The organism is Pseudomonas flexibilis (assembly GCF_000802425.1).
GTDB classification, from domain to species: domain Bacteria; phylum Pseudomonadota; class Gammaproteobacteria; order Pseudomonadales; family Pseudomonadaceae; genus Serpens; species Serpens flexibilis.
Genome location: NZ_JRUD01000024.1, coordinates 1 through 57,671 on the forward strand (window position 1 = coordinate 1; position 57,671 = coordinate 57,671).

Genomic DNA, 57,671 nt, shown 5'->3' on the forward strand with positions numbered 1-57,671 from the left:
CCCAGCACACCGCCACTGACACCCCCGCCTCGACCAGCAGCCCGCTTCCTCTAGCGAGCCCCGCCAGGCAGATCCGAACATCCAACTCGTTGATTTACAAGGAGTTTTCAGCAGCTCTGCGCTGGAAGTGGGGCGCATTATAGGGCGCCCCAGGCACAAGTCAAACACTTTATTAGCGCACTATTAAAAAAATGCCTGAATTCCGGTCTGCGCCCGACCCAGGATCAGTGCATGCACGTCATGGGTACCTTCATAAGTATTCACGACCTCCAGGTTCACCAAGTGTCGTGCAATGCCGAACTCATCGCTGATGCCATTGCCACCCAGCATGTCGCGAGCCATGCGCGCGATGTCGAGTGCCTTGCCGCAGCTGTTGCGCTTCATGATCGAGGTGATCTCCACCGCAGCAGTACCTTCATCCTTCATGCGCCCAAGCCGCAGGCAGCCCTGCAGAGCCAGAGTGATTTCGGTCTGCATGTCGGCCAGCTTCTTCTGTATCAACTGGTTGGCCGCCAAGGGTCGGCCGAACTGCTGACGATCGAGGGTGTATTGCCGCGCGGCATGCCAGCAGAACTCGGCGGCCCCCAGGGCACCCCATGCAATGCCATAGCGCGCCGAGTTGAGACAGGTAAAAGGCCCTTTCAACCCACGCACCTCGGGGAAGGCGTTCTCCTCGGGACAGAAGACCTCATCCATGACGATCTGCCCGGTAATCGATGCACGCAGCCCCACCTTGCCATGGATGGCCGGCGCACTGAGGCCTGGCCAGCCCTTTTCCAACACGAAACCGCGGATCTGCCCTTCGTCATCCTTGGCCCAGACCACGAAGACGTCGGCAATCGGGCTGTTGGTGATCCACATCTTGCTGCCGGACAACCGGTAGCCACCTTCTACCTTTCTTGCACGGGTGACCATTGCACCCGGATCCGAACCGTGATCGGGCTCGGTCAAACCGAAACAGCCGACGAGCTGGCCGCTCGCCAGCCCGGGCAAATATTTCTGCCGTGTCGCCTCATTGCCGAAGGCGTGGATGGGCAGCATTACCAGCGAGGACTGCACACTCATCATCGACCGATACCCGGAGTCGATCCGCTCGATCTCCCGAGCGATCAGGCCGTACGACACCTGGTTGAGGGCGCTGCCCCCGTACTCCACCGGCAGCGTGGCACCCAGCAGGCCCGCTTCGCCCATCTCGCGAAAGATCGCTGGATCGGTGTGCTCATGCCGGAACGCCTCAAGCACCCTGGGCGCAAGCTTGTCCGCGGCAAACCGCGCCGCGCTGTCACGCACCATGCGCTCCTCCTGCGTCAGCTGCTGCTCCAGCAGCAACGGGTCCTCCCAGTTGAATCTCGCCTGTGCCGCCATCAGCCTGCTCCCGTGCCTGATATCAAGATTGCTACATCCTAGGCAGCGCGCCTGCTACATACAATGCACCAGCCACACGCCCACTGTAGCCATGCCGATATTCCACTACATATCCCCCTCTTTCAGCTTTTATAAGGCCTGTCGATTGCCTTAGTCGTGCCTAACCGCCGCCGGAAGCCCGCAAGCCCTCGATACGGCCGAATTGCGAACTCAAAGGGGTTCCAGAGCAGCAAACTGCGATCTTCGGGAACCGGAAACAGTTGCAACCAAATGGTCACATAAGGACTTGTAGTCCGCTGACTGTTTTACTTCAAAAATCTTGCTGCCCCTTTCGTTCGCCTGCACAATGCCGCGCCACCCCGCCGTAACTACGACCTTCGGAGGGGGCCGACGCCATTACCCCCATGTGGCCGGGCGACAAGAACAATGATCAACAGGAGACAGGAAGTGCTAATCGGCATTCCCCTAGAAACCCACAGCGGGGAAACCCGTGTGGCTGCTACCCCGGAGACGGTCAAGAAGCTCGTCAGCCAGGGTCACCAGGTGACCGTTCAGGCTTCCGCCGGCAGCAACGCCTGCGTCCCGGACAGCGCATATGAGCAGGCCGGAGCGAAGATCGGTAGCGCCGCCGAGGCCTTTGCCGCCGATCTCGTCCTCAAGGTAGTCGCTCCAGACGAAACCGAGCTGGCGCTCATGAAGCCGGGCGCGGTGCTGATCGGCATGCTCAACCCCTTCGACAGTGACTGCATCGCCCGCATGGCGGCGCGTGGCATCATGGCTTTCGCGCTGGAGGCCGCGCCGCGTACTTCCCGTGCGCAAAGCCTGGACGTGCTCTCCTCCCAGGCCAACATTGCCGGATACAAGGCGGTAATGCTCGCCGCCAACCACTATCCGCGCTTCATGCCCATGCTGATGACCGCCGCCGGCACCGTGAAGGCGGCCCGCGTGCTGGTGCTCGGCGCGGGCGTGGCCGGTCTGCAGGCCATTGCCACTGCCAAGCGCCTGGGCGCGGTAATCGAAGCCTCCGACGTGCGCCCGGCCGTGAAGGAACAGATCGAATCCCTCGGCGCCAAGTTCGTCGACGTGCCGTTTGAAACCGACGAAGAGCGCGAGTGTGCGCAAGGCGTCGGCGGCTATGCCCGCCCCATGCCGCAATCCTGGATGGAGCGTCAGGCCAAGGCCGTGCACGAGCGCGCCAAGCAGGCTGATATCGTCATCACCACCGCGCTGATCCCCGGTCGCAAGGCCCCGGTACTGCTGCAGGAAGCAACCGTGGCGGAAATGAAACCCGGCTCGGTGATCATCGACCTGGCGGCTGCACAAGGCGGCAACTGTCCGCTGACCGAAGCCGATCGTGTAGTGGTCAAGCACGGTGTAACCATCGTTGGCCACACCAACCTGCCCGCGCAGGTGCCGGCGGACGCCTCGGCGCTGTACGCCCGTAACCTGCTCGACTTCCTCAAGCTGGTCATCGACAAGGACGGCCAGTTCCACCTCAACCTTGAAGACGACATCGTCGCCGCCTGCCTGATGTGCCGGGACGGTGAAGTCGTACGCAAGAACGGCTAAGGGGCACGGACATGGATCTGATTTCCGACGGTATCTACAACCTGATCATCTTCGTGCTGGCCATCTATGTGGGCTACCACGTGGTCTGGAACGTTACCCCCGCCCTGCACACTCCGCTGATGGCCGTCACCAACGCCATCTCGGCGATCGTCATCGTTGGCGCCATGCTGGCCGCCGCGCTGACCGTCACCCCGCTGGGCAAGGCCATGGGCACCCTGGCCGTGGCCCTGGCTGCGGTCAACGTGTTCGGTGGCTTCCTGGTCACCCGCCGCATGCTGGAAATGTTCAAGAAGAAGGCCCCGAAGGCCCAGGTGGAGAAGTAATCAATGAGCATGAACCTGATCACCGTCCTCTACCTGATCGCCTCGGTGTGCTTCATACAGGCGCTCAAGGGGCTGTCCCATCCGACCACGTCGCGGCGCGGCAACCTGTTCGGCATGATCGGCATGGCCATTGCCGTCCTGACCACCATTGCCCTCATCTATAAGCTGGGCGCCGAACTGGCCACCCAAGGCATCGGTTACGTGATCGTCGGCCTGCTGATCGGTGGCACCGCCGGCACGATCATGGCCAAGCGCGTGGAAATGACCAAGATGCCCGAGCTGGTGGCCTTCATGCACAGCATGATCGGTCTGGCGGCGGTGTTCATCGCCATCGCCGCGGTGGCCGAACCGCAGTCGCTGGGCATCGTCGCCGCCATGGCCGACCCGATTCCGGCCGGTAACCGCCTGGAGCTGTTCCTTGGCGCCGCCATCGGGGCCATCACCTTCTCCGGCTCGGTCATCGCCTTCGGCAAGCTGTCCGGCAAGTACAAGTTCCGCCTGTTCCAGGGCGCGCCAGTAGTGTTCAAGGGCCAGCACCTGCTCAACCTGGCGGTGGGCCTGGTCATCGTCGGCCTGGGCCTGATGTACACCTTCACCGGGGACGTCACCGCGTTCGCCATCCTGGTGGTTCTGGCCTTCGTGATCGGCGTGCTGATCATCATCCCCATCGGCGGCGCCGACATGCCGGTGGTGGTATCGATGCTCAACAGTTATTCGGGCTGGGCGGCCGCCGGTATCGGCTTTTCGCTGAACAACTCGATGCTGATCATCGCCGGCTCGCTGGTGGGCTCCTCGGGCGCGATCCTCTCGTACATCATGTGCAAGGCGATGAACCGCTCGTTCTTCAACGTGATCCTCGGCGGCTTCGGCGCCGAAGCCGGCAGCGCCGCCGCCGGCGAGCAGGTGCAGCGCAACGTGAAGTCCGGCTCCAGCGATGATGCCGCCTTCCTGCTGACCAACGCCGACACCGTGGTGATCGTGCCCGGCTACGGCCTGGCTGTGGCTCGCGCCCAGCACGCACTGATGGAGCTGGCCGAGAAGCTGACCCACCGCGGCGTGAACGTGAAGTACGCCATCCACCCGGTGGCTGGCCGCATGCCCGGCCACATGAACGTGCTGCTCGCCGAGGCCGAAGTGCCCTACGAGCAGGTGTTCGAGATGGAAGACATCAACTCCGAGTTCGGCCAGACCGATGTGGTCCTGGTGCTGGGTGCCAACGACGTGGTCAACCCGGCGGCCAAGACCGATCCCAAGTCGCCGATCGCCGGCATGCCGATCCTCGAGGCCTACAAGGCCAAGACGGTGATCGTCAACAAGCGCTCCATGGCCAGCGGCTACGCCGGCCTGGACAACGAGCTGTTCTACATGGACAAGACCATGATGGTCTTCGGTGACGCCAAGAAAGTCATCGAGGACATGGTCAAAGCGGTCGACTGATCGGAATTGCCTGAAATAACAGCCACTTGCGCCTCAGGCGCGAGTGGCTGCGGGGCTGTTCCACCCTCCCGTGACCGGCAAAGAACGACTGCACATCCTGACCTTGGTATTAGAGGCGTAGCAGAAGCGAATCCCTAGACTCGGGGGCTGCTGAGCCAACAAGAAAACCAAGGAGCCGCTGCATGTCCCAGTATGCCGATCGCATTCGCCTCAATTCCCTGTGCGAGAAAATCACCAGCGCCGAAGAAGCGGCCAAGCTGGTAAGCCACGGCCAAACCGTCGGAATGAGCGGTTTCACCCGCGCCGGCGAGGCGAAGAAGGTCCCCCTCGCCCTGGCGGCACGCGCCCGTCAAGAAGAGTTGAAGATCACTCTCATCACCGGCGCCAGCCTGGGCAATGACATGGACGGGCTGATGGCCGAGTCCGGTCTGCTGGCCCGCCGCATGCCGTTCCAGTCCGACGCAGGGCTGCGCAAGGCCATCAACAATGGCGAGGTGATGTTCATCGACCAGCACCTGTCCGACACCGCCGAACAGCTGCGCGCCGGCAGCCTGCCCAAGGTCGACGTGGCCATCATCGAGGCCTGCGCCATCACCGAGAACGGCGGCATCGTGCCGACGACCTCGGTGGGTAACTCCGCCAGCTTCGCCGAAGCCGATGTGGTGATCGTCGAGCTGAACCTGGCCCATCCGGCCGCCCTGGAAGGCCTGCACGACATCTACCTGCCGGCCAAGCGCCCGAACCGCGGCCCGGTGCCGCTGATCAACGGCCAGGACCGCATCGGCACCCCGTACATCCCGGTCGACCCGGCGCGCATCGCGGCCATCGTCGTCACCAACCAGGAAGACTCCTACTCCGCCGTCCTGCCCAGCGATGAGGATACCCAGGCCATCGCCGACCACCTGATCGCCTTCCTGGAAATGGAAGTCGAGCGCGGCAACCTGACCTCCAGCCTGCTGCCGCTGCAGGCCGGCGTGGGCACCATTGCCAACGCCGTGATGAGCGGCCTGCTGAAGTCCAACTTCAGCGGTCTGACCATGTATTCCGAAGTGCTGCAGGACTCCACCTTCGAGCTGTTCGATGCCGGCAAACTGGTCGCCGCTTCCGGCTGTTCCTTCACCCTGTCCGAGCGTATGTGCCATCACGTGATGGCCAACCTCGACAAGTACAAGGACAAGCTGGTGCTGCGCCCGCAGGAAATCTCCAACCATCCGGAGATCGTCCGCCGCATCGGCATCATCGCCATCAACACCGCGCTGGAGTTCGACATCTATGGCAACGTCAACTCCACTCACGTCAACGGCACCCACATGATGAACGGCCTGGGCGGCTCGGGCGACTTCACCCGCAACGCACACCTGGCCATCTTCGTGACCAAGTCGATCGCCAAGGGCGGCGCCATTTCCAGCGCCGTGCCGATGGTTCCCCACGTCGACCACAACGAACACGACGTGGACATCCTGGTTACCGAACAGGGCCTGGCCGACCTCCGTGGCCTGGCGCCGCGCGAGCGCGCCCAACTGATCATCGACAAGTGCGTGCATCCGGACTTCCGTCCGGCCATGCAGGACTACCTCGACCGCGCCTGCGCCACCGTAAGCGGCCAGACGCCGCACCTGCTCGAAGAAGCCTTCTCCTGGCACACCAACATGCGCAAGACCGGCCATATGCTGGGCAAGCGCTGATCGCCGATTCGCTGTAGCACCGCCGCAGACGGTGCTACAGCGTTGATGGCTTTACGCCACCCCTCTGATAGCCCTTGGGGGCAAAGCTCGTTACACTCCGAGCCTCCAAGAATCTGCCCACAACCCCCGAGGTACAACGCATGACTCCGATTCGTCTGTTCGGCGCCGCTGCTCTGCTGAGCCTGTCGACCATGGCCAGCGCCTCCAGCTTCATCGGTACCACCGACATGATCGGCAGTGCCCTGATCGGCACCACCGAATCCAGCACCGACATGTCGTCCGGCGACGACAAGATCGTCCTGGCCGCCCGCGAAGATGCTGCCAGCTTCGTGGCCAGCCGCGGCGACATCCGTGGTGCCCACCTGGAGTCCGCTCTGCAGGTGATTCGTGCCAAGGCACCCAGCCTGCAAGCCACCGACATGGAGCTGGCCGAGGCCATCCTCGCCCGCTAAGCGGTACGACGCGCCGTCGACAGGCGGCGCGTGCTTTCCTTCACGCAGCCGCCCGGCTGCGGTCCAAATTGCATGACCCATCTTTTCTCGCTCCGCTCCTGCTGTCTTCTCCTGCTGCTCCTGTCGCTGGTCGCCGGTGCTCGCGCCGAACTGCGTCTGCAGCTGGACGGACAGGGACTGGACGATGCCCAGCGCCTGGCCAGCCGCCAACTGCTCGACCAAGCCATTGCCGCGCTGCCACCCCGCCTGATCGAACGCCTGGACCGCCAGGTGACCGTGCGCTGGACCGCGCTTCCCGAGGCCGTGCACGGGCGCATGGCAGGCGAGCGGCTGCTGCTCAATCGCTCCCTGCTGCCCGGGCTGACCGATGGCAGTGCGCGGCAACAGCGCACCGGGCGCACCCACGGCACCCAGTACCGCGAATTGCTGGCCACCGTGCTGCACGAGCTGGCGCACCTGTACGACCGTGCCCGTCTCTGGTCACCCATTGATCGTCGCCAACTGGCGCGCTGCAATCGCCTGGCTAGCACAGTGGGACCGGTTGGCCTGCCGGACGACTGCCGTGGCGAGATCGCCCGCCGCTTCACGCTCTCCGACGATCCGCGCCTGCTGGAGCTGGCTGGCTGGCCCCAGCGCATCGGCGGACGTGGCGAACCAATCAGCGACAACGGCCAGCAGGAGCGCAGCCCTGACCCCTACGAGCTGCACAACCCCCGCGAGTTCGTCGCAGTCAATTTCGAGTACTTTCTGCTCGACCCCGATTACGCCTGCCGGCGCCCCTCGCTGCACCAGTACTTCAGCGAGCACTTCGGTTGGCAGCCGGCCCATGCCCGACCCTGCAGCCCGCGTCTGCCATTCCTGAACGCCAGTCGCGACTACGAGAAGGCGCCGCTGGCCTGGATCGACCCCGAACGCGTCTACGAGGTCGACTACCTGTTCGCCGAGGCCAACGACAACTGGGTCAGTCGCTGGGGGCACAGCATGCTGCGTCTGGTGGTTTGCGCGCCCGGCCGACCCCGGGGCGCGGACTGCCGCCTGGATCTGGAGCACCATCTGGTGCTGTCCTACCGCGCCTTCGTCGGCGATCTGCAACTGTCGAGCTGGGATGGCCTGACCGGCGTCTACCCCTCGCGGCTGTTCATCCTGCCGCTGTCCCAGGTGGTGGACGAATACACCAAGGTCGAGCTGCGCGATCTGCTTTCCGTACCGCTGCGCCTGAGCCGCGCGGAGCAGGATGCCCTGGTGCGCCGCGCAGTGGAAACGCACTGGAGCTACGACGGGCGCTACTACTTCCTGACCAACAACTGCGCGGTGGAAACCCTGCAGCTGCTGCGTACCGGCACCATCCATCCCGCACTGCGCGGGCTCGACAGTGTCATGCCCAACGCCCTGCTCGACTCCCTGGCCGCCCGCGCCCTGGCCGATCTCGCACCGCTGGCCGACCCGCGCCAGGCGCTGCGCCTGGGCTACCGCTTCGACTCGTTCCGCAGCCGCTATCAGGCGATGTTCGACGTGCTGCGCGAGCAGCTGCCGATCACGCAACACAGTGTCGAAGCCTGGCTGGCCCTGCCGGCCAGTGAGCGCCTGCCGTGGATCGCCAGGGCCGACCTGCGCACCAGCGCCGCGTTGCTGTTGCTGGAGCAGGCCGCCCAGCGCCAGCAACTGCTGCTGGCCCAGGACGAACTGAAGCAGCGCTACCTGGGCGAAGCTGCCGACCCGCAGATGAAGCGCACCGGTGACACCCTGCAGACCATGCTGGTGCAGGCCGGCTTCCTCAGCCGTCCGGCGGAGTTGCTGAAAAGCGGTTATGGCCTGCCGCAGCCGGCGGAATGGCGCGAGCTGAACGCGCTGACCGAGGAGCGCCATCGGTATCTGCGCCAGCTCAGCGACAACCTCGATCAGGACCTGCGCCAGCTGCTGCTGCCACAGCGGCGTGACGAGCTGGACGCGGTGGAGACCAACCTGGCACGACTCGGCGAGCGGGTGCGCAGCCTGCACCGCGAATCCGGCGGGTTGCAGCTGCGCTGACCGTCCCTGCGGGACCTGGCGGAGCGGCAACCTTGTCCGCCCTGCGATCCGCCACTACCAAGCCAGCTAATGATCTTGCGTTTGCCGCGCGCCGCCACCAAGATAGCGGCGTTTTGGTTCTTGCCGGCCGCATGTCCGGCTTCGGTGGATATGTGCTGCAAGTCCTGATGGCCATCTGGCCGCTGTTCGCCCTGATCATTGCCGGACACCTGATGCGCCGCTGGCAATTCCCCAGCGAAACCTTCTGGCCCGGCGCCGAGCGCCTCAACTACTTCATCCTCTTCCCCGCCCTGCTGGTGGCCAGCCTGGTCAATGCGCCGCTGGACAACCCGGCCATGCCGCGCCTCGCGCTGGGGGTATTCACCGCCCTGGGTATCGGCTGGGTCACCCTGCTGATCCTGCGCCGCGTGTGCAAATGGCCTGCGGCTCGTTTCGGGGTATTCAGCCAGGCGCAGCTGCGCTTCAACACCTACCTGGGCCTGGCCATTGTCGGCAACCTGTTCGGTGCCGAAGGCCTGGGCATTGCGGCGGTGCTGCTGGCGCTGATGGTGCCGGCGGTGAACGTGCTGTCCGTGTGGGCATTGAGCGCCGAAGGCGGCGTCAGCCCGCGCACCCTGCTGCTGCCCATTCTCAAGAACCCGCTGATCCTCGGCTGCGTGGTAGGCGCGCTGATCAACCTCAGCGGCCTGGGCCTGCCCGGGGGCAGCGACCGACTGCTGAGCCTGATGGCCGCCGCCAGCCTGCCGCTGGGTCTGCTCAGCGTCGGTGCGGCGCTGCAGCCGCAGCAGCTGCGCAGCCAATTGGCGCCGCTGGCCTGGAACACCGCCATCCGCCTGCTGATCATGCCGCTGCTGGCCTGGGGCGTAGCCCTGACGCTGGGCCTGCCGCTGCTGGAAACGGCCGTGGTCGTGGTCTTCTTCGCCATTCCAACCGCGACGGCCAGCTACATCCTCACCCGCCAGCTGGGCGGCGATGCCCCGCTGATGGCCGGCGTGATCACCCTGCAGACCCTGCTGTCGATCGCCAGCCTGCCGCTGATCCTCGGCCTGCTGGGCTTCTGAGCCCCCTCTGGCCGGAACCTGGCGGGCCGAGTAACATCAGTTCGCCAGCCGCTCCGGCGGCCTCGCTTCTTTCATCCATTTCCCCCAAACGAATCCGTCATCCGCCCGGTTGTGCGGTGTAGCTGCCTGTCAGGCTTTTTCTGGGAGGCTTGGTCATGCTGACCCTGCTCAACCTGTTGTCCGCCGTGGCCCTCCTGGTGTGGGGCACGCATATCGTGCGCACCGGCATCCTGCGCGTGTACGGCTCGCAATTGCGCGAAACCCTCAACCGCAGCACCCGCAACCTGCCGCTGGCGTTCGGTGCCGGCATCGTGGTCACCGCGCTGGTGCAGAGCAGCAACGCCACCGCCCTGTTGACCACCTCTTTTGTCGCCGAAGGGCTGATGACCCTCGGCCCGGCGCTGGCCATCATGCTCGGCGCCGACGTCGGCACCGCGCTGATGACCCGCGTGCTGACCCTTGACCTGCACTGGCTGTCGCCGCTGCTGATCCTGATCGGCGTGGTGCTGTTCCTGTCGCGCCGGCAGACACGCGTCGGCCAGTTCGGCCGCGTACAGATCGGCGTCGGGTTGATCCTGCTGGCGCTGCAGCTGATCGTCGCCGCCGCACAGCCGATCACCGAATCCACCGGCATCAAGGTGCTGTTCGCCGAGCTGACCGGCGACATCCTGCTCGACGCGCTGATCGGCGCGCTGTTCGCCCTGCTCAGCTATTCCAGCCTGGCTGCGGTGCTGCTCACCGCCACGCTGGCCAGCGCCGGGCTGCTCAGCCTGCCGGTGGCCATCGGCCTGGTGATCGGTGCCAACATCGGCAGCGGCGTGCTGGCGCTGCTCAACAGCAGCCTGCAGAGCGCCGCCGGGCGCCGGGTGGCGCTGGGCAGTCTGCTCTACAAACTGATCGGCCTGTTGCTGATCATCCCTTTCCTCGACCCGCTGGTGGCCTGGATGGACGGGCTGGCGCTGGACAGCGCCAGCCTGGTAATCGGCTTCCACGTGGCCTACAACAGCCTGCGCTGTGTGCTGATGCTGCCCACCGTGAGCGCCATGGCCCGACTGAGCACCTGGCTGCTGCCGGAGCGCCCGGAAAGCGAGGACGGCGTGCGCCCGCGCAACCTGGACCCGGCCGCCCTGGCCACCCCCGGCCTGGCGCTGGCCAACGCGGTGCGCGAGACCCTGCGCATCGGCGATCTGGTGGAGCAGATGCTCGAGCAGTTCCACCTGGTGCTGCGCGACGACGACCGCAACGCCGGGCAGCGTATCCGCGCCCTGGATGACGACGTCGATGCGCTGTACAGCGCGGTCAAGCTCTACCTGGCGCAGATCAACCGCGACGACCTGTCGGCGCAGGACAACCGGCGCTGGGCGGAAACCATCGAACTGGCGGTCAACCTGGAACATGCCGGCGACCTGATCGAACACATGCTGGGCAAGCTGCAGAGCCACAAGACCGCCCGCGCCCATGCCTTCTCGGAGGTCGGCCTGCAGGAGCTGCTAGCCCTGCACGCAGGCCTGCGCGACAACCTGCGCCTGGGCCTGTCGGTGTTCCTGGGCGCGGACCGCGTCAGTGCGCAGCGCCTGCTGGACGAGAAGCGCCGCTTCCAGGTCTGGGAGCGGCGCCTCACCCATGCGCATGTGAACCGCCTCGGCGAAAGGGTGGTGGCCAGCCTGCACAGCAGCGGCCTGCACCTGGAACTGATCGCCGACATGAAGCGGCTCAACTCGCTGTTCTGCGCCAGCGCCTATCCGGTGCTGGAAGCCGCTTGCGCCACAGGCGTGACGGAAGCGGCCGAGCGGCTCAGCCCCGCGGCAGGCGACGGCGCTGCAGCCATACCACCAGCGCAAACACCATGAAGCCGGGGATCCACATCCACTCCTTGGCCCAGCGGTCGGTGGGGGCGCGCACGCGCAGGATCTGCTGGTCGAAGGCCAGACCCAGGTCGGCGGCGACACTGCCGAACGCCACGTTGTCGATCAGCAGCTTGCCGTCCTCTTCGTAGAGCATCAGGCCCAGCTTCTCCAGGCGCTGCTCGCCGCTTTCGCCATCCGGCACCGGCAGCAGCAGGGCGAACTCGCGGGGATCCCCCACGTCGTCCTCGCCGAGCACACGCAGGCGCAGCTGGCTGTCGGCCTCCACCTGGCCCAGAGCCTGTACGAACTGGCCGGGCGGGATGTCCTGGTAGGGATCGTGCACCAGGTCCATCCAGAAACCCGGACGGAACAGCGTGAAGGCCACCAGCAGCAGCAACACACCCTCGTACCAGCGACTGCGCACCAGGAAGAAGCCCTGGGTGCCGGCGGCGAAGATCAGCATGGCCACCGTCGCCACGATGAAGATCAGCACGCCGCGCCAGAAGCCCACGTCGATCAGCAGCAGGTCGGTGTTGAAGATGAACAGGAACGGCAGCGCCGCGGTGCGCAGGCTGTAGTAGAAGGCGGTCAGGCCGGTCTTGATCGGGTCGCCCTTGGATACCGCGGCGGCAGCGAACGAGGCCAGGCCCACCGGCGGCGTCACGTCGGCCATGATGCCGAAGTAGAAGACGAACAGGTGCACCGCGATCAGCGGCACGATCAGCCCGTTCTGCTGCCCCAGCGCCACCACCACCGGCGCCAGCAGGCTGGACACCACGATGTAGTTGGCGGTTGTCGGCAGGCCCATGCCGAGGATCAGGCTGAACACCGCGGTGAACAGCAGCATGAGCAGCAGGTTGCCCATCGACAGCACTTCCACCACGTCGGCCAGCACCAGGCCGACACCGGTCTGCGACACCGCGCCGACGATGATGCCCGCCGCCGCGGTGGCGATGCCGATGCCAATCATGTTGCGCGCGCCGCCGATCAGGCCCTCGCGCAGGTCGACCACGCCGTCGCCGAAACCGCCATGGGTCTGGCCGCCGTCACCGCGCATCCAGGACAGCAGCGGGCGCTGGGTGAGCAGGATCACCACCAGCATCACCGTGCCCCAGAACGCCGAGAGGCCGGGCGACAGGCGTTCGACCATCAGGCACCAGACCAGCACCACCACCGGCAGCAGGAAATGCAGGCCGGAGAGCAGCACGGCACGGGTCTGCGGCAGCTCCTCCAGGGGCTTGTCCGGATCTTCCGCCGGCAGCGGCGGATTGCTGGCTGCCACCTTGAGCAGCCCCAGGTAGACTAGCGCCAGCAGCACGCCGATCACCCAGATGGCCGCCTCGCCAAGCGCCGGCTTGAGCCAGCCCAGGCCGTAGTAGACGGCCAGCGACAGGCCGCTGATCAGCGCCGCGCCGAAGGCGAAGCCGGTCAGCCGGCGCAGCCAGGGCTTGGGCTGGTGCGTGCCGATCGGCTGCATGCCGAGCTTGAGCGCTTCCAGGTGCACGATATAGAGCAGCGCAATGTAGGAGATCGCCGCCGGCAGGAAGGCGTGCTTGATGATCTCCACGTAGGGAATGCCGACGTACTCGACCATCAGGAACGCGGCGGCGCCCATCACCGGGGGCATGATCTGACCGTTGACCGAGGAGGCCACTTCCACCGCGCCGGCCTTTTCGCCGGAGAAGCCGACCTTCTTCATCATCGGAATGGTGAAGGTGCCGGTGGTCACCACGTTGGCGATCGACGAGCCGGAGATCAGGCCGGTCATGCCCGAAGCCACCACCGCCGCCTTGGCCGGGCCGCCGCGCAGATGGCCGAGCAGGCTGAAGGCCAGCTGGATGAAGTAGTGGCCGGCGCCGGCGCGCTCAAGCAGCGCGCCGAACAGCACGAACAGGAACACGAAACTGGTGGACACGCCCAGGGCGATGCCGAACACACCCTCGGTGGTGATCCATTGGTGGTTGGCCAGCGCATTCAGGCTGACGCCGCGGTGCGCCAGCATGCCGGGCATCCAGGGCCCGGCCAAACTGTAGATGAGAAAAAGCAGGGCGATGATCGCCAGCGGCGGGCCCAGGGCGCGACGGGTGGCTTCCAGCAGCAGCGGAATGCCGATGCAGGCGGTGACCAGGTCAGCGGTGGTCAGGCTGCCGGGGCGCAGCGCCAACTGCTGGTAGAAGATGAACAGGTACGCAGCGCTGGCAGCGGCCACCAGGCCGAGGGCGATGTCCAGCAGCGGCACCCGGTCGCGCGGCGAGCGCTTGAACGCCGGGTAGGCCAGGAAGGCCAGCAGCAGGGCGAAGGCCAGGTGGATGGAGCGGGTTTCGGTGTCGTTGAACACCCCGACGCCGAACACGAACGGCAGCGGCGAGGCGATCCACAGCTGGAACAGCGACCAGAGCAGCGCCAGCCCGGCGATCGCCTGGGCCATCGGCCCCTGCGGCAGGCGGGCGCCGACGTCCTGGGCGATCAGTTCCTGGGTGGAGAGAGTCTTGTCTTGCATGGCGGGAAGGCCTGTTTCTCAGAGGCGGAGACCAAGAAAACCCGCTGCCGGCCTCGGCACGCGGGTTTTCAGTGAGCAACGGAGCGAGCTCCGCTTTCCGGTTACAGCCAGCCACGTTCCTTGTAGTAGCGCTCGGCGCCCTCGTGCAGCGGCGCGGTCAGACCGACCTTGATCATGTCTTCCGGCTTGAGATCGGCGAAGGCCGGGTGCAGGCGTTTGAAGCGGTCAATGTTCTCGAACACGGCCTTGACCAGCTGGTAGACCACTTCCGGGTCGACCTTGCTGGTGGTGGACAGCACCGCCTTGCCACCGATGGACGGGGTGGCCTGGTCGTTACCCTTGTACAGGCCGCCGGGCACCTCGGCCTTGGTGTAGTAGTGCTTCTCGGCCAGCAACGTGTCGATTTCCGGGCCGGTGATCGGCACCAGCACCGCGTCGACGGTGGTGGTAGCTTCCTGGATGGCGCCGTTGGGGTGGCCGACGAAATAGGTCATGGCGTCGATGTTGTTGTCGCCCAGCGCGCTGGCCTGCTCGGCCGGCTTGAGCTCGGCGGCCAGGGCGAACACCGACTTGTCCCAGCCCTTGACCTTCATGATCTCTTCCAGCGTGTCGCGCTGGCCGGAGCCCGGGTTGCCGATGTTGACGCGCTTGCCCTTGAGGTCGTCGAGACCCTTGATGTTGGCGTCGCGGCGCGCCAGCACGGTGAACACCTCGCTCTGCAGCGAGAACACCGCGCGCAGGTCGCCCATCGCGCCTTCCTTCTCGAATGGCGCCAGGCCCTGCATGGCCTTGTACTGGTGGTCGGACTGCATGACACCGAAGTTGAACTCACCGCTGCGCAGGCCATTGACGTTGGCCACGCCGCCGCCGCTGGCCGGCGCATTGCACTTGAGGTTTTCGGCGTTGCGATTGACGAAGCGGCAGATCGACTGGCCCGCGACGTAATAGACGCCGGTCTGGCCACCGGTGCCGATGGTGACATAGCGATCTTGCGCCTGTGCCGAGGCGGTACCGCCCAGGGCAGTGGCCAGAGTGGCCGTCAGGGCCCATGCCAAGGATTGGCCTTTCATGGGGTTAGCTCCTTCTTCTGATTGTCATGGGTACGACCGCCTTCGTGGGGCGCGGGTCGTCGGGAGTAACTCTATACCGAAACGCCGCCGCAATTCCCGTCTGAGTCGACCGAACCGACTATCAAGGGTTCGCTGTGGTTTGCTGATCCAGATCAAAAGGCCCGTTCTTCACCCTGATTAACTTGATGGCTTTGTGCCAGATAACACCGGATTCTGCTGCCAACGAACCGGCACGGCCACGGGGACATCATGAGTCCAGAGCAGGAACTCAAGCCGCTTTTCCAGCGCATCGGCCTTGACCGCGCCGAGATCCATACGCGCATCCGCTACCTGGACTGGACCCCCGCCGACGGTGCCCGGCTCAACCAGCACGCCGAGGCGTTGCGCGGCTTCCATGACGACTTCGTCGACAGCCTTTACGTCTATCTGCAGGGCTTCGAACCGCTGTCGCGCCTGCTGCGCGACGAAAACACTCTGCGGCGCCTGAAAGGCAGCCAGCGCGAGTACTACCGCAGCCTGTTCGCCGGCCCCTACGACTACCGCTACGTGCACGAGCGCCTGCGCGTGGGCATGGTGCACGAGCGCATCGGCCTGGAGATGAAGTGGTACCTGGGCGCCTATCGCCTGTACCTGGACAGACTGCTGGCCGAGCTGTTCGCCGACAGCGAGCACCTGCCGCTGTTCGCCAGCCTGCTCAAGGCGGTGTTCTTCGACATCTCGATGGCCGTGGACGCCTACGCCGCCACCCAGCGCCAGGCGCTGGAAGACAGCGAGGCGCGCTTCGCCCGCGCCATGCGCGGCGCCAACGACGGCCTGTGGGACTGGGACGTGGAGTACGACCGCCTGTACGTGTCCGAACGCTGGGCAAGCATGCTCGGGCTGACCCGCGACACGCTCACCGACAGCAGCCAGAGCTGGTTCAATCGCGTACACCCGGACGATCTGCCCGCCCTGCGCCAGACCATCGACACCCACCTGCGCGGCGAGACGGCCACCCTGCAGCACGAATACCGCATCCGCCGCGGCGATGGCGGCTACGCCTGGGTGCTGGTACGCGGCATCGCCGAGCGCGACCGCAACGGTGGCCTGCGCCTGACCGGCTCGCAGACCGATATCAGCGAACGCAAGCTGGCCGAGCAGCGCCTGCGCCACGCCGCGCGCCATGACCCGCTGACCGGGCTGGCCAACCGCACGCGCCTGGACGAGCTGCTGCACCAGTTGGAACAGCGGCAACTGCACGGCGAACAGGAGGTGGCCGCGCTGCTGTTCGTCGATCTCGACCGCTTCAAGCTGATCAACGACAGCCTGGGCCACAGCGTCGGCGATCAGGTGCTGATCCAGATCGCCCAGCGCCTGCAGCGCTGCCTGCGCCACGGCGACCACCTGGCACGCTTCGGCGGCGACGAATTCGTCGTGCTGCTGCACAACATCCGCACCAACCAGGACGCGGAACGGGTCGCCCAGGCCATCCTTGATGCCCTGCAGGACCCGCTGCAGGTAGCCGGCCACGAGCTGATGGTCAGCGCCAGCATCGGCATCGCGCCGCTGAACCAGCCCGGCCAGGTGCGCGAGGCCCTGCAGGCCGCCGATCTGGCGCTGTACCGCGCCAAAAGCGCCGGCAAGGCCCAGTACGCCCGCTACAGCAGCGAACTGCAGGCGGCGGCGCAGCATCGCCTGGAACTGGAAAACGCCCTGGCCCAAGCGCTCAGCCGCGACGAATTCGAGCTCTACTACCAACCCATCTACCGCATCGACGAAGGCCGCCCGCAGCTGCGTGGCGTGGAAGCCCTAATGCGCTGGCGGCAGAACGGCCGGCCGGTCGAGCCCGGCAGCTTCGTTCCGGTGCTCGAGGAGTCCGGGGAGATCATCCGGGTCGGCGACTGGGTGCTGCGCGAGGCCTGCCGTCAGGTGCGCGAATGGCAGCTGGCTGGCCAGCCGCTGCTCAGCTGCTCGGTCAACCTCTCCAACCGCCAGCTCCTACAGCCCGGTTTCGCCGCCCGGGTGATGAACGTGCTGGCGGAAACCGGACTGGCGCCCGAGTCGCTGGTGCTGGAGATCACCGAAGGCGTGCTCATGGAGGACAGCGCGGAACTGCACGCCAACCTGCGCCGCCTCGCCCGCCTGGGCATCCGCCTGGCGCTGGACGACTTCGGCACCGGCTATTGCTCGCTGGGCTACCTCAAGCGCTTCCCGCTGCACAGCCTGAAGGTCGACAAGAGTTTCATCCTCGGCGCCCATACCGATCCCGACCTGTTCGCCATCAGCCGCGCCATCATCGGCCTGGGCAAGGCGCTGGGGCTGACGGTCACCGCCGAGGGGGTGGAGTGCGAGGAACATCTGGAGTTCCTGCAGCGCGAAGGCTGCCAGTACGCCCAGGGCTTCCTGTTCAGCCGCCCGGTGCCGGCCGCCCAACTGGCGTGCCTGTTCGAGACGCAACCCGACCGGAGGCACGCGCCGGTCAACTGATGCAACGCTCGCTATCAAGCCTCACTGAAAGGACGCACAACGTGACAACAGCAGACCGGCAACCGCGCCCCCGGGGGCGGCCGTGAAGATCAACCTCCCCGTCAGCGGGCGGGCCCTCGAGCTTCCCGAGAGCATCAACATCCTCTCCACCACCGACCTGAAGGGCATCATCACCTCGGTCAACCCGGAGTTCGTGAAGATCAGCGGCTTCAGCGAAGCGGAGCTGCTCGGCGAGTCGCACAACATCGTGCGCCATCCGGACATGCCGCCGGCGGCCTTCGCCAGCCTGTGGAGCGCCCTGGAAAGCGGCCGCTCGTGGATGGGCATGGTGCAGAACCGCTGCAAGAACGGCGACCACTACTGGGTCAGCGCCTACGTCACGCCCATCGTCGAGGATGGCGAGGTGGTGGAATACCAGTCGGTGCGCATCCGCCCGGAAGCGGCCTGGGTGGCCAGCGCCGAACAGGTGTACGCGGCCCTGCGCGCCGGCCGCACACCCAAGCCGCTGCGCTGGCGCCCCGGCCTGTTCGCCCGCCTGCTCGGCCTGTGCGGCCTGGCGGTGGGCGCCGCGCTCGGCCTGGCGATCCTGGCGCTGGATGCTGATCCGTTCATTGCCCTGGCTGGCGGCGCGGCGGGCCTCGGCGTGTTCGCCGCGGGGCTCTGGCACATGCTCGCGCCGCTGCGTCAGCTGCTCGACGAAGCCCGCAGGGTGGCCGTCAACCTGGTCGGCCAGTGGGTGTACTGCGGCCGCAGCGACGAGTTCGGCGAAATCGCCTTCGCCCTGCGCATGCAGACCATGGAAGCCGGCGCCATCGTCGGGCGCCTGGCCGAGGCGGCGCGCCAGCTGGCCGAACAGGCCGAGCAGCTGCAGAGCGCGGTGGCGCACAGCGACGCCAGCAGCCAGCGCCAGCAGCAGGAAACCCGGCAGATCGCCCAGGCTATCGAGGAGATGGCGGCCAGCGTGCGGGAAGTGGCACGCAGCGCCCAGCACTGTGCGAGCACCGCCGGCGCCGCCGACCGCGCCGCACGCGGTGGCGAGGAGCAGGTGCAGGCCACTGGCCGGCGCATCGCCAGCCTGGCCCGCGAGATGCAGCGCGCGGTCGCCGCCGTGCAGAACCTGCAGGCCAGCAGCGGGCGCATCAACTCGGTGATCGGCGTGATCGAGGCGATTGCCGAACAGACCAACCTGCTGGCGCTGAACGCCGCCATCGAGGCGGCCCGTGCCGGCGAGGCCGGACGCGGCTTCGCCGTGGTCGCCGACGAGGTGCGCAACCTGGCGATCCGTACCCAGGATTCCACCCAGCAGATCCAGGACATTCTCGGTGGCCTGCAGACGGAGGTCGACGGCGCGGTACGCGCCATGCAGGCCGGCAGCGAGGAAGTGAGCCAGAGCGAACGCCAGGCCGCCGAGGCCTCGCAGGTGCTGTCGGAGATCCACGCCCAGGTCAGCGCCATCACCGCGCTGAACGGGCAGATCGCCAGCGCGGTCGAACAGCAGGGCGTGGCCAGCGAGGCCATCCACCGCAGCATCGAAGGCATCCACCAGGCCAGCGAACAACAGGCGGTGCACAACCACGACAGCAATCGTGCCGCGGCCGCGGTCAGCCGCCAGGCCGAGCAGTTGCGCCTACTGGCCCGGCAGTTCTGGCACAAGCGGGTCGGCGCGCCGCGCAAGGGCCGCCGGGGCCGCCTGCGCTGACCGGCTGTCATGACGATGACATCGCCGGCAGCCAAAATGGGCTTACCGGCGATGTCATTTTAATGGCAATCTAGCCAGCCTCTCTCCCTTTTCTGGCGCCTTGCCGTGCCGAGCGCTGTAGCCACGCGATGAAACTCAATCTTCCCGTCACCGGACGCCGCACAGAACTGGCCGCCGACAGCAACATCCTGTCCACCACCACGCCCAAGGGTGTGATCACCTCGGTCAACCCCGAATTCGTCAAGGTCAGCGGCTTCAGCGAAGCCGAACTGCTCGGACAGTCACACAACATCGTGCGCCACCCGGACATGCCGCAGGCGGCCTTCGCCGACCTGTGGCAGAGCCTCAAGGCGGGCCGCTCGTGGATGGGCCTGGTCAAGAACCGTTGCAAGAACGGCGATCACTACTGGGTCAGCGCCTATGTGACGCCGATCGTCGAGAACGGCCAGGTGGTGGAATGCCAGTCGGTCCGCACCCGGCCGGCCCCCGAATGGGAGGCCGCCGCACAAACGCTGTACGCCGACCTGGCTGCCGGACGCCGCCCGGCGGCCCTGCGTCGCCCGGTCCTGGGCCTGTTCGGCCATCTGCTCGGGCAGAGCGGGCTGATCGCCGCGCTGGTGCTGCTGGTCGGCTGGCTGGGCCTGGGCATCGACCCGCTGGCCGGCCTGGCCTGCGCCGGCCTGGCCCTGCTGCTGCGCGGCGCCAGCCTGTGGCTGAGCCTGGCGCCCTGGCGCGCGCTGCTCGGCCAGGCCCGGCGCATCGCCAGCAATCCGCTCAGCCAGTGGATCTACACCGGCCGGCGCGACGAGTTCGGCGAGGTCGCCTTCGCCCTGCGCATGCAGGCCATGGAGAGCGGCGCCATCATCGGCCGGCTGGGCGACGCCTCGCGCCAGCTGGCCGAACAAGCCGCACGGTTGCAGGAAACGGTGGGCCGCAGCGACAGCGGTGCCCGCCGGCAGCAGGCCGAAGCCGAGCACATCGCCAGCGCCATCGAGCAACTGAACGGCAGCGTGCAGGCGGTCGCCGACAATGCCCAGCACAGCGCCGAATCCGCCACGCTCGGCGACCACGCGGCGCAGGTCGGCAAGGAGCAGGTCGGCGCCACCGCCCAGGCCATCGCCGCGCTGGCCGGACAGATCGAGCAGACCGCCGAACGGGTGCTCGGCCTGCAGGCACACAGCAGCCGCATCACCTCGGTGATCGAGGTGATCGCCACCATCGCCGAGCAGACCAACCTGCTGGCGCTCAACGCGGCGATCGAGGCGGCCCGCGCCGGCGAGGCCGGGCGCGGCTTCGCGGTGGTCGCCGACGAGGTGCGCAACCTGGCGATCCGCACCCAGGACTCCACCCGGCAGATCCGCGACATCCTCGGTGCCCTGCAGGAGCAGATCGAGACCGCCGCCACGGCAATGCACGACAGCCAGGCGCAGGCCGAACGCAGCGAAACCCAGGCCGCCCTGGCCAGCCAGGCGCTGCTCGACGTGCATGAGCGGGTCACCGCGATCACCGAGATGAGCGCGCAGATCGCCCGCGCCGTGGAGGAGCAGTCGGCCGCCTGCGGCGTGATCTTCCAGAGCATGGAAGCCATCCGCGACGGCCACATCGACAACGTCGGCCACAGCCAGGCCAGCCGCGAAGCCGCCCTGGAAGTCGGCGGCCAGGCCGACCGGCTGCGCCTGCTGGCCCGCCAGTTCTGGGACCGGCGCCTGCCTCAGGCGAAGAACCAGTAGCAGACGCCGATCGCCGCCAGCACCCCGGCCAGGTCGGCGAGCAGCGCGCAGCCCACCGCGTGGCGGGCGCGCTGGATGCCCACCGCGCCGAAATACACCGCCAGCACGTAGAAGGTGGTTTCCGTGCTGCCCTGCACGGTGGCGGCCAGCAGCGCGGGAAAGCTGTCCACGCCGTGGGTCTGCATGGTTTCGATCAGCATGGCCCGCGCCGCGCTGCCGGAGAACGGCTTGACCAGCGCGGTGGGCAGGGCGTCGACGAAGCGGTTGTCCCAGCCGGCCCAGTCGACCAGCCAGCGGATGCCGTCCAGGCCGAATTCCAGCGCGCCGGAAGCGCGCAGCACGCCGATGGCGCAAAGCATGGCGACCAGATAGGGCAACAGGCTTTTGGCCACATCGAAGCCTTCGCGGGCGCCCTCCACGAAACTCTCGTAGACCGCCACGCGCTTCAGCGCGCCCACCAGCAGAAACAGCAGGATGATGCCGAACAGCGTCAGGTTGCCGAGCAGCGAGGACAGCGCGGCCAGCGCCGTGGCGCTCAGGGTGGCCAGAAGCGCCATGAAGCCGCCGAGCAGCAGCGCGCCCGGCAGCAGGTAGGCGAGCACCACCGGGTCCCACAGGCGCAGGCGCTGCATCAGTGCCACCGAGAGCAGGCCGGCCAGCGTCGAGGCGCTGGTGGCCAGCAGGATCGGCAGGAACACCAGCGTTGGGTCAGCAGCGCCCTGCTGCACCCGGTACATGAAGATCGACACCGGCAGCAGGGTCAGTGACGAGGCGTTGAGCACCAGGAACAGGATCTGCGCATTGCTGGCCGTGGTGCTGCTCGGGTTGAGTTCCTGCAGCGCGCGCATGGCCTTGAGGCCGATGGGCGTGGCGGCATTGTCCAGGCCCAGGCCGTTGGCGGCGAAGTTCAAGGTGATGAAACCCAGCGCCGGATGACCGCGCGGCACCTCGGGCATCAACCGGGCGAACAGCGGTCCGAGCAGACGACCCAGGCCGTCCACCAGGCCGGCCTTCTCGGCGATGCGCAGGAAGCCCAGCCACAGGGTCAGGGTGCCGAACAGCACGACCATCACCTCGACCGACAGCCGCGCCATGTCGAACAGGCCCTGCACCATGGCGGCGAACACCGCCGGGTCGCCCCCCACCAGCCAGCGCACCAGCGCCGCCAGGCCGGCGATGACGAAGAAGCCCAGCCACAGGCCATTGAGCATCGTGCGATCCCTCGAAGGATGAATGGCCGGGATGATACGGAGGCACTCCCGGTCGGTCATCTACGCTGACAAGGCCCAACCGTGGAGAGCGACACCATGAAGAAGATTCTTGTCGTCTATTACTCGATGTATGGCCATGTCGAACAGATGGCCGAGGCGGTGGCCGAAGGCGCGCGCAGCGTGTCGGGGGTCGAGGTGACGCTCAAGCGCGTGCCGGAAACCATGCCCGAGGACATCGCCCGCAAGGCGGGCGCCAAGCTCGACCAGGCGGCGCCGCTGGCCACGCCCCAGGAGCTGGCCGACTACGACGCCATCCTGTTCGGCAGCCCGACCCGCTTCGGCAACATGACCGCGCAGATGCGCAATTTCCTCGACCAGACCGGCGGCCTGTGGGTGAAGGGCAGCCTGATCGGCAAGCTGGCCAGCGTGTTTACGTCCACCGGCACCGGCGGTGGTTCGGAGACCACCATCACCTCCTTCTGGCACACCCTGGCGCACCACGGAATGCTCATCGTCGGCCTGCCCTACAGCGCGCCCGAGCTCAACGACATCAGCGAACTGCGTGGCGGCTCACCCTACGGCGCCGCCACGATTGCCGCCGCGGACGGCTCACGCCAACCGAGCAGCAAGGAACTGGCACTGGCGCGCTTCCAGGGTGAGCACGTGGCCCGGCTGGCCGTGCGCTTTACCTGACCCGTCGCTGAGGTTCGGACGCTCACGGCCCCCGGAAGCGTCCGAACAGGAAGGAAGCGACGAACAGCACCAGGAAGATGATGAACAGGATCTTGGCGATCCCGGTGGCCGTCCCGGCGATGCCGCCAAAGCCGAGTACCCCGGCGATGATGGCGATGATCAGGAAGGTAATGGCCCAGCTCAGCATGGCGTATTCCTCGTGTTGACCCGATGGTGGGCGACTCAAGGCCGCTAGAACACCCAGCTCGGCGGCTGCGACCGTTCCAGCCTGGCCGGCCGACCTACCGGCAGTGTCTGCTGACGGGCCTGCCGGGTGTCTGTTGGATGGACCGCCGCTGCGTCCGGATGTGCCCCCGAGGCCGACGGATGCCCGGCGTCCTTATGCGCGTCACCAGAGCCTTGCAGGATGCCCAGCATCGCCATCACCAGCAGAGCAGTCCCCGGCGAACACTTCTTGTGGTCATGCATCACTTCACACACCTCGCCTGACGCGGGAGCAGCCAATACGCCCACCCGCCACGCCTGTGAGCGTAGCCCGCCCACACCGCGACGCCGGCACAGCCTGTCGGGCGGTCGCCTTACATGGCCTCCTCGGCCTCAGGCGCTTCCACACCGGGTACCTGGGCAGCTGGGGCCAGCACCTGCAGCAGGGCTGCGGTTTCCGCATCCGGAACGCCGTCATGGCGCGAGGGTCGGTATTTCATCTGGAAGGCGGCCAGCACCTTGAGGGTCGCCTCGTCCAGCTCGCCATGCCGGGGCACGCGATAGCCCAGGGTCGCCAGCCGCTGCTGGTACCAGGCAGGGGGTGGCAGGCCGACGGCGGCGAACAGGCGCTGGCGGATACCCACCTGGGCGTCGTCCGGCCAGGCGATCAGGCCTTCGGCAGCCAGGCGATACCAGGGGAACAGCGGGCCGGGGTCCACCTTGCGCTGCGGGGCGATATCACTGTGACCGACAATGCTGCCCGGCGGCAGCTCGTGGCGCGCCACCAGTTCCTTGAGCAGGCGGATCAGCACGTCGATCTGCGCGCGCGGATAGGGATGCCAGTGGCGGTTGCCATCGGCGTCCTCCTCATAGCCCGGGTTGACCAGTTCGATGCCCAGCGTGCTGGCGTTCAGCCAGGTGCGGCCCTGCCACTCGCTGTCACCGGCATGCCAGGCGCGCCGCTGTTCATCCACCAGGCGGTATACGGCAGGCGGCTCGGCACCAATCAGGTAGTGGGCGCTGACCTCACCCCGGGTCAGCAGTTCGAGGGAACGCGGCAGGTCGGTGGAGGTGTAGTGCAGCACGATGTACTGCACCCGGCTGCTTTGGGCCACGGAGCTCTGGCTGGTGTCGATGCGCAGCCCACCGCAGCCGGCCAGCACCAGCAACGCCAGGACGAGGATTGCCTTCATGTCGCCGCTCCGTATCGCCTTGCCCGCCGTCGCGGTGCAGGCCTGGCGGGCCGTCGCGGGCCCGCCCAACGGTTATAGCCGATGTGCCGGGAAGCGCACGCGCGGCTGGGCCAGACGGTCCTGCGCGCGCACCAGTTGCAGTTCATAGCTGCCGCAGGCCTGGGTTTCCAGCAATACCTCGTGCACGGCGGCAGCGCAGAATTCGAAGGCCTGCAGCGGCTCGTCGCCCAGCAGCAGGCGCGCCAGGAACAGACCGGAGGTCAGATCGCCCACACCCACCGGCTGACGTGGGAAGGCCAGCAGCGGCCGGCGCAGCAGCCAGGCGTCCTGGGCAGTGACCAGCAGCATCTCGAAGTCCTCGGCGCACTTGCCGGGGTAGTCCAGGTGCTTGACCAGCACCACACGCGGGCCGCGCGCCAGCAGGGCGCGGGCCATCGCCACGCAATCGGCCAGGGAGTCCGCCCGGCGGCCGAGGAAGCTGTCCAGCTCCAGCTGGTTCGGACACAGCAGGTCCGCCTCGCCGATCGCCTCCTCGAGCAGGAAATCGCTGACTTCCGGGGCGACGATGCAGCCCTTCTGCGGATGCCCCATCACCGGGTCGCAAAGGTACAGCGCGCGCGGGTTGGCGGCCTTGATGCGGCGCACTACCTCGAGAATCGCCCGGCCCTGGTCGGCGCTGCCCAGGTAGCCGGACAGCACGGCGTCGCAGTTGCCCAGCTCGCCGATGTTGGCGATGCCGGCCACCAGTTGCGGAATCAGCGCGGGCGCCAGCACCTCGCCGGTCCACTGGCCGTACTGGGTGTGGTTGGAGAACTGCACCGTGTTGAGCGGCCAGACATTGACCCCCAGGCGGGCCATGGGAAACACCGCCGCACTGTTGCCGGCATGACCGAACACGACATGGGACTGGATGGCCAGCAGGTGGGGCGTGCGTTTCATCGAGGGGGTCCTGGAAATCGAGGCGGCGCAGTATCGCGCAAAACCGTGCCAGCGCAAACGCGGTGCTGCTTGCGGTAAGCTGGCGCGACTTCCCTGCCGGAGCCCGCCCCGTGTCCCTCGCCTCGATCTTCCTGCTGATGTGCGCCGGCACGGCCGCCGCCTGGCTCTGGCATGCCCATGGCGTGCGCGAGCGGGCGCTGCACGCGGTGAAGCAGCATTGCACGCGCCATGATCTGCAGCTGCTCGACGACACCGTGGCCCTGCAGGGGCTGAAATGGCTGCCGGATGCCAACGGCCGCCGCCGTCTGGCCCGTCAGTACGCCTTCGAATTCACCGTCACCGGCGAGCAGCGCCATCGCGGCAGCATTCGCATGTTCGGCCTGTACCCCGGCGGCATCCAGCTCGACCCCTACCCCTGCCCGCGCGCCGCCGAGGAGCCCGGCACCGTCCACGAGCAGACGCCGGAGGCACCGCGTGCCAGCCAGGGCCAGGTCATCCATCTGGAGCAATGGAAGCGCGAGCGCTCGCGCTGAGCAGCGAACCTTGTGGGGTTGCACGAACCGGCGGCCAGAACAGCGCTGACCGCCCGACGAACGACACCGCCCCGCAGGGTGGTCAACGCCTCGCGTTGGCCACCGCTGGACAGCGCCCGCCAGGTCGCCTTCAGTGGCCCAGCAGGTAATCCTGCACCAGCCGCGCCGTCGCCTGCGGGCGCTCCTGCATGAAGCAGTGACCACCCTCCACCGCCCGGGCCTGCACCTGGGGATTGAGGCGCGGCCAGCGGCGCGCCGAGTCGAGTACGAACGGGTAGCTGTCCTGGCCGTAGATCAGCGTGCTGGGCGTGCGCACCTGGCGCAGCGCGCGCCACAGTCCCTTGGGCGCCGTACTGAATATTTCGGCTTCGCGGGTGGGATGACACTTGAGCTGCAGGCCACCCTCGGGGTGCGGCTTCATGGCGTTGTCCACATAGGCGATCAGCGCCGACTCATCCCAGTTCTTGAAGATGCCGCGCCCGCGCAGGCGGCTGCGCGCCTCGTCGGCGTCCGCCCAGTGGTTGCGCCGCGCGCGGGCGCGCTTGGCCTTGTCGTTGAGGCGATCGTAGAGGCCCAGCGCGCCGAGGACCTGCTTGAGGCGCAGCATGTTCGGCGTGAACAGCACCGGATCGAGCAGCACGGCGCGCTGGAACAGCGCCGGCTGGCGGGCCAGGATCAGGCTGCTGAGCACGCCGCCGAAGCTGTGGCCCAGGGCAAAGCGCGGCACCTCGCCGAACGCTGCACGACCGGCCTCGAAGGCCTCCACCGCCAGCTCGGCGCTGCGGTTCCAGCCCACGAAGCGCCCGCCGTGGTCGCTGTCGCCGTGCCCCTGGGCGTCACTGATCCATAGGTCGAACTGCTCGGCCAGGTGGCGCAGCAGGGGCTCGTAGGCGCGGCCGCAGAAACCGTTGCCGTGCAGGAAGTGCAGCAGGGGCTTGCCGGACGGCGCGCTGTGCCAGCCGCGCAGGGTAAAGCCGGCGGAACAGGTGTGGGCCCAGGGTTGCAGATTCATAAGCGGTCTCTACTGCTGAGATGAACGGGGCCGCGAAACGCGGCCTGGCATCTTAGCGGCAGCCGCTCATCCGGTGAATCGACAGTCTTGGAACAGAGCGTTCAGCCGCTGTGAATCCTGCGCCTGGGCGAAGATCAGCTCGAGCCGCGAATCCCGCCGCCAGGCACTCGGCCGCAGGATCAGTTCGGCACCGTCCAGGGCATTGGCGGCGAACCACCCCTGCTCGCCCTGCATCACCAGCTTGGCGCGTCGCCACGGCAGGCTGGCCAGTTGCGTGCACAGTCGCGGCAGATCGAAGCGCTGGCTCGGGTGCCAGCGCCAGCCGATGCTCCAGCCCTCCTGTGCGTCGCGAACCTCGCACAGCGGCTGCGCTGGATCGCGCCACAGCGCGCCGGCCGGCGCCGGGGCGGCATCCGGCCAGGCGGCAGCCGGCGTTTCCGGCAGCGGCGTGGTCGGCAACTCGGCCAGGGCGATCTGCCCCTGCTCGGTCCAGCGCAGCGGCGTGGCCGGCCAGCGCGCCGCCAGCGCCTCACGCTGGGCGGCCGAGAGGGCTTGCGCCTTGTTCAGGACCAGCAACCCGGCCTGCTCGAGCACCGCCGCCTGGCTGTCCGGCAGCGCCGCGCCGGTGGACAGTGCGGCGGCATCCAGCACCAGCACCAGCGGCTGCAGGTGCAGCACGCCGCGCCAGGGTGCCGCCGCCAACTGGCGCAGCAGCTCGGCCGGATGGCCGAGGCCGGACGGTTCGATGAACAGCCGCTGCGGCCGACTGCGGCGCAGCAAGCGCGCCAGACCGACCTGGAACGGCGCACCGCTGACGCAGCACACACAGCCGCCGGCCACCTCGGCCAGGGCGATGCCGTCTTCGCCGGTTTCCAGCAAGGCGGCATCCAGGCCGATGGCGCCGAATTCGTTGATCAGCAGCGCCCAGCGTTCCTCGACCGGCTTCTGGGCGAGCAACTGGCGCAGCAGGCTGGTCTTGCCGGCGCCCAGCGGGCCGGCAATCACATGGGTGGGGATCTGTTCGAGCATGGCGCTATGGTGCGCCTTCGCGCGGCGGACGTCAGCCGTCCCGTGGCGCCAGGCTCCCGCAATCCGCGCCGAGCCAGCGGGCATGGGATTCCAGGCGGCCATGGCCGGGTCGGGTGGTGTGCAGCGCAAAACGTCCGTCGAGGCGGGTGACGAACTCGCGCTCGCTGAGGAACTGCGTTTCACCCTCACCCTGGGCATCGCGGCAGTCGAAGGCGAAGCGCCACAGCCGCTCGCCGCGCGAGGTCAGCTGCGGGCGGCAGCCAGATCCCTGGGGCAGCACGAAGTCGGTGGTGCGCAGCCGGGCCTCGTCCAGGCACAGCTGCACCGCGCGCCCGGCCAGCTGCACGCCCTGGCGGGCCAACTGGTCCAGCAGCTGCTCGCGCTGCACGCCGGAGAGGTGCTCCAAACCCACCAGCAGGCGGTCCAGGTCGGGCAACGACTGGCCGTCGACCTCCAGGTTGCGCGGGGTGAACTCCCACAGCCCCGGCAGCAGCTCCATGGCCTGCGCGGTCAGCGATGAGCACAACAGTGCACCTGCCAACGGCAGGCGAAGCGAAGGGGGCATGCGGCGATCCTTGCGTGATGGATGCCGCAAAGCCTAGTCCAGCCACCGGCAGGTGCCAGGGAGCCCTACTGTCCGCAGGGCCAGACTTCGACCGCGGGACGCTCGTGGCGCGGCGGGCCGAGCCAGTCGGCCAGCGGCCGGCAGGCGCCGGCCTGGCACAGCTGGTAGTCGCCGGCCTCGGGGGTGCGCCCCAGGCGCAGCTGCGGCAAGACCGGCAGCTGCGGATGGTACTGCCAGCTGCCGTCACGCAGCACGGCACCGTCCGGCACTTCCATGCCGGCGCCGGTGCCGCGGATGCGCGCCGCGTCGAGCCGCAAGCCCTGCGGCGTGACGCGGTAATCCTCTTCCCAGCGGATCTTCTCGATGGTGTGGGTCCAGGCCAGGGTGAACTCGGTGGTGGGCACTTCTGCCCACACCACCCCGGCCAGTCCCAGGCACAGACCGATCATGCGGCGATCGGCTGCGCCCGGCGCGCGCGCCACAGGTGCTGGGCGACCAGCAGGATGCCGAGGCCGAAGCCCAGCTGATCGCTGATCGGCAGCGCCAGCACCAGCGAGACGCCGGCGGCGAACGCGATCAGCCGTTCCCACCAGGCCAGCGGCCGGCTGATGAAGCCCACCACGGCGAAGCTCCACAGGCCAATGGCGAAGGCGCCCTTGACGAACATGTAGATAATCGCTGCCAGGCTGTCGCCCTGCATCATCAGCGCCGGGTCATAGACCGCCATGAAGGGCACCACGAAGCCGGCGGCAGCGATGCGCACCGCCCACAGGCTGATCTTGAAGCCGCTGGCCCGGGCAATCGGCGCGGCCGCGAAGCAGGCCAGCGCCACCGGCGGGGTCAGGTCGGCCATCAGCCCGAAATAGAACACGAACATGTGCGAGACGATCAGCGGCACGCCCAGGTCGAGCAGCGCCGGAGCGGCGATGGAGCTGGTGATGATGTAGTTGGGAATGGTCGGGATGCCCATGCCCAGCACCAGGCAGGTGATCATGGTCAGCACCAGCGACAGGAACAGGTTGTTCTGCCCGATCGCCAGGATGTAGCCGGCGAAGGTGGTGGCGATACCGGTCAGCGACACCACGCCGATGATCACCCCGACCAGGGCGCAGGCGATACCCACCGGCACCGCGTGACGCGCGCCTTCGGCCAGCGCGTGAACGCAGGTGCGCAGGGTTTCCCGGCCGCCCTTGACGAACCAGCAGGCCGCCACCAGCGCGGCGATCACCCCGAACACCACGCCGATGCCGAGCTTGAAGAAGCCGGCGCAGGCGATGCCCAGGGCGATCCAGAACAGGATGCGCAGCGTGTTGGACGAGACCCGCAGGATCAGGGCCGAGCCGAGGATGACGATGGCGGTCAGCGCCAGGCCGACGGTACCGGAGAACATCGGCGTGAAGCCGGAGAACAGCAGGTAGACCAGCACCACCAGCGGAATCAGCAGGTACCAGCGCTGCTTGACCGCGTCCAGCGCGCTCGGACATTCGTCCTTGGGCAGGCCCTTGAGGCCGGCGCGCTTGGCTTCCAGGTGGACCATCCAGAACACCGCGCCGAAGTACAGCAGCGCCGGCAGCAGCGCGGCCTTGGCCACCTCCACGTAGGGCACGTTGATGGTCTCGGCCATGATGAAGGCGACCGCGCCCATCACCGGCGGCATGATCTGGCTGCCCATGCTGGCCGTGGCTTCCACCGCGCCGGCAAAGGCCGGCTTGTAGCCGAAGCGTTTCATCAGCGGGATGGTGAACTGGCCGGTGGTCACCACGTTGGCCACCCCGGAGCCGGTGATGGTGCCCATCAGCGCCGAGGACGCCACCGAGACCTTGGCCGGACCGCCGGTCTTGTGGCCGAACATGCCCATGGCGAAGTCGGTGAACAGCTTGATCATCCCGGCCTGCTCCAGGAAGGCGCCGAACAGGATGAACAGGAAAATGTAAGTGGCCGACACATAGGTCGGCGTGCCGTAGAGGCCTTCGGTGCCGAAGGACAACTGGTTGACGATCTGGTCGACGCCGTAGCCGCGGTGGGCCAGGTCGCCCGGCAGGTACTGGCCGAACAGACCGTAGGCCAGGAACAGCGTGCAGATCAGCGGCAGGGCGATACCCATCACACGCCGCGCGGCCTCGAACACCAGCACGATGAGCAACACGCCGACGGCCATGTCGGCAGGAGTCAGGTCACCGGAACGCTGAATCAGGTCGGCCTCGAAATGCCACTGGTAGAACGCCGTGGCCATGCCCGCCAGGCCGAGCAGCCAGGCCAGCGGTTGCCAGGGGCGGCTGGCGCCACGTGCCGGGTAGGACAGGAAGATCAGCAGCAGCAGGAAGGCCACGTGGCCGGAACGCAGCACCTGGGTGGACACCGGGTGGAAGGCGGCGGTGATGATCTGGTAGGCGGAAAACAGCAGGGCGACATAGAACAACGTCTTCGGCCACTGGCTGGGGCTGACGTTCAGCCCTTGTTGCTCGCTCATGGAAAACTCCCGGAGACGGCGTGGAATCTAATGGGACGACCAGTCCCCCGGCGGCTGCCGGGGGACTGGGATGGCGGGCGCAACGCGCGCCGGGGACGCGCTTACTTCAGCACACCGACTTCACGGTAGTAGCGCTCGGCACCCGGGTGCAGCGGAATCGGCAGACCCTTGACCGCGTTTTCCAGGGTGATGCCCTTGGCCGCGGAGTGGGCGTTGCCCAGGCGCTCCAGGTTCTCGAAGGCCAGCTTGGTCATCTGGTAGGCGACTTCCTCGGAGACGTTCTCGTGGGTCACCAGCATGTTGGTGATCGAGGCGGTCATTACGTCCTTGTCCTGGCCGTCATAGGTGCCGGCCGGGATCGGGCGCGCCTGGTACACCGGGCTGCCAATCTTCTCGACCACGTCCTTGGGGATTTCCACGAAGGTGGTCGGCATCATCGCCGCCAGGTCACGGATGGCCGCCATGCCCAGGCCGGAGGACTGCAGGGTGGCGTCCAGCTGACGGTTCTTGATCAGCTCGACCGACTCGGCGTAGGGCAGGAATTCCACGCGGCCCAGGTCTTCGTAGCTCAGGCCGGCGGCCTTGAAGATGGCGCGGGCGTTCAGCTCGGTGCCCGACTTGGGCGCCCCGACGGAGACACGCTTGCCCTTCAGGTCAGCCAGGGTCTTGATGCCGGATTCCTTGCTGGCCACCACCTGGATGTAGTTCGGGTAGATGGAGGCGATGGCGCGCAGCTTGTTGAGCGGCGCCTTGAAACCGGCGTCGGCATTGCCCTTCCAGGCGTCGTCCACCGAGTCGCCCAGCGAGAAGGCCAGCTCACCGCGACCGGCCTGCAGCAGGTTGAGGTTTTCCACCGAGGCCTTGGTGGCCTGCACCGAGGTGCGGGCGCCGTCGATGCCGTTGCCGTACAGCTGGGACAGGGCCACGCCGATCGGGTAGTACACACCGCTGGTGCCACCGGTAAGTACGTTGATGAAGGTGGGTGCGGCGACAGCCGCGGTGCTGGCAGTGAAGGCGACAGCGGCCGCGAACAGGCCGAAGCGTTTGCTCATGCGCATGGATTGCAACTCCTTTTTTTATGGGCAGACCCCGCAAGGGGCGAAGCCGATCAACCCGACGGTCGAGGGGCTTGCCAATACCCTAGCAGGACCTGTGCCAGCGACATCGCAAGGGCTGACAAGCCCATGGGCCGCGCTCTGGCGAGCCGTCGCCAGTTCCCCGCCGCCAGAGAACCAGCGGGAATCCGCCCATAGCCGACCCGACATCGGCAAGAATCCGCCTATTCCGACTCCGAATCGCTGACCCCGGCCGGCAGATAACGGCTGCGCTGCAAGCCGTGACGCTGCATCTTTTCGTTGAGGGTGCGCCGCGGCAGCTGCAGCAGGGCCATCACCTCGGCGATGTTGCCCTGACAGCGTTGCAGTGCCTGGTGCAGGCACTGCGCCTCGAAGGCCTCCATCTGTGCGGCCAGCGACTGACTGACCGGCACCCGCGCCAGGCCCGGGCTGGCCAGGCCGAGCACATGGCGTTCCGCCGCGTTGATCAGCTCGCGCACGTTGCCCGGCCAGTCATGGGCCAGCAGCCGCGCCATGTCGGCCGGCTGCAGCGGCGGCGCGGCGCGGCCATGCCGCTCGGCGGCCTGGCGGGTGTAGTGGTCGAACAGCAGGGGAATGTCCTCGCGCCGCGCGCGCAGCGGCGGCACTTCGATTTCCGCCACGTTCAGGCGATAGAGCAGATCCTCGCGGAAGCGGCCGGCGCGCACCTCGTCGTGCAGGTCCGGCTTGGCGGCGCTGATCACCCGCACGTCGACGCGGATGCTGCGGTTGGAACCCAGGCGCTCCAGGCTCTGCTCCTGGATCACCCGCAGCAGCTTGACCTGCTGGGCCAGCGGCATGCTCTCGATCTCGTCGAGGAACAGGCTGCCGCCGTCGGCGTGCTCGATGCGCCCGATGCGCTTGCCCTGCGCGCCGGTGAAGGCGCCGCTCTCATGGCCGAACAGCTCGCTCTCGAAAATGCTTTCCGGAATCGCCGCGCAGTTGAGGGCGACGAACTCACGCCCGGCGCGCGGGCTGAAATCGTGCAGGCTGCGCGCCACCAATTCCTTGCCGCTGCCGGTCTCGCCGCGGATCAGCACGTTGACTGGCGCGCCGGCCAGCTCCAGCACCTGCTGGCGCAATTGCACCATGGCCGGCGAGGCGCCCAGCAGCAGGCTATCCAGCTGCCCCTTGCGGGCCACCTGGGCGCGCAACTGGCGGTTTTCCATGACCAGCCGGCGGGTATCCAGGGCGCGGCGCACGCTGTCCAGCAGGCGCTCGGGACTGAACGGCTTCTCGATGAAGTCGTAGGCGCCGCGCTGCATGGCCTGCACCGCCATGTTCACGTCGCCGTGGCCGGTGACCAGGATCAGCGGCAGCTCGCGGTCGATGTCCGCCAGGCGCTCGAGCAGCTGCAGGCCGTCGCAGCCGGGCATGCGCACATCGCTGACCAGCACGCCGGGAAAGTCGCGGCCCAGCAGCGGCAGCGCCTCGGCGACCCCGGCGCAGACGCGCACGCTGACCCCGGACAGTTCCAGCCACTGGCGCACCGCCTGGCGGATGGCCGCCTCGTCGTCGATGAACAGTACTTCGGTGCTCATGCCCGTTGCCTCTCCGTCATGCCGATATGCTCCACCGCCGGCAGCCGCAGGGTGAAGATGGCGCCTTGCGCCGCGTTGGCAGCCTGCAGGCTGCCGCCCAGGTCACGCAGGATGCCATAGGAAATCGCCAGCCCCAGCCCCAGACCCTCGCCCACCGGCTTGGTGGTGAAGAAGGGATCGAACAGGTGGGGCAGATGCTGCGGATCGATGCCGCCGCCGTTGTCGGCCACCGACAGCGCCCAGCTCTCCCCGTCGCGGCGCGTGCCGATGGCCAGGCAGGGCGCCGGCTGGTCGGCGCAGGCGTCCAGGGCGTTGTCCAGCAGGTTGACCAGCACCTGTTCGACACGGATCGCCTCGCCCAGCACTTCGGCGCGCGGGTCCACCGCCAGCTCCACGCGCACCGCCGATCCCCGCAGGCGCGGCGCCAGCAGCTGCAGCGCGCGCTCCACCACCGGCGCCAGACGCACCTGTTCGCGCAGCCCGCCGGGGCTGTTGCGGGCGAAGGTCTTCAGGTGGCCGGTCAGCGCGCTCATGCGCGCCACCAACGCGTCGACCTGCTCCAGCGCTTCCGCCATGTCGGCGGCGCGACCGCTGCGCTGCAGCAGCTGCAGGCTACCCAGCTGCATGCGCAGCGCGGTCAGCGGCTGGTTCAGCTCGTGGGCCAGGGCGGCGGACATCTGCCCGAGCGCGGCCAGCTTGGCGGCCTGCACCAGGCCCTCCTGGGTGCGGCGCAGCTCCTCGGTGCGCTCGACCACCAGCCGCTCCAGCTCGGCGCGGCTGCGCCGCAGCAGCTGGCGGTTGCGCCGGCGCTGCAGCCCGTAGAGGGCGCCGAAGGCCAGCGTCATCCACAGGGCGGCGGCGATCAGCCGGTAGGCCAGCACCGTGTCGGCGACCACCGCGGGGTCCTGCAGCAGGTGCAGGGTCCAGTCCTCGGTGGGCAGCGCCTGGTGCTGCCAGAAATAGTCGCGCGGACCGTCCGGCCCGTGCAGGCGACGCAGCTCGCCGTCGTCAAAGGCGAGCCGCGTCTCGCTGGGCAGTGCACGCAGGTTCTGTTCGGCGTACTTGCGCTCGGCCAGCAGGCGCGCTCGCTGTTCGCCGCTCAGCGGTTGCAGGTGGCCGAAGCGCCAGGCGGGCCGGTTGCTGAGGATCACCACGCCGTGGTCGTCGCTGATCAGCAGGGTGCCGTGCTGGCCCACCCAATCGCGCTGCAGCTCCTCGAGCTCCAGCTTGACCACCAGCACGCCGAGCGGCTCGCCATCCTCGACCCGCCGCGAGAAGAAGTAGCCGGGAATGCCGGTGGTGACGCCCACCGCGAAATAGCGCCCGGCGCCCTGCTCCAGCGCGTTGCTGAAATACGGGCGGAACCGGTAGTCGTGGCCGACGAAGCTGCTCGGCTCGTTCCAGTTGCTGGCGGCCAGCGTCTGGCCGTGGCGGTCCAGCACATAGAGCACGCTGGAGCCGGCCGCCTGGTTGAGGCGCTCCAGCCGCTCGTTGAGGGCCTGGCGCAGCGCCGGGTTGTGCGGATCGCGCAGCAGGCGGTGCACGGCGGTGTCCTCGGCGAGCAGCGCCGGCAAGGCGCGAAAGCGCTCCACCAGGGTGTGCAGATTCTGCCGGTACAGCTCCAGCTGCGCGCGCCCTTCCAGGCTGCGGGCTTCCCAGGCGCTGCGCTCGCCCAGCCGGCCGGCCAGCCAGACGCACAGCAGGCCGCCACAGAGGATCAGCAGGACGTGGAACAGGACGGAACGGCGCAGACGGGGCACGACGCGACTCGGCAGGCGAACGGGATCGGCATGGTATGCCAGGCGGCGCGCGCGTGCAGCACGCCTCCATCGGGTCGCACGGGGCCCGTTTGTTGTAGGAGCGGCTTCAGCCGCCGGCTTTCGCCCATGACCGCACGACAAGCATCGCGGCTGAAGCCGCTCCTACGGCCGCTCCTACCGGTTCGGTGCCTCAGACGTACAGGTCGGTGCGGCTCCAGGGCAACCTGTGCGAACCGTCGGCCAGCGGCCGCACGGCGAGGATCTGGTGCAGGTTGATCCAGTTGTGGCGGAAGCCGTAGGCGCAACCGGCGAGGTACAGGCGCCAGATGCGCAGGGTCTTCTCGTCGACCAGCCGCGCGGCTTCCGCCAGCCGCGCCTCGAGGTTGCCGCTCCAGAACTCGAGGGTACGCGCGTAGTGCAGGCGCAGGCTTTCCACGTCCACCACATCCAGCCCCTGCTCGCTCATCTGCGCGATGGCGGTGGACAAGTGCGGCAGTTCGCCGTGGGGGAACACGTAGCGTCCGATGAACTCGCCGGCGCCGCGGCCGACCGGCCGGCCATCCGGATAGCGCGAGGTGATGCCGTGGTTGAGCACCAGGCCGCCCGGCTTCACCGCGTCGAACAGGTGGCGGAAGTACAGCCCCAGGTTGGCGTGGCCGACGTGCTCGAACATGCCGACGCTGACCACCTTGTCGAAGCGCCCGTCCCCGGGCAGGTCGCGGTAGTCCATCAGCTCCAGGCTCACGCGATCCGCCAGACCCTCGGCGTCGACCCGCTCGCGGGCCAGCGCCAGCTGCTGGCGACTCAGGGTGATGCCGGTGACCTGGACGCCGTACTCCCGGGCGGCGAAGCGCGCCAGGCCGCCCCAGCCGCAGCCGACATCCAGCAGTCGCTCGCCCGGCTGCAGGCGCAGCTTGCGGCACAGGTGATCGAGCTTGGCGCGCTGCGCCGTGGCCAGGTCTTCCGTGCCGGTCGGGAAATAGGCGCAGGAGTAGACCATCTCCGGATCGAGCCACAGGGCGTAGAAGGCGTTGGACAGGTCGTAGTGGTAGGCGATGGCCTCGGCGTCGGTCTGCCGGTCATGGGCCACGCGCGCCTCCGGCGCGGTGCTGTCGGCCACCCCCATGGCAGCGCTGAGCTGGTCGGCCAGGGCAATGACATCGGGCAGCGGCCCCTGCAGGTCCAGGCCGCCGTCGATATAGGCGCCGGCCAGGGCGTCCAGGCGCGGGCTCGCCAGCAGGGCGAGCAGCGCCGGATCCTTGATGTCCAGGGTCACGCGCGGGTCCGGGCCGAGCTCCAGTTGCTGGCCATCCCAGAGCCGCAGACGCAGCGGCAGGCGCAGCGCGCGCAAGGCCGGGGGGAGAGTCGCCTGCATGTTCCAGTTCCTCCGTTGGGGGTCTGGAACTCAAGCGTAGACCAGCGCGGCGGCGCGCCGCCGCGCGGTTTACAGGCTGGCGGCGGGCTGAGCCGGCTGGGCGCCCTCCTTCGCCGCCTCGCCCAGGGTGCGCAGCAGCTGCCACAGCCAGGCTGGCATGTCGTCCGGATCCAGGCTGTCGAGCAGGTTCTTGATCGCCAGGCCCAGGTCGGTGTCGCCCTCGATCACCAGGCGCCGGCGGAAGAACAGCGTGTCCGGATCTTCCTGGCGGCTGGCCAGCAGCAGGAACTCCTTCCATTGCCCGCGAATGCACACGTCGGCGCTGTCGCCACGCACCAGCCGCAACCCGCCCGGGGTGCGGGTGATATTCCAGGCCAGGCCCAGGTCGCTGACCTCCAGGCGCAGCCAGCGGCCGTCGAGCAGGTCGAAGGCGCCATCGGCCAGCGGCGCGGCGAAGATGCGCGCCACCGCGCGCTCCAGCACCTGCTTCTGGACGATGAAGGGCACGTGGCGGCTCAGCGGCAGCAGCGGCTCGCCGACCTTCAGGGCCAGGCGCGCCAGTTTCGGGCTCAGGGTCAGCACAGGCCCACCTCCTCGGCGCGCAGCATGCCGGGCTGGCCGTACCAGTAGCCGTTGCAGCCGTCGATGGCCAGCGGCGGCAGGGCGCCGCCACGCACCGCGTCGAAGCCGCGAATGATCTCCGCCATGCCCTCGGCGCGCGGGCTCAGGCGCAGGATGTCGACGCCGCTGTCGCGCAGCTGCGGGTATTCGGCGAGCAGGTTGCAGACCCTGGCCGACATGGTCTGGATGCCGTTGATGGTGAACATCGCCTCGCCCTCCTGACTGAGCAGCGGAATGCCTTCGGGGTAGTTCTGGCAGACGAACTCGCAGTCATCCTTGGGGCGGTTCTCGGCGCGGGCGGTGAAGCAGCGCGCCGAGTAGGCCAGCGGCAGGTGTCCGTAGGCGAACAGCTCCACTTCCGGACGCGGCACGCCCAGCGTATCCAGCTGCTGCAGGCTGTCGTGCACCAGCGCGCCGGAGACTTCCACCGGCGGGCACCAGCGGCGCATGCCCAGGTCGATCAGCTCGGCCAGCGCGTGGCCGTTGTAGATGTTCAGGGCCGGTCCGGCGACGAACGGCAGGCGGTTTTCGCTGAGCATCTGCACCGCGCCGATGTCGTTGGCCTCCACCAGCAGCTCGCCGTTGTTGCACAGGCGGCGCAGGCTGGACAGCTCGCTGGCCGCCTCGATCAGGGTCAGGCCGGAGAGCACCAGTTCGGCCTGGCAGCCGGCCTCGCGCAGCTCGCGGGCCAGACCCAGCCAGCCGTCAAGGCTGAAGGCGCGGCGCTTGGAGCAGACGGTCTCGCCCAGGTAGATGATGTCCAGCGGCTGCTGGAGCATGTCGGCGTAGAAGGTCTGCAGTGTTTCGCGGGTCCAGTAGAACAGGACCGGTCCCAGGCTGAGTTTCATGCGGTTCTCCTCACTGCCAGGCACGGTGGTAGGCGCCCAGGGTGGTCTGGCTGCCCTCGGACAGCCCGCCCAGCGCGGCGCGCCAGCCGGACTGCACGGCGAAGTTCTTCGGCGCCCGCTTATAGGCATCCAGCGCCTCGCGCCAGACGTGGGTGACCTGTTCGACGTAGGCCGGGCTGCGCTGGCGGCCTTCGATCTTCACGGCGGCGATGCCGATCTCGGCGAGCTGCGGGATCAGGTCCAGGGTGTTCAGGCTGGTGGGTTCTTCCAGGGCGTGGAAGCGCTGGCCGTTGACCATGAAGCGGCCCTTGCACAGGGTCGGGTAGCCGGCGGCCTCGCCGTCGGCGTAGCGGTCGATGAGCACGCCGTTGAGGCGTGAGCTCAGGCCCTGGGCTTCCTGCTCCCAGCGCACCGCCTTGGCCGGCGAGCAGACGCCGCACAGGTTGGGCGATTCGCCGGTGATGTAGGACGACAGGTGGCAGCGGCCCTCGGCCATGATGCACAGGCTGCCGAAGGCGAACACCTCCAGCGGCACCGTGGTCTTCTCCGCCAGCGCCTTGACCTGCGCCAGCGACAGCACGCGCGGCAGCACCGCGCGCTTGATGCCGTAGCGCTGCTGGAACAGGGCCAGCGCCGCCGGGTTGGTGGCCGAGCCCTGCACCGAGAGGTGCAGGTTGAGGTTGGGGTGGCGCTTGCTGGCGTAGGCCAGCACGCCGGGGTCGGCGCAGATCAGCGCATCGACGCCCAGGTCGGCGGCGCGGTCCACCGCGGCCTGCCAGCGTTGCCAGCCGCCGGGCTGGGCGTAGGTGTTGACGGCGATGTACAGCTGGCGGCCTTCCTTGCGGATCAGCTGCAGGCCGGCATCCAGTTGCTTGTCGTCCAGGTTCAGGCCGGCGAAATGGCGGGCATTGGTGTCATCGCGAAAGCCGACATAGATCGCATCGGCACCCTGCCGCACCGCGGCCTTCAGGGCGGGCAGGCTGCCCGCCGGACAAACCAGTTGCATGGCAACACCTCAAGCGCAGTAAACCGACCGCACTTTAGGCGCATGTCGCGCAATCACCCTTGATGGTCGTCAATCAAACGGTGCCGAGGGTCTCAGGCCGGTTCGAGGACGGTCTGTTTCGCCAACGGCCAGTTCCAGTGCGGCGACGCGGGATCGCGCAAGCGCTCCACATGGCCGGCGATCCGCGCGATCAGGGCTTGGTCCGCCAGCGCATCGAGCCCGGCATAGGCGCGCCCCTGGTAGTCGCTGGCATCGGTCAGTACATCCGCAACCGAACGGCGCCGCGCGTAGACGTCGCGGATCCACAGGCACTCCTTGTCTTCCGAGCCGGAATAGCGCAGCGCATAGACAATGCCCAGGGCGGTGCCGAATTCGAGCATCGGCGTTGCAATCCCGTGGCGGGCGGCCAGTTCGATGTTGCCGAGGATCCGCTCCTTGCGCTGCAGCTTGCGGCGCGGATCACGGCCGACGCGCACACAGGTGTCCTTGAACGACTCCTCGCAACGCTTGAGGAAACGCTCGACGAAGGTGTCGATGTGCGTCTTCAGTGCCGGGTTGTGCGCCAGCATCGCCGGCTTGATCTCCTGCTCCAGCAGCCGACGCACCAGACGCCTGACCCGTTCGTCGCCCATGCCCTGGCCAATGGTGCGATAACCCAGCAGCGCCGAATACCAGCCGATGATCGCGTGGGTCCCGTTGAGCATCTTGTTCTTGATGGCCTGGATCTCGGCGATGTCGTCCACCGTGCGTACCTGGCGCAGGCGCTCGAGGATGGCGCTGCCGCGCTCGGCGTACAACGCCATCTCCGGCCCGCTGTGGAAGAGCACGATGTTCAGGGTTGCCAGCGCCCGATCCAGCTGCGCCGCCTCGCTGAGCAGCGCGACCAGCGACTCGACGCCCAGGGCGCCAGGCTGCCGGGGCAGCGTCTCGAAGCTGCCGCTCGGCACGGCGGCGGAGAAGCTGCCGACATTGATGCGCACCTGCTTGAGCAGCGCCTCGCGGGAGACCCGCGACACGATGCGGTTGACCACGGTCTCGGCAAAGATCGTCGCCGCCAGCACCTCGCCCACCTCTTCGGCCGCCAGACGCTGCTCCAGCGCCCGGCCGACGCATCGCCGCACATAGGCCGCGCCGCCCACCTTGTTCAGGGCCACCAGCACGGTCAGCGGCCCGCGCCGCGCTCGCCGGCGCGCAATGAGGCCGTCGGCGATCAGCCCGGCCTGCTGGGCGATGGCGCCTTCCGGCAGGCTCAGGCCGACGATCTCGGCCTGTTCGTAAAGCGCGATCACGGCCGCCTGATTGTCCGCGGCGATCAGGCGCACTCGGTCGATGGTCTGTTCGAAGGCCTGATCCGGGTAATGCACGCTGTACTTGCCATAGGCGTTGACCAGGTCGCGCAGCAGTCGGTTGTTGGTCACGCCGACGATCTCCGCCGGTCGGGTATAGCCATCCCAGTGGGCGAACAGCTGCGCCAGGTAGCCGCCACCGATGGCGCCGAAGCCGTGGATGGCGGCGACATGGTCGTTATGGGTCTGCGGAAAGGGATCGGTGAGCGCCGGCACCGGCAGCAGCGGCGTGCAGGGTGCCAGGTCAGCGAGGAACGCTTCCAGGCTGTCGTAGGCACGCAGCGCCTTCGCCTTGATGGCCGGGGCCGGCTCCTTGATGTCCTTGAGCAGGATCGGCAGGCCTCCGCAGGCCGCGCCGGACAGCAGTCCGTTCTCCGAGTCCTCGAAGACCAGGCACTGTGCCGGTGCGCAGCCCAGCGCCGCCACCGCGGTCTGAAAGATCTCGGGATGGGGCTTGCCCTGGCTCACCTCGTCGCCACACACCGTGGCGTCGAAGTATTTCAGCACGTTGGCGTTGATCAGGTACTCCTCGGCGATGGCGCGCCGGCTGGAGGTCGCCACCGCCAGGCGCAGCCCGCTTTTCTTCAGGCGCTCCAGGACCTCGTAGAGTCCCGCCTTCACCGGTACGCCATGGGCGCGCACATGGGCCAGCTCCAGCGCATCGGCGCGGGCGCGGATCTCGGCATAGGGGTAGTCCGCGCCGTAGCGCGACTTGGCCAGCGCCTCGGCCTTGCGCGCGCTCAGCCCGAGCGAGCCGAGCAGCACCTGGTCATCGATGGCTTCGCCGAACAGCTCAGTGGAGGCTTGTCTCAACGTCTGGAAACGCAGGCGCTCGGTATCGAACATCGTGCCGTCCATGTCGAACAGCGCCGCCTGGATGAAATGTCCATGGAAGTTCATAGGGATTCTCCTTGACTTCAGCCACCGCCGATGGACGCGACGATTGCTGGCCCTGCACGCGCAGGGCCTCCCGACGCCGGCGGTGTGAGGATGGGCCGTCACCACGGGGGTGACGCAAAGGGAGGGTAGTGACAAGACCTGTCCAGGTCCCACAGCCGGCTCGGCCCGGCAGGGCAATCCGGTGGAAGGCGCGCCGGGCAACGATGGGCGTGCAGACAGCGATGCGGAGTTCCTCCTTCGATTGCGACCCGCAAGGGCCGCCGAATTAGGCGAACCGCCCAAGGACAGTACGTCTCGCACTGAAAAGGAGTGAGCAAGGTGCTCAACAAGAATGCAGATGAAACATCTGCCGCCATTGATGGCAGCCGGGGAGTCTACCGCACCTCACCCCCAAAAACACATTCGCGGCGGATGGGCGCAGATCGCCGAAGAATGATCGTAGATCCTGAGGCCTGGCTGGCCACGACACGGCTCGGCCGCAGGCGATGCCGTACGCCCGCCTTTGCCACGCTTGGATCGGGAGCGAACTACAGTGAAACACGTGGCCTCCCGAGGCCCCGTTGCCATTCCCTGCAGGGGAACGTGCGAGGCCGTATGGACAAGCATCCGAAGCATTCGCCAATCGCCCAGTTTCTGGGTCGCCTGACGCTGATCGCCCTGGTGCCCTTCACGCCGGGCAGCGTCCAGGCCGAAGCGGACGAGGCCATGGACATCCTGCTGGACATGACCGGTTTCCTGGCCGGCCAGCCGCACTTCAGCGTCGCGATTCAGAGCAGCTATGACGCGGTCCAGGCGGACGGTCAGAAGATCGAGTTCGCCGAGAGACGGCGCCTGCTGCTGGCACGGCCCGACCGCCTGCGGGTCGATCTTGAGGAAAGCGACGGCCTGCGCCACCAACTCATCTACAACGGTCACCAGATCTCCCTCGCCACCCCACAGAGCCACGTCTATGCCCAGGTCAGTCAGCCGGGAACAGTGGACGACGCGGTCCGGTTCTTCATCCGTGATCTCGATATGCGCCTGCCCTTTGCGGTGCTGCTGGTCAGCAACGCCAGCGAAGAACTGCAACGACGCACTCGGCAAATCGATTATGTGGAGCAAACCCGCCTGGCCGGCGTGACCGTTCACCACCTCGCCGGAAGGACCGACAGCGTCGATTATCAGGTGTGGGTCCGCGACGGCGACACGCCCCTGCCGGTGCGTCTGGTGCTGACCTATCCGGACGCCGAGGGGCAGCCGCAGTTCCGGGCGGATTTCCGCGATTGGGACCTGAAGCCAGCGCTTCCCGATGATGCCTTCGTCTTCACGCCGCCCGCCGACGCCCGGCAGATTCCCTTCGCCAGCGAGCTGCCGGGCAGCGTGGCCCCCGCTGTCGCGCCCCCGTCGAGTGGCGCGCCAGCTGGAGAACAGCCATGAAGTCGCTCGCCAGAACCAGCCTGACCGGTCTGGCCGCTGCCTTGTTGCTGCTGGGCCCCGCCCTGCAGGACAGCAACGCGCAAGGGCGTGGGGGTGGGGGCTTTTCCCGTGGCGGCGTGGCCGCCTCCGGCGCCTTCTCTGCACGGGGCGGCGGCATGGCGGGGGACAGCTTCCGCGCCAGCGCTCCCAATCTCGCCGCAACGCGACCGGAGGTTTCCCGGCCCGCGCAACCACCGTCGGCCGAGCAGCGGCCGCCCGGGGACCGGTCGCCACCCACCAGTCAACGCCTGCCGGGTGGCTACCCGCCGCCAGGCAGCCAGCAGCCGCCGCAAGGGCATACACCGCCGCCGCCGCCGCCGCAGTACCACTATCACGACCATGACATCGACTGGGATGATGACTGGGACCACTCGGATGCCGCGGTGGGTTTCGTCGTTGGCGCAGCCACAGGCGCGCTGGTCAACGAGGCCCTGCAGCCCGACGTGGTAGTCACCGAGATCACCACTGCCAGCGCCCCGGCGCCGGTGGCCGTCACCCGCCTGCCCTGCTCGCCCGCGTCCAGCCTGGTGGGCGGCGTCACCTACTACCGCTGCGGCAGCACCTATTACGTCCAGGCCTACACACAAGGCGGCCTGCTGTACGTCCCTGTGGCACCTCCCTGAGCCTACGGAGCGCGGCCGGGCGCATCCTGTCGCAGCATCAGCTGTCGTTGCAGGGTGTCGTCCAGGTAATGCACCCCGGCCATGACTCCGTTGTCGCGGCTGCTTAGCCACGCGCGCCACTGCGCGTCGAACGCGGCACCGAGGCTTTCACGCAACCGGGCTTCCCGCTCCGCCCGGTCGCTTTCTCGCACCAGCGCCGTCACGCCCATCACACCCAGGGACAGCACTGCACCCGCCGGGCCGATCATGGCCGACACCGCGCTCGCCACGCCGCTGGTGGCCAGTTCGGCCGTCAGCTGGCGGCTGGCCTGCGTCGCCACCGACGAAATGCCGGCATCTTCGGACCAGAGCACGGCGGCGGCGGGCGCTTTGTGGACATGTGCCGCCAGGGCGCGGTAGGCGGGCAGCCTGTCGAGACGCTCGGTGCGGATCAGCTGCCCAAGCGAGGCGTTCCGGTTCGGGGGCGGCGCCAGGGTGATGGCGGGAATCGCCTCGAGCCGTCGCTCGAACTGCTCCGCGGGAACCCCATGGCGCGCGGGAATCCTCGCCAGCAGCTCACCCATCAGCCAGAGGTAGAAGCGCGTCGTGCGCTCCCTGATCCTGACAGGATCCGTTTCCCTGGCCACCGGCACCAGCACGCGCTTGCGGTATTGCTGCTGCAGGTAGAACGCCAACCGGTCGACGACCTGTTCCTCGTCAGCGGCGCCCAGCCGGTACCAGGACAGCTTCACACTCAGCCACTGGCGGGCCCGGTAGCTGGAAAACCAGGGGATGAACTCCGCCTCGGTGCGCTGGTAGACCCGCTCCCGCCATTCCTGCATGGCATCGCGTGCGAAGTGGCTGGCCTGCTCGGTGGCGTCTTGCGAGGCGGCGAGGATGGCGCGATCGACCTGCCGCCAGGTGCCGGGCGCAACAACCTCGGGCGGGAGGCCCGACACACAGCCGGTCAGCAGAAGCATCCACATCACCAGCAGGATGCGCGTGTTCATCATTGCAGGCCCTGAAGCAGAAAATGCTGCGCCGCAGCCACCCTCAACGTTTGTGCGCCGGCCCGTCTCCTCCCGGCGCGTCGGCCAGCCACCCGCCACCCAGCGCGCGGTACAGGCCCACCACCGCGCTCAGCTGCTGCTGGCGGGTCTGCGACTCCAGCAGCTCCGCCTGGAACAGGCTGCGCTCGGAATCCAGCACTTCGAGGTAGCTGACCAGGCCGCCGTCATAACGTGCCCGCGACAGCCGCGCCGCGTTGCGCGCCGCCGCCAGCTGGCGCTGGCGAGCCAGATGCTCGTTGCGCGACGTGCGCACCCGGGTCAGCGAGTCATCCACATCGCGCAGGCCATTCAGGACAGCCTGCTCATAGCCCAGCCGCGCCTGTTCGGCGCGCTGGCGCTGCGTCTCCTCCACCGCCCGGAGCTGCCCGGCGTTGAAAATCGGCGCAAACAGGTTGGCGAGGAGGTTCCAGCTTTCATTGCCGCTGTCGACCAGGTCGCTCAGGTCGCGGCTGGCGTAGCCGAAACTGCCGGTCAGCGACAGGGAGGGCAGCCGCTGAGCGCGCGCGATGCCGATGCGCGCGGTCTCGGCGGCCAGCTGCTGCTCGGCGGCCAGGATGTCCGGACGCCGCTCCAGCAGGCTCAGCGGCAAGCCGGCCGGCACCTCGACCGGCACGCGTTGCGCCGCCAGCGGCGAGCCGCGCGCGATGACCCGGGGTCGCGAGCCGACCAGCACGCTCAGGGCGTTCTCGGTCTCGCGCACCGCGCGCTCGAAGGCGGCCACCGACGCCTCGGCGTCGGCGGCCTCGATCTCGGCCTGGTTGACGTCCAGCTCGGGCACCGTGCCCTTGCCGTACCGCTCGCGGATGATGCCCAGCGAGTCCTCGCGCGACGCCAGGGTGCGAACGGCGATGCCATGCCGGTTCTCCAGGTCCAGCAGCTGGAAATAGCTGATGGCCACCGAGGCGATCAGCGAGATGGTGACGTTGCGCGCCGCGGCTTCGGTGCTCAGCAGGTCCGCCCGCGCCGCCTCGGTCGCCCGGCGCAGCTTGCCCCACAGGTCAACCTCGAACGAGGCCACGCCGCCGAGGCTGAAGCTGTTGTCGGTCACGCCGCCGCCCAGCACGTCCTCGCTGGTCGAGGTCCGGCCCGCACCCGCCTGGATGTCGAAGAAGGGAAACTGATTGGCGCGCACCACGTTCAGGATCGCCGCCGCCTCTTCGATGCGCGCCAGGGCGACGCCGAGGTCGCGGTTGTTGGCCAGCGCCTCCTCGATCAGCGCGTCGAGGGCGGGATCGGCGAACAGCCCCCACCAGGGCAGGTTGGCGAAGGTGTCGTCGATCGGCGCCGGCTCGCGGTAGCTGGAGGGCATGTCCAGGGCGGGACGCTGGTAGTCCGGCCCGACCATGCAGCCGCCCAGCAGCAGACCGCCCGCCAACAGGACGATGTGCACGGGGCGCGCCGCAACGCCGCTCATGGCTCGGCTTCCTCGCCGATCGGGCCGGCGGCCGGGTGCTTGCGGCGGGTGAGGTAGCGCTCGACGACCACGAACAGACCGGGCACCAGCACGACGCCCACCAGGGTGGCGGTGAGCATGCCGGCGAAGGCGGTCATGCCCATGATCTTGCGCGCCTCGGCGCCGGCGCCACTGGCCAGGATCAGCGGTATCACCCCCAGAATGAAGGCGAACGAGGTCATCAGGATCGGCCGGAAGCGCAGCCGCGCGGCGGCCAGCGCCGCCTCCACCGGCTCCTTGCCGCGCTCGATTTCCGTGCGGGCGAATTCGACGATGAGGATGGCGTTCTTCGCCGCCAGGCCGATGAGCATCACCAGGCCGATCTGCGCGAACACGTTGTTCTCGTAGCTGGCGCTGAAAAAGCGCGCGACCCACAGGCCGAACATCGCCCCGCAGATGGCGATCGGCGTGCCGAACAGCACGCCCAGGGGCAGCGACCAGCTTTCGTACTGTGCGGCGAGGATCAGGAAGACGAACACCAGCGCCATGACGAACACCAGGCTGCCGGAGCCCTCGGCCGCCTTTTCCTGATACGACATGGCGTTCCAGGCATAGGACATGTCGCTGGGCAGCACCGCGGCGGCCACCTCCTCCAGGGCTTGCAGCGCCTGCGCCGAGGTGTAGCCCGGCGCCGGCCGGCCGGTGATCTCGGCCGCGCGGAACATGTTGAAGCGGTAGGTGAATTCCGGGCCGCTGGTGGCCTCGCTGGTCAGCAGGGTGTTCATCGGCACCATTTCGCCGCCGCTGTTGCGCACGTAGAACAGCGATGCGTCGGCAAGGTCGCGCCGGTAGCCGGTCTCGGCCTGCACGTACACCTTGTACAGGCGACCGAAGCGGTTGAAGTCGTTGACATAGGCTCCGCCGAGAAAGGCGCCCAGGGTCTGGTTGACGTCGCCCGGCGCGACGCCCAGCTTCATGGTCTTCTGGGTGTCCACGTCGAGGAAGATCTGCGGCACCGTGGCCCGGTAGGTGGTGTACAGCCCGCTCAGCTCCGGACGCGCGCTGGCCGCCTCGATAAAGGCCTGGGCCTGCTCGGCCAGGTAGTCGGGGGCGTTGCCACTGCGATCCTGCAGCATCATCGAGAAGCCCGAACCGGTGCCCAGGCCCGGAATGGCCGGCGGACCGAACGCGATGGCGATGCCCTCGTTGATGGCAGCCAGCCGGCCGTTGAGCCGTTGCGCAACCCGGGTGGCCTGATCCTCGGCGGCCGGGCGCTCGGCCCAGTCCTTGAGCTGGATGAAAACGAAGGCGTTGTTGGTGGACGAGGCGCCGGAGAGGAAGCTGTAACCGGTCACCGTGGTGTACGACTCGATGGCCGGCTCGGCCGCCAGGATGGCCTCGACCTTGGCGGCCGCGGCGTGGGTGCGTTCCAGCGAGGCGGCGTCGGGCAGCTGCAGGTTGGCCATCAGGTAGGCCTGATCCTCTTCCGGCACGAAGCCGCCGGGCACCGCGCGAAACAGCAGGAGCAGCGCCACCACCAGCGCGCCGAGCACCAGCAGCGCGCGCAGCGGGCGATGGGTGAAACGGGCGGTCAGGTCGATGTAACGATCCGTCACCTTGTCCAGCGCGCGGTTGAAGCGGGCGAAGAACCGCCCCAGCCAGCCCTTGCGGGCGCCATGCTCATGGGGCTTGAGCAGGGTGCTGGACAGCGCCGGACTCAGCGACAGCGCGACCACCGCCGAAATGCACACCGAGATGGCGATGGTGATCGCGAACTGTTGATAGAGCCGCCCGGTGATGCCGGACATGGCGGCGACCGGCACGAACACCGCGGTGAGCGACAGCGCGGTGGCGATCACCGGGCCGCTGACCTCCTTCATGGTCTCGATGGTCGCCTGGCGCCGCTCCATGCCCCGCTCCATCTTCTCCGAGACCCCCTCCACCACCACGATGGCGTCATCCACCACGATGCCGATGGCCAGCACCAGGCCGAGCAGCGAGAAGGTGTTGATGGAGAAACCCAACAGCGGAAACACCGCGAAGGTGCCGATCAGCGCCACCGGCACCGCCAGCGTGGGGATCAGCGTGGCGCGGAAGTTCTGCAGGAACACGAACACCACGAGGGTGACGATGACGGTGGCCTCGAACAGCGTGCGGACAATTTCCTCGATGCCGGCGGACACCGGCTTGGTGGTGTCCAGCGAGATCACGTACTCGATGTCCTGGGGGAAGCGTCCCTGCATCCGCTGCATGGCGGTGCGGATCTGCTCGGCCACCTGCAGGCCGTTGGCCTCCGGCAACTGGTAGACCGCCATCACGGCCGCCGGCTTGCCATTGAAGGCGCCGATCTGGTTATAGGTCTCGGCGCCCAGCTCGATGCGCGCCACGTCGCGCAGCAGCACCTGGGAGCCATCCGGGTTGGAGCGCACCACCACCTCGCCGAACTGCTCCGGGGTCTCCAGCCGTCCCCGGGTCTGCACGGCGTAGGCGAACTCGGTGCCCGGCGCCGCCGGCGGGCCGCCCAGCTTGCCGGCCGGGGTGAGCACGTTCTGCTGCTGCACGGCGTTGACGATGTCCGGCACCGTCAGCGCCAGCCGGCTGAGCTGGTCCGGCTTGATCCAGATGCGCATGGCATAGTCGGAGCCGCCAAAGATGGTGACCTGGCCGACGCCCTGGATGCGCGAGACCTCGTCGAGCACGTTGATCGACATGTAGTTGGTCAGGAAGTCGGCATCGTAGCTGCCATTGGGCGAACGCAGGGTCACCAGCATCAGCGGGAAGGCCAGCGCCTTCTTGATCTTCACCCCGCGTCGTTTGACTTCCTCGGGCAGCTGCGCGGAGCCTTCCGACACGCGGTTCTGCACCAGCACGTTGGAGATGTCCTGGTCCGAGCCCACCTCGAAGGCCACCGACAGGGTCATCTGCCCGTTACCCGCGTTGGTCGACTTCATGTACAGCATGTTTTCCACGCCGTTGACCTTCTGCTCCAGGGGCGTGGCCACCGACTGCTCGACGTTCACGGCGTTGGCGCCGTCGTAGGTGGCTTCGACCTTGATTTCCGGCGGCGTGATGTCCGGGTACTGGGCAATGGGCAGGCGCCCCATGGCCACCAGGCCGATGATCAGGATGAGGATCGAGATCACCATCGCGAACACCGGGCGGCGGACGAAGAACTCACCCATTCCGGCCACCCTCCGCCACCGGCGGCAGATCCCCACTCTCGGCCGGGCGTGGGCGCACGGTCATGCCGGGGCGCAGCCGCAACAAGCCCTCCACCGCAACCCGCTCGCCCGCCTGCAGGCCGGACTCGATCACCCAGTCGCTGCCCAGCCGCGGCCCTACCCGCACCTGACGCACCTCCACGGTATCGTCCGCCTTGATGACGAACACCCGGTGGACCGACTGCAGTTCGCTGATCGCCCGCTGCGGCAACAGGATGGCGCCCTTGATCGCGTCGGCATCGAAGCGGATGCGCGCAAACATCCCCGGGCGCAGCAGGTTCTGGGGATTGGGAAACTCGGCTTCGATGGTCAGCGAGCCGGTGGTGGGATCGATGTTGCGATCGACCTTGGTGGGCGTCCCCAGATGGTCGTACAGACTGCCGTCGGCGAGGATCAGCTGGAGGGTGCGCGGGGGCAGCTCCTCGGCTTTGCCCCGCTCAGCGGATGCCGCCAGGCGTCGGACCGCCTCCAGGTAGCCACGCTCGGTGATCGAGACGCGCACGCCTATCGGATCGGTGCGCGAGATCACGTTCAGCAATCCGCCATTGTTGCTCTGGCTGACATAGTCGCCGACCTCGGCCTGGGACAGGCCGATCAGCCCCTGTTCGGGCGCATGGATCTGCGTGTAGCCCAATTCCAGCTGCGCCAGTTGCACCTGCGCCTTGGCCGCCGCCTCCTGGTTCTGCGCGGCCTCGTAGTTGGCCACGGCGGCATCCAGGTCAATCTTGCTGACGGCGTTCATCGCGGCCAGCGGGCGGATGCGCGCCAGATCCGAGCGGGTCTTGACCAAGGCCGTGCGGGTCTGGGCCAGCATCGCCTGGGCCTGCGCCACCTTGGCCTGCAGGGGCTGAGGATCGATGGTGTACAGCAGGGCGCCCTTCTCGACGAAGGTGCCTTCCTTGAAATGGATACCCTCGAGGAAACCGTCGACCCGGGCGCGGATGGTCACGTCGACGGAACCGATGGTCTCGCCCACCACGTCGAGGGGAATGCGCACGTCCCGGGGGGCGACAGTCACGAAGGGAATTTCCGGCACGACCACGGCCGGGGGCTGCGCCTTATCGCACCCCCCCAGTCCCACCAGGAGGGCGAGCGCCAGGCCGGGACAGGAGAGTCGATTGCGGTACGTTGGCACGGGATGCCCCCTTCAATGCTTCAGCGCGATTCCAGCGTCATCGCTCACACTGCTGGCTTGCGCGCCAGTGAGAGGTGCATTGTTCCCTGCAAACCCGGTGCTCCCTGCTTGTCAGCCGCGGCCTCGGAGCGGTGCTGCGCTCCGGCGGTGCCAACGCCTTTTAAGGTAGTGCATGGCAACCCGCATGATGGCCCATCCCGGCAGCCGCTCATCGGCACCCGGTCTTCGCGCTAGGGCAACGCATAGATGGGAAACAGCAGCTCCGCACCCTCGCGGAGTTCGCCCAGGTACTTGCGGTGCGCCCGTTCGATTTCGCCCGAGCGGTACAGTTCGCTGATCACGGTATCCACCAGTAAGCGGAAGTCTTCGTCGCCGCGCTCAAGCGGAAAGGACACCGGCGTGAAGCCGAACAGGGTATCCAGCACTTGCATCTGGTCGGCAGCGGCGCTCTTGCGCAGATCCGTCTGCAGCAACATGCGCTCGCCGAAGAAGGCATCGGCCTTGCGTTCGGCCACCAGCTCGATGCCCTGTGCGTGGCTGTCGACCGTCACCAGGGTGGCGATCACCCCGAGCTTGCGCATTCGGTCGCGCGCCCATTCCTCGGAGATCCCGCCCTCGATCGTGGCGTAGGTGTGATTGGCCAGCCCCTGGTTGATGGTGGCGCGCCAGGTCGGACCGGTATGCACCGGCTCGCCGCTAAGCGCCCTGATCAATTGGGGTTGGGCATCCGTGCGTACCACCACGGCCAGGCCAGCGGTGTACACCGGTCGCGAAAAGCTCACCTCTTTGCGGCTCGCCAGGGTTTCCGGGGTCGGCGTGCAGAAGATGTCGATCGCCCCCGACTGGATGGCGCCGATGACCTCGCCACGGCTGACGGCCTTATAGCGCACCTGCATATTGCTCAGGCCCAGCTCCGCCTTCACCCGGTCGGCGATCTTCAGGCACAGCTCGATGCCGTAGCCGCTGACCGTTCCCCCCGTCTCGCTGCTGAATGGCGCAAGGTCTGGCAGGTAGCCCAGCGTGAAGGTGTTGTTCATGCGTACGCGCTCGAGCGTATTGGCGCCCGCCAGCACCGGCAGCAGTGCGAGCAGGCCGACCAGCAACAGACTGGCAATGGTGTGTCGCTTCATGTTCATCTCCTGTCCCCACATGCGAATGTCGTGGCCATCGGAAAGCGCCTGCCTAGCCTGCGGCCACGGCGACGGGCCGTTCGGTGACGAAGCGCTTGGCGACGAAGCCGTAGAGCAGATAGCCGACCGCCAGCACGAGGGTGGCGCCGAACACCGCATCCTTGCCGGAGGCGTAGATCGCGTAGAACGAATAGGCCATCGCAATCAGCAGCACCATCACATTGCGACTGAACACCGACGGGCCCACGTCAGCCTTGTACATCATCACCAGCAGGCTGGTGAGTGCGGTCACGTAGGGAATCAGGTTGGTCACCGCCGCCAGGCTGACCAGCTTGCCGAACTGCTCGCTGGCGTTGGGCGAGATGGTCGACAGGGCCAGCAGGGTCTGCAGAATGCCGCACACGACCATGCCGATGATCGGCGCGTTGGCCGCCGTTACCTTGGAAAACAGCTTGGGGAACATCCCCTGGTCGGCGGTCATCTTGGCCGTCTGCGCCAGGGTGAACTGCCAGCCCAGCAGCGAGCCGATACAGGCCATCACGGCCAGCGCCATGATGACGTTGCCCACCAGCGGGTTGAACATCTGCGCATACACGTAGGCGAACGGTGCCGAGGAATTGGCCAGCTCGGCATTCGGCACGATGCCCTGGATCACCGTGGTCGACAGCACGTACACCACCGCCGCGCCCAGGGTGCCGAACAGGCAGGCCAGCGGCACGTTGCGCTTGGGGTCTTCCACCGCGTCGGAGCTCTGCGCGGCCGACTCCATGCCGAGGAAGGCCCACAGGGTCAGCGGAATGCTCTGGGTGATGGCATCGCTGACGGCGATGTTGTTCGGGTTCCAGGCGGCGGCGAACACCTCCGGCTTGAACCAGAACCAGCCGATCAGGCTGAGGCCGGCCACCGGAATGATCACGCCCCAGACGGTGACCGTGCCGATCTTGCCGGTGATGTTCGGCCCGCCGAAGTTGGCCACCGTGGTGATCCACAGCAGGCCGACCGTGCCGATGAACAGGGGAATGGCGCCGCTGCTCAGCCAGGGCACGAACGACGACAGGTAACCGACCGCGGAGATGCCGATCGCCACGTTGCCGATGGCCAGCGACAGGAAATAGAGGAAGGAGCACAGGAAGAACGCCGACTTGCCGTGCGCCTCCTCGCTGTAGGCGGACATGCCACCCGAGCGGTTGCAGAGCAGTCCGCACTGGGCGAAGCAGTAGGCGATGGCCATCGAGCCGATCGCCGTGACGATCCACGACAGCAGCGAGACGGCCCCCAGCTGCGCCATGTTCGAGGGCAGCATGATGATGCCCGAGCCCATCATGTTGACCGCCACCAGGGTGGTGAGGCCCACCAGGCCCATCTTCTTGCTTGACTCAGCCATTGCAGAACTCCTCGCACTCTCCGCGGCGGCGGCCCGTGTCCGGGCCTGCGCGCCCGGGCGGAAGCCGGGCGTTACTGTTTGACGACGTAGACCCTGTAAGTCAGCTCTCCCCGAGCGCCGTGCTCCACCTCGACGCCATGGTTGTCATGCCCGAAGCCCGGGAAATGGCTGTCGAACAGCTCCATGGCCAGCAGGTAGTCGATGATGGCGCGCTTGTCGGCACCGGCCTTTTCGCCCGGCATCATCAGCGGAATGCCCGGGGGATACGGCACGATCTGCACCGCCACGGTACGGTCGAGCATGTCCCGCACGGCGATCTGCTCGATCTCTCCCCTGACCAGGCGGGCGTAGGTGTCGCGTGGCGAGGACACCGGGTCGGGCAGCAGGCTGAACGCCGCATCCATGTTGTGCAGCAGGCGTGAATCCAGCATGTCCTGGTGCATCGCCCCGGCCAGATCGCGCAGGCCCATGCCCGCATAGCGCTCGGGATAGCTGGCCAGCAGGTCGGGCATCACCTGTTCCAGCGGCGCGTTGGCGTCGTAATGGCGCTTGAATTCCATCAGGCCGGCCACCAGCGAACCCCATTTGCCGCGCGTCACGCCGACGCTGAACAGCACCAGGATGGAGTACGGCTCGGTCTTCTCCACCACGATGCCACGACTGGACAGGAAGGAGGACACCAGCGGCGCCGGGATGCCGCTGTCCTGCATGTCGCCCTCCAGGCTCTGCCCGGGCGTCAGCACGGTGACCTTGATCGGGTCGAGCATGCAGTAGTCCGCGCCGAGGTCGCTGAAGCCATGCCACCGGGCGCCGGGCTTGAGCACCCAGGCGTCGCCGTGGCGCAGGGCCTGCGGGTCGACGTCGGCAAACGGCACGCCGTCCACCTCGTCGGGCTGCCAGACCCCGAACCACCAGTCCTGCCCGTCGCGTTCGCGCATCTCGCGGTCCAGCCGCACCATCGCCTGGCGGAAGGCGATGGCCTCGCCGATGGACTCGTCGGTGAGGTATTCGCCGGCGTCGTCCATCATCTTCGCCGACACATCGGTGGAGGCGATGATGCTGTACTGCGGCGAGGTGGAGGTGTGCATCATGAAGGCTTCGTTGAACAGCGCCGGCGTCACCGGCACCTTGCCCGAGCGGATATGGATCATCGACGCCTGCGACAGGGCAGCGAGCAGCTTGTGGGTGGAGTGGGTGACGGTCACCGTGGCATCGTCGGCGTGCCGCTCGCCGCGGTGCATGCCGTAGCGCCCCTCGTACAGCGCATTGAAGCGCGCGTAGGCGTACCAGGCCTCGTCGTAGTGGATGCGGTCGACGCTCCTGCTCAGCTCGCGGGTGGTGGTCTGCACGTTGTAGCAGAGGCCGTCGTAGGTCGAGTTGGTCAGCACCGCCAGCACCGGGCGTGCCTGCTTGTCGCGCGCCAGCGGGCTTTCGGCCAGTTTCTGCGCCACCGCCTCGGGGGTCAGCTCGCTTTGCGGCACCGGGCCGATCAGGCCGCGCGCATTGCGCCGCGGGCGCAGGTACAGCGGCACGGCGCCGGACATGTTCAGCGCGTAGTTCAGCGACTTGTGGCAATTGCGGTCGACCAGCACGGCATCGCCGTCGGTCACCGAGGCGTGCAGGATGATCTGGTTGCTGGCCGAGCTGCCGCCCACCGAGAAGAAGGTGAAGTCGGCACCGAACACCCGGGCGGCATAGCGCTCCGCCTCCGCCATCGGCCCCGAGTGATCGTTCAGCGAACCCAGCTCGCCCACCGACACGCTGAGGTCCGAGCGCAGCATCTGCTCGCCGTAGAAATCCAGGAAGCTGCGCCCCACCGCGGTCTTCATGAAGGCGGTGCCGCCGGTATGGCCCGGGGTGTGCCAGGAGTATTCGCAGGTATCGGCGAAGTTGACCAGGGCGCCGAAGAACGGCGGCAGGATGCTGTCCAGGTAGCGCCGGGCCGCCGCGGCGATGCGCCCGGCGATGAACGCGGGACTGTCTTCCGGCAGCCAGATGAAACCGTCCATCTGCTCGACGAATGCCAACGGCACGCGGTGGTGGTGGGCCTGGGTCATGCCCAGCAGCAGGGGCAGCTGGGCGGTGCGCCGGCGAATCAGGCGCACCACCTGCTGCGCCTTGTGCAGATCCTGCTCGCACAGGCCCCAGCCCAGGATCACGCAGCAATAGGCGGGATTGGACAGGAGGGCGATCTGCGCATCGTCCAGGGAACCGGCCAGCTCCACTGCCAGATCATGGTCCTCCAGCGCGCGCATGACGCCCTCGGCGCTGTGCAGGATCACGTCCTCCTCATGGCCGCGTGCGCTGGCCACGATCAGCACCGGATAGCGCCGGGCCAGGGCGGGGGGCAACGGCGTTTGCGAGCGACTCATGGCGGAGGCCTCCACGGGACGGCAAGGTTCGGGTTACTTGAGACACCAGAAGTGGTAATCGCCGTCCCTGTGCACCGCTCCCGACACCTCCTTCTCGAAGCCCGGGAAGCGGTTGCCCCAGTCCTGCAGGGCCTGGATGTAGCGCAGCCACGGGCCGTCCAGCGCGCCCATGTTCTCGCCGGGCATGACGATGGGGATGCCCGGCGGATAGGGCATCACGCCGACGCCGGTGACCCGGTTGGCCGCCTGGTTCAGCGGCAGCAGTTCGGCGTCGCCGGCCTGCAGGGCCTGAAAGGCGGCGCGCGGCGTCATTTCGATGCGCGGCAACTGGCCGAAGGCCTGCGCCTGCAGCGCATCCATGCGGCTGGAGCGCATGTACTCGAACATCTCCCGGCTCAGATCGCGCAGCCCCATGCCGCCGTAACGCGCAGCGTGCTGTGCCACCAGATCGGGCAGCACGCGCTCCAGGGGCTGGTTCTCGTCGTGATGGCGCTTGAAGGCCAGCATCACGTTGATCAGCGTGGCCCACTTGCCCTTGGTCACTCCGATGCTGAACAGGCACAGCACCATGAAGTCGGTGATGCGCGACGGCACGATGTTCTGCCGGTACAGGAAAGCACCGAGAATCGGCGCGGGTACGCCCTCGGCCTGCAACTCGCCGTCATTGCCCATGCCCGGCACCAGGATGCCGACCTTGATGGGGTCGAGCAGGCACCAGCCCGGCGCCAGGCCGGCGAAGCCATGCCACTCGGCGCCCGGCTCCAGCTCCCAACAGCTGGGCTCGCTGGCCAGCCACTCGCTGTCGGCATCGGCGAAGTCGACCAGCGTGCCGCTGCGGTCCCGCACCTGCGGGGCGTTCCAGGGCTGGAAGAACCAGTCGCCGCGGCTGGCGAACTCGCGATGGACGCGCGCCAGGGCCTGGCGGAAATCCACCGCCTCGCGAATCGCATCCTGCGTCAGCGTGTAGCCGCCTCGGCCATCCATCATGGCCGCGCCGATTTCATTGGAGGCGAACATCGCATAGAGCGGCGAGGTGCTGGCCTGGATCACGAAGGATTCGTTGAAGCGGCTGTGCTCGATCGGGTTGCGACCGTTGCGGACGTGGATGAACGAGGACTGCGACAGCGCCGCCAGCAGCTTGTGGGTGGAGTGGGTGGCGAACACCGTCGGCGCGTTGGCGGCATGCTCGAGCGGATCGCCGCGCATGGCGAAGCGCCCGCGGTACAGCGGATTGAACCGCGCATAGCCGTACCAGGCCTCGTCGAAGTGGATGCGGTCGCTGCTCTGCCCCAGCAGCGCCTCGGCGCGTTCGGCGTCCAGGCACATGCCGTCGTAGGTGCAGTTGGTCAGCACCGCGTAGACCGGCTTGTCGCCCCGCATCTGGCCGCGCAGGGGATGATGGTCGATGGCGTCGGCGATCCGCTGTGGATCGAACTGCTCCGGCAACAGCGGGCCGATGATGCCGAACCGGTTGCGGGTCGGCGTCATGTACACCGGCACGCCGCCGCACAGCACCAGGCCCTGCTCGATGGACTTGTGGCAGTTGCGGTCGCACAGGGCTATCTGGTTCTCGCCCACGCAGGCCATGAAGATCGCCCGGTTCGAGCCCGAGGTGCCGTTGAGCACCGCATAGCTGGCATGGGCGCCGAAGATGCGCGCCGCAAAGGCCTCGGAGGCGCCGACCGGGCCGCTGTGGTCGAGCACCGAGCCGAGGTTGCCACGCTCGATGCCACTGTCGGCGCGGAACAGGTTTTCGCCGAAGAAATCGAAGAACACCCGGCCGACCGGCGACTTGGTGAAGGCGATCCCGCCCTGGTGACCGGGCGCCGCCCAGGAGTGTTCGTCCTTGAGGGTGTAGCGGATCAGGGCATCGGTGAACGGCGGCAGCAGACGCTCCAGATAGCGCTCGATCGCAGCGAGCACCCGCCCGGCCACGAAGGGGGCGGTGTCTTCCAGCATCCAGAGGAATTCGTCGGCCAGCCCCATGGCCTCCACCGTGATGCTGCGCTTGGCGTCGCGGTCGGCCATCAGGAATACCGGCACCCGTTCGTGACGCTGGCGAATGGCATGCAGGAGTTCCAGCGCCTGGGCATGGCTGCGCTGATCGTTGCGGCCCAGCGTCCAGTCCACGCAGATGCAGTGCAGGGCGGCGTCGGACACCACCGCGGCCATGCCGTCCTCGTAGGAGGCGGCGCCGACCACGTCGGTGTTGCGGGAGTTGAATTCGCTGATCAGGTCCTGCAGTACCCGACCGCGGGCCCTGCTCGGGTGGCCCAGGTCGTCATCGACCAGCAGGACCCGCTTGCGCAGCTGGAAACTGGTGCGCCCAATCATGTG

The 57,671-nt window shown here is 67.7% G+C and carries 43 protein-coding genes and 2 pseudogenes; 17 read left to right on the forward strand and 28 right to left on the reverse strand.

What is annotated here, in order from left to right:
* Positions 1 to 183: 183 nt before the first annotated feature.
* A complete protein-coding gene (locus tag SF06_RS14190) occupies positions 184 to 1,365 on the reverse strand; it encodes an acyl-CoA dehydrogenase (protein ID WP_027591133.1) in 1,182 nt (393 codons plus the stop codon).
* Between the two features lie 447 nt (positions 1,366 to 1,812).
* On the opposite strand from SF06_RS14190, the gene SF06_RS14195 reads away from it, so the two are divergent.
* The 8 genes from SF06_RS14195 to SF06_RS14230 all read left to right on the forward strand — a co-directional run bounded on the left by SF06_RS14195 (position 1,813) and on the right by SF06_RS14230 (position 11,770).
* A complete protein-coding gene (locus tag SF06_RS14195) occupies positions 1,813 to 2,934 on the forward strand; it encodes a Re/Si-specific NAD(P)(+) transhydrogenase subunit alpha (RefSeq protein WP_039562213.1) in 1,122 nt (373 codons plus the stop codon).
* An 11-nt stretch (positions 2,935 to 2,945) separates the two neighbouring features.
* Positions 2,946 to 3,257 carry an NAD(P) transhydrogenase subunit alpha part 2 gene (locus SF06_RS14200; RefSeq protein WP_027591131.1) on the forward strand — a complete coding sequence of 104 codons (312 nt, stop codon included), beginning with the start codon at positions 2,946 to 2,948 and terminating at the stop codon, positions 3,255 to 3,257.
* A gap of 3 nt (positions 3,258 to 3,260) precedes the next feature.
* Positions 3,261 to 4,694, forward strand: coding sequence for an NAD(P)(+) transhydrogenase (Re/Si-specific) subunit beta (locus tag SF06_RS14205; protein WP_027591130.1), 1,434 nt, complete (start codon positions 3,261 to 3,263; stop codon positions 4,692 to 4,694).
* A gap of 182 nt (positions 4,695 to 4,876) precedes the next feature.
* Entirely contained in the window at positions 4,877 to 6,379 is a 1,503-nt protein-coding gene (scpC, locus tag SF06_RS14210; protein ID WP_039562215.1) for a succinyl-CoA:acetate CoA-transferase ScpC, read from the forward strand.
* 140 nt (positions 6,380 to 6,519) lie between these two features.
* A complete protein-coding gene (locus SF06_RS14215) occupies positions 6,520 to 6,831 on the forward strand; it encodes a DUF2388 domain-containing protein (protein WP_039562216.1) in 312 nt (103 codons plus the stop codon).
* 72 nt (positions 6,832 to 6,903) lie between these two features.
* A complete protein-coding gene (locus tag SF06_RS14220) occupies positions 6,904 to 8,859 on the forward strand; it encodes a DUF7844 domain-containing protein (protein WP_039562219.1) in 1,956 nt (651 codons plus the stop codon).
* 131 nt (positions 8,860 to 8,990) lie between these two features.
* On the forward strand, positions 8,991 to 9,920 hold the full coding sequence (locus tag SF06_RS14225) for an AEC family transporter (protein ID WP_175610503.1): 930 nt from the start codon (positions 8,991 to 8,993) through the stop codon (positions 9,918 to 9,920).
* A gap of 155 nt (positions 9,921 to 10,075) precedes the next feature.
* The gene (locus tag SF06_RS14230; protein ID WP_051587480.1) at positions 10,076 to 11,770 is read left to right on the forward strand and encodes a Na/Pi cotransporter family protein; all 1,695 of its coding nucleotides are present in this window, start codon (positions 10,076 to 10,078) and stop codon (positions 11,768 to 11,770) included.
* Here the strand turns inward: SF06_RS14230 and SF06_RS14235 are convergent.
* Complete coding sequence (locus SF06_RS14235; RefSeq protein WP_039562221.1) at positions 11,715 to 14,267, reverse strand: TRAP transporter permease; 2,553 nt, start codon at positions 14,265 to 14,267, stop codon at positions 11,715 to 11,717. The genes SF06_RS14230 and SF06_RS14235 overlap by 56 nt on opposite strands.
* A gap of 101 nt (positions 14,268 to 14,368) precedes the next feature.
* The gene (locus SF06_RS14240) at positions 14,369 to 15,337 is read right to left on the reverse strand and encodes a TAXI family TRAP transporter solute-binding subunit (protein ID WP_039562223.1); all 969 of its coding nucleotides are present in this window, start codon (positions 15,335 to 15,337) and stop codon (positions 14,369 to 14,371) included.
* A 249-nt stretch (positions 15,338 to 15,586) separates the two neighbouring features.
* Between SF06_RS14240 and SF06_RS14245 the strand changes: the two genes are divergently transcribed.
* The 5 genes and pseudogenes from SF06_RS14245 (at position 15,587) to SF06_RS14255 (ending at position 21,232) form a co-directional block, all read left to right on the forward strand.
* Positions 15,587 to 17,803 (forward strand): putative bifunctional diguanylate cyclase/phosphodiesterase, encoded by a 2,217-nt coding sequence (locus tag SF06_RS14245; protein WP_039562224.1) that lies wholly within the window; start codon positions 15,587 to 15,589, stop codon positions 17,801 to 17,803.
* An 82-nt stretch (positions 17,804 to 17,885) separates the two neighbouring features.
* A pseudogene (locus tag SF06_RS19060) lies at positions 17,886 to 18,215 on the forward strand (PAS domain-containing protein); the annotation flags it as partial.
* A 147-nt stretch (positions 18,216 to 18,362) separates the two neighbouring features.
* Positions 18,363 to 19,502: a methyl-accepting chemotaxis protein gene (locus SF06_RS14250; protein ID WP_437123623.1), complete on the forward strand. Its 1,140-nt coding sequence runs from the start codon at positions 18,363 to 18,365 to the stop codon at positions 19,500 to 19,502.
* Between the two features lie 128 nt (positions 19,503 to 19,630).
* A pseudogene (locus tag SF06_RS19065) lies at positions 19,631 to 19,960 on the forward strand (PAS domain-containing protein); the annotation flags it as partial.
* Between the two features lie 159 nt (positions 19,961 to 20,119).
* The gene (locus tag SF06_RS14255) at positions 20,120 to 21,232 is read left to right on the forward strand and encodes a methyl-accepting chemotaxis protein (RefSeq protein ID WP_437123624.1); all 1,113 of its coding nucleotides are present in this window, start codon (positions 20,120 to 20,122) and stop codon (positions 21,230 to 21,232) included.
* Here the strand turns inward: SF06_RS14255 and SF06_RS14260 are convergent.
* The gene (locus SF06_RS14260; protein WP_039562231.1) at positions 21,214 to 22,443 is read right to left on the reverse strand and encodes a nucleoside recognition domain-containing protein; all 1,230 of its coding nucleotides are present in this window, start codon (positions 22,441 to 22,443) and stop codon (positions 21,214 to 21,216) included. The two genes, SF06_RS14255 and SF06_RS14260, sit on opposite strands and share 19 nt — an antisense overlap.
* Positions 22,444 to 22,539: 96 nt before the next feature.
* Between SF06_RS14260 and wrbA the strand changes: the two genes are divergently transcribed.
* On the forward strand, positions 22,540 to 23,136 hold the full coding sequence (gene wrbA / locus SF06_RS14265; RefSeq protein ID WP_027591119.1) for an NAD(P)H:quinone oxidoreductase: 597 nt from the start codon (positions 22,540 to 22,542) through the stop codon (positions 23,134 to 23,136).
* Between the two features lie 22 nt (positions 23,137 to 23,158).
* Here wrbA and SF06_RS17855 read toward each other — a convergent pair whose 3' ends face one another.
* The 3 genes from SF06_RS17855 to pdxY form a co-directional block, all read right to left on the reverse strand.
* Positions 23,159 to 23,323, reverse strand: coding sequence for a DUF1328 domain-containing protein (locus SF06_RS17855; protein WP_027591118.1), 165 nt, complete (start codon positions 23,321 to 23,323; stop codon positions 23,159 to 23,161).
* 391 nt (positions 23,324 to 23,714) lie between these two features.
* Positions 23,715 to 24,533: an N-acetylmuramoyl-L-alanine amidase gene (locus tag SF06_RS14275; protein WP_052199832.1), complete on the reverse strand. Its 819-nt coding sequence runs from the start codon at positions 24,531 to 24,533 to the stop codon at positions 23,715 to 23,717.
* A gap of 72 nt (positions 24,534 to 24,605) precedes the next feature.
* On the reverse strand, positions 24,606 to 25,472 hold the full coding sequence (pdxY, locus tag SF06_RS14280; RefSeq protein WP_027591117.1) for a pyridoxal kinase PdxY: 867 nt from the start codon (positions 25,470 to 25,472) through the stop codon (positions 24,606 to 24,608).
* Between the two features lie 137 nt (positions 25,473 to 25,609).
* Here pdxY and SF06_RS14285 point away from each other — a divergent pair, with 137 nt between their 5' ends.
* Entirely contained in the window at positions 25,610 to 26,005 is a 396-nt protein-coding gene (locus SF06_RS14285; RefSeq protein ID WP_037009314.1) for a DUF3301 domain-containing protein, read from the forward strand.
* Positions 26,006 to 26,135: 130 nt separating this feature from the next.
* Here SF06_RS14285 and SF06_RS14290 read toward each other — a convergent pair whose 3' ends face one another.
* The 13 genes from SF06_RS14290 to mtlD all read right to left on the reverse strand — a co-directional run bounded on the left by SF06_RS14290 (position 26,136) and on the right by mtlD (position 41,572).
* Positions 26,136 to 27,017 carry an alpha/beta fold hydrolase gene (locus tag SF06_RS14290; protein ID WP_039562233.1) on the reverse strand — a complete coding sequence of 294 codons (882 nt, stop codon included), beginning with the start codon at positions 27,015 to 27,017 and terminating at the stop codon, positions 26,136 to 26,138.
* A 66-nt stretch (positions 27,018 to 27,083) separates the two neighbouring features.
* Entirely contained in the window at positions 27,084 to 28,046 is a 963-nt protein-coding gene (locus tag SF06_RS14295; RefSeq protein WP_039562234.1) for a CobW family GTP-binding protein, read from the reverse strand.
* A gap of 31 nt (positions 28,047 to 28,077) precedes the next feature.
* A complete protein-coding gene (locus SF06_RS14300) occupies positions 28,078 to 28,611 on the reverse strand; it encodes a DUF3617 domain-containing protein (RefSeq protein ID WP_039562235.1) in 534 nt (177 codons plus the stop codon).
* A 65-nt stretch (positions 28,612 to 28,676) separates the two neighbouring features.
* Entirely contained in the window at positions 28,677 to 29,060 is a 384-nt protein-coding gene (locus tag SF06_RS14305) for a DUF1850 domain-containing protein (RefSeq protein ID WP_027591880.1), read from the reverse strand.
* On the reverse strand, positions 29,057 to 31,081 hold the full coding sequence (locus SF06_RS14310; RefSeq protein ID WP_039562236.1) for a TRAP transporter permease: 2,025 nt from the start codon (positions 31,079 to 31,081) through the stop codon (positions 29,057 to 29,059). Before SF06_RS14310 ends, SF06_RS14305 begins: the two co-directional genes overlap by 4 nt.
* 101 nt (positions 31,082 to 31,182) lie before the next feature.
* Positions 31,183 to 32,139: a TAXI family TRAP transporter solute-binding subunit gene (locus SF06_RS14315; protein WP_027591878.1), complete on the reverse strand. Its 957-nt coding sequence runs from the start codon at positions 32,137 to 32,139 to the stop codon at positions 31,183 to 31,185.
* A 221-nt stretch (positions 32,140 to 32,360) separates the two neighbouring features.
* The gene (locus SF06_RS14320) at positions 32,361 to 33,716 is read right to left on the reverse strand and encodes a sigma-54-dependent transcriptional regulator (RefSeq protein WP_039562239.1); all 1,356 of its coding nucleotides are present in this window, start codon (positions 33,714 to 33,716) and stop codon (positions 32,361 to 32,363) included.
* The gene (locus SF06_RS14325; RefSeq protein WP_027591411.1) at positions 33,713 to 35,476 is read right to left on the reverse strand and encodes a sensor histidine kinase; all 1,764 of its coding nucleotides are present in this window, start codon (positions 35,474 to 35,476) and stop codon (positions 33,713 to 33,715) included. Before SF06_RS14325 ends, SF06_RS14320 begins: the two co-directional genes overlap by 4 nt.
* Before the next feature lie 190 nt (positions 35,477 to 35,666).
* The gene (cfaB, locus tag SF06_RS14330) at positions 35,667 to 36,851 is read right to left on the reverse strand and encodes a C17 cyclopropane fatty acid synthase CfaB (RefSeq protein ID WP_039562240.1); all 1,185 of its coding nucleotides are present in this window, start codon (positions 36,849 to 36,851) and stop codon (positions 35,667 to 35,669) included.
* Between the two features lie 69 nt (positions 36,852 to 36,920).
* Positions 36,921 to 37,433 carry a ubiquinone anaerobic biosynthesis accessory factor UbiT gene (gene ubiT / locus SF06_RS14335; protein WP_324606722.1) on the reverse strand — a complete coding sequence of 171 codons (513 nt, stop codon included), beginning with the start codon at positions 37,431 to 37,433 and terminating at the stop codon, positions 36,921 to 36,923.
* Positions 37,427 to 38,320, reverse strand: coding sequence for a U32 family peptidase (locus tag SF06_RS14340; protein ID WP_039562241.1), 894 nt, complete (start codon positions 38,318 to 38,320; stop codon positions 37,427 to 37,429). Before SF06_RS14340 ends, ubiT begins: the two co-directional genes overlap by 7 nt.
* Positions 38,321 to 38,330: 10 nt before the next feature.
* Complete coding sequence (gene ubiU / locus SF06_RS14345; protein ID WP_027591415.1) at positions 38,331 to 39,326, reverse strand: ubiquinone anaerobic biosynthesis protein UbiU; 996 nt, start codon at positions 39,324 to 39,326, stop codon at positions 38,331 to 38,333.
* A 92-nt stretch (positions 39,327 to 39,418) separates the two neighbouring features.
* Positions 39,419 to 41,572 carry a bifunctional mannitol-1-phosphate dehydrogenase/phosphatase gene (gene mtlD / locus SF06_RS14350; protein WP_039562242.1) on the reverse strand — a complete coding sequence of 718 codons (2,154 nt, stop codon included), beginning with the start codon at positions 41,570 to 41,572 and terminating at the stop codon, positions 39,419 to 39,421.
* Between the two features lie 594 nt (positions 41,573 to 42,166).
* Here mtlD and SF06_RS14355 point away from each other — a divergent pair.
* Positions 42,167 to 42,988 carry a DUF2092 domain-containing protein gene (locus SF06_RS14355; RefSeq protein WP_081993447.1) on the forward strand — a complete coding sequence of 274 codons (822 nt, stop codon included), beginning with the start codon at positions 42,167 to 42,169 and terminating at the stop codon, positions 42,986 to 42,988.
* Positions 42,985 to 43,650 (forward strand): hypothetical protein, encoded by a 666-nt coding sequence (locus tag SF06_RS14360; RefSeq protein ID WP_039562243.1) that lies wholly within the window; start codon positions 42,985 to 42,987, stop codon positions 43,648 to 43,650. Before SF06_RS14355 ends, SF06_RS14360 begins: the two co-directional genes overlap by 4 nt.
* Positions 43,651 to 43,652: 2 nt before the next feature.
* Here SF06_RS14360 and SF06_RS14365 read toward each other — a convergent pair whose 3' ends face one another.
* The 8 genes from SF06_RS14365 to SF06_RS14400 form a co-directional block, all read right to left on the reverse strand.
* A complete protein-coding gene (locus tag SF06_RS14365; RefSeq protein WP_139326702.1) occupies positions 43,653 to 44,639 on the reverse strand; it encodes a hypothetical protein in 987 nt (328 codons plus the stop codon).
* Between the two features lie 43 nt (positions 44,640 to 44,682).
* Positions 44,683 to 46,113, reverse strand: coding sequence for an efflux transporter outer membrane subunit (locus SF06_RS14370; protein WP_052199833.1), 1,431 nt, complete (start codon positions 46,111 to 46,113; stop codon positions 44,683 to 44,685).
* On the reverse strand, positions 46,110 to 49,274 hold the full coding sequence (locus SF06_RS14375; protein WP_052199834.1) for an efflux RND transporter permease subunit: 3,165 nt from the start codon (positions 49,272 to 49,274) through the stop codon (positions 46,110 to 46,112). The genes SF06_RS14370 and SF06_RS14375 overlap by 4 nt, the downstream gene beginning before the upstream one ends.
* The gene (locus SF06_RS14380) at positions 49,267 to 50,331 is read right to left on the reverse strand and encodes an efflux RND transporter periplasmic adaptor subunit (RefSeq protein WP_169745313.1); all 1,065 of its coding nucleotides are present in this window, start codon (positions 50,329 to 50,331) and stop codon (positions 49,267 to 49,269) included. The genes SF06_RS14375 and SF06_RS14380 overlap by 8 nt, the downstream gene beginning before the upstream one ends.
* A 347-nt stretch (positions 50,332 to 50,678) precedes the next feature.
* Positions 50,679 to 51,584 (reverse strand): amino acid ABC transporter substrate-binding protein, encoded by a 906-nt coding sequence (locus tag SF06_RS14385; RefSeq protein WP_027589604.1) that lies wholly within the window; start codon positions 51,582 to 51,584, stop codon positions 50,679 to 50,681.
* 46 nt (positions 51,585 to 51,630) lie between these two features.
* The gene (gene potE, locus SF06_RS14390) at positions 51,631 to 52,962 is read right to left on the reverse strand and encodes a putrescine-ornithine antiporter (RefSeq protein WP_027589603.1); all 1,332 of its coding nucleotides are present in this window, start codon (positions 52,960 to 52,962) and stop codon (positions 51,631 to 51,633) included.
* 71 nt (positions 52,963 to 53,033) lie between these two features.
* The gene (locus SF06_RS14395; protein WP_039562244.1) at positions 53,034 to 55,334 is read right to left on the reverse strand and encodes an Orn/Lys/Arg family decarboxylase; all 2,301 of its coding nucleotides are present in this window, start codon (positions 55,332 to 55,334) and stop codon (positions 53,034 to 53,036) included.
* 33 nt (positions 55,335 to 55,367) lie between these two features.
* Positions 55,368 to 57,668, reverse strand: coding sequence for an Orn/Lys/Arg family decarboxylase (locus tag SF06_RS14400; RefSeq protein ID WP_039562245.1), 2,301 nt, complete (start codon positions 57,666 to 57,668; stop codon positions 55,368 to 55,370).
* Positions 57,669 to 57,671 lie beyond the last annotated feature (3 nt).

What these genes read in the sequence shown, in the direction of transcription:
- SF06_RS14190 (WP_027591133.1), bottom strand. Translation starts at nt 1,365, where the DNA reads ATGGCGGCACAGGCGAGATTCAACTGGGAGGACCCGTTGCTGCTGGAG.
- SF06_RS14200 (WP_027591131.1), top strand. Translation starts at nt 2,946, where the DNA reads ATGGATCTGATTTCCGACGGTATCTACAACCTGATCATCTTCGTGCTG.
- SF06_RS14205 (WP_027591130.1), top strand. Translation starts at nt 3,261, where the DNA reads ATGAGCATGAACCTGATCACCGTCCTCTACCTGATCGCCTCGGTGTGC.
- scpC (WP_039562215.1), top strand. Translation starts at nt 4,877, where the DNA reads ATGTCCCAGTATGCCGATCGCATTCGCCTCAATTCCCTGTGCGAGAAA.
- SF06_RS14215 (WP_039562216.1), top strand. Translation starts at nt 6,520, where the DNA reads ATGACTCCGATTCGTCTGTTCGGCGCCGCTGCTCTGCTGAGCCTGTCG.
- SF06_RS14220 (WP_039562219.1), top strand. Translation starts at nt 6,904, where the DNA reads ATGACCCATCTTTTCTCGCTCCGCTCCTGCTGTCTTCTCCTGCTGCTC.
- SF06_RS14225 (WP_175610503.1), top strand. Translation starts at nt 8,991, where the DNA reads ATGTCCGGCTTCGGTGGATATGTGCTGCAAGTCCTGATGGCCATCTGG.
- SF06_RS14230 (WP_051587480.1), top strand. Translation starts at nt 10,076, where the DNA reads ATGCTGACCCTGCTCAACCTGTTGTCCGCCGTGGCCCTCCTGGTGTGG.
- SF06_RS14235 (WP_039562221.1), bottom strand. Translation starts at nt 14,267, where the DNA reads ATGCAAGACAAGACTCTCTCCACCCAGGAACTGATCGCCCAGGACGTC.
- SF06_RS14240 (WP_039562223.1), bottom strand. Translation starts at nt 15,337, where the DNA reads ATGAAAGGCCAATCCTTGGCATGGGCCCTGACGGCCACTCTGGCCACT.
- SF06_RS14245 (WP_039562224.1), top strand. Translation starts at nt 15,587, where the DNA reads ATGAGTCCAGAGCAGGAACTCAAGCCGCTTTTCCAGCGCATCGGCCTT.
- SF06_RS14260 (WP_039562231.1), bottom strand. Translation starts at nt 22,443, where the DNA reads ATGCTCAATGGCCTGTGGCTGGGCTTCTTCGTCATCGCCGGCCTGGCG.
- wrbA (WP_027591119.1), top strand. Translation starts at nt 22,540, where the DNA reads ATGAAGAAGATTCTTGTCGTCTATTACTCGATGTATGGCCATGTCGAA.
- SF06_RS17855 (WP_027591118.1), bottom strand. Translation starts at nt 23,323, where the DNA reads ATGCTGAGCTGGGCCATTACCTTCCTGATCATCGCCATCATCGCCGGG.
- SF06_RS14275 (WP_052199832.1), bottom strand. Translation starts at nt 24,533, where the DNA reads ATGAAGGCAATCCTCGTCCTGGCGTTGCTGGTGCTGGCCGGCTGCGGT.
- pdxY (WP_027591117.1), bottom strand. Translation starts at nt 25,472, where the DNA reads ATGAAACGCACGCCCCACCTGCTGGCCATCCAGTCCCATGTCGTGTTC.
- SF06_RS14285 (WP_037009314.1), top strand. Translation starts at nt 25,610, where the DNA reads ATGTGCGCCGGCACGGCCGCCGCCTGGCTCTGGCATGCCCATGGCGTG.
- SF06_RS14290 (WP_039562233.1), bottom strand. Translation starts at nt 27,017, where the DNA reads ATGAATCTGCAACCCTGGGCCCACACCTGTTCCGCCGGCTTTACCCTG.
- SF06_RS14295 (WP_039562234.1), bottom strand. Translation starts at nt 28,046, where the DNA reads ATGCTCGAACAGATCCCCACCCATGTGATTGCCGGCCCGCTGGGCGCC.
- SF06_RS14300 (WP_039562235.1), bottom strand. Translation starts at nt 28,611, where the DNA reads ATGCCCCCTTCGCTTCGCCTGCCGTTGGCAGGTGCACTGTTGTGCTCA.
- SF06_RS14305 (WP_027591880.1), bottom strand. Translation starts at nt 29,060, where the DNA reads ATGATCGGTCTGTGCCTGGGACTGGCCGGGGTGGTGTGGGCAGAAGTG.
- SF06_RS14310 (WP_039562236.1), bottom strand. Translation starts at nt 31,081, where the DNA reads ATGAGCGAGCAACAAGGGCTGAACGTCAGCCCCAGCCAGTGGCCGAAG.
- SF06_RS14315 (WP_027591878.1), bottom strand. Translation starts at nt 32,139, where the DNA reads ATGCGCATGAGCAAACGCTTCGGCCTGTTCGCGGCCGCTGTCGCCTTC.
- SF06_RS14320 (WP_039562239.1), bottom strand. Translation starts at nt 33,716, where the DNA reads ATGAGCACCGAAGTACTGTTCATCGACGACGAGGCGGCCATCCGCCAG.
- cfaB (WP_039562240.1), bottom strand. Translation starts at nt 36,851, where the DNA reads ATGCAGGCGACTCTCCCCCCGGCCTTGCGCGCGCTGCGCCTGCCGCTG.
- SF06_RS14340 (WP_039562241.1), bottom strand. Translation starts at nt 38,320, where the DNA reads ATGAAACTCAGCCTGGGACCGGTCCTGTTCTACTGGACCCGCGAAACA.
- ubiU (WP_027591415.1), bottom strand. Translation starts at nt 39,326, where the DNA reads ATGCAACTGGTTTGTCCGGCGGGCAGCCTGCCCGCCCTGAAGGCCGCG.
- mtlD (WP_039562242.1), bottom strand. Translation starts at nt 41,572, where the DNA reads ATGAACTTCCATGGACATTTCATCCAGGCGGCGCTGTTCGACATGGAC.
- SF06_RS14355 (WP_081993447.1), top strand. Translation starts at nt 42,167, where the DNA reads ATGGACAAGCATCCGAAGCATTCGCCAATCGCCCAGTTTCTGGGTCGC.
- SF06_RS14360 (WP_039562243.1), top strand. Translation starts at nt 42,985, where the DNA reads ATGAAGTCGCTCGCCAGAACCAGCCTGACCGGTCTGGCCGCTGCCTTG.
- SF06_RS14365 (WP_139326702.1), bottom strand. Translation starts at nt 44,639, where the DNA reads ATGAACACGCGCATCCTGCTGGTGATGTGGATGCTTCTGCTGACCGGC.
- SF06_RS14370 (WP_052199833.1), bottom strand. Translation starts at nt 46,113, where the DNA reads ATGAGCGGCGTTGCGGCGCGCCCCGTGCACATCGTCCTGTTGGCGGGC.
- SF06_RS14375 (WP_052199834.1), bottom strand. Translation starts at nt 49,274, where the DNA reads ATGGGTGAGTTCTTCGTCCGCCGCCCGGTGTTCGCGATGGTGATCTCG.
- SF06_RS14385 (WP_027589604.1), bottom strand. Translation starts at nt 51,584, where the DNA reads ATGAACATGAAGCGACACACCATTGCCAGTCTGTTGCTGGTCGGCCTG.
- potE (WP_027589603.1), bottom strand. Translation starts at nt 52,962, where the DNA reads ATGGCTGAGTCAAGCAAGAAGATGGGCCTGGTGGGCCTCACCACCCTG.
- SF06_RS14395 (WP_039562244.1), bottom strand. Translation starts at nt 55,334, where the DNA reads ATGAGTCGCTCGCAAACGCCGTTGCCCCCCGCCCTGGCCCGGCGCTAT.
- SF06_RS14400 (WP_039562245.1), bottom strand. Translation starts at nt 57,668, where the DNA reads ATGATTGGGCGCACCAGTTTCCAGCTGCGCAAGCGGGTCCTGCTGGTC.